Origin of the sequence: Alkalicoccus luteus (assembly GCF_012034335.1) — a bacterium.
Classification (GTDB): Bacteria; Bacillota; Bacilli; order Bacillales; family Salisediminibacteriaceae; genus Alkalicoccus; species Alkalicoccus luteus_A.
Window position 1 is genome coordinate 1 of record NZ_JAATHJ010000025.1, and the last position, 49,226, is coordinate 49,226.

Annotated in this window: 44 protein-coding genes, 15 tRNA genes, 1 rRNA gene and 1 pseudogene; 49 read left to right on the forward strand and 12 right to left on the reverse strand. The window is 50.6% G+C overall.

Annotated elements, in window-relative coordinates:
• Window positions 1–12: 12 nt before the first annotated feature.
• The 16 genes from rrf to HCN83_RS13495 all read left to right on the forward strand — a co-directional run bounded on the left by rrf (window position 13) and on the right by HCN83_RS13495 (window position 3,466).
• Window positions 13–129, forward strand: a 5S ribosomal RNA gene (rrf, locus tag HCN83_RS13420).
• Between the two features lie 11 nt (window positions 130–140).
• A tRNA-Ala gene (locus HCN83_RS13425) sits at window positions 141–216 on the forward strand.
• Between the two features lie 26 nt (window positions 217–242).
• Window positions 243–319 (forward strand) — tRNA-Met (locus HCN83_RS13430).
• A gap of 7 nt (window positions 320–326) precedes the next feature.
• Window positions 327–419: transfer RNA gene (locus HCN83_RS13435), tRNA-Ser, on the forward strand.
• Between the two features lie 29 nt (window positions 420–448).
• Window positions 449–524 (forward strand) — tRNA-Asp (locus tag HCN83_RS13440).
• Window positions 525–535: 11 nt separating this feature from the next.
• Window positions 536–620: transfer RNA gene (locus HCN83_RS13445), tRNA-Tyr, on the forward strand.
• 7 nt (window positions 621–627) lie between these two features.
• Window positions 628–701: transfer RNA gene (locus HCN83_RS13450), tRNA-Trp, on the forward strand.
• Between the two features lie 15 nt (window positions 702–716).
• Window positions 717–792, forward strand: a tRNA-His gene (locus HCN83_RS13455).
• Window positions 793–802: 10 nt separating this feature from the next.
• Window positions 803–877 (forward strand) — tRNA-Gln (locus HCN83_RS13460).
• Between the two features lie 16 nt (window positions 878–893).
• A tRNA-Gly gene (locus HCN83_RS13465) sits at window positions 894–968 on the forward strand.
• A 7-nt stretch (window positions 969–975) separates the two neighbouring features.
• Window positions 976–1,052, forward strand: a tRNA-Arg gene (locus HCN83_RS13470).
• Window positions 1,053–1,082: 30 nt separating this feature from the next.
• Window positions 1,083–1,156 (forward strand) — tRNA-Gly (locus HCN83_RS13475).
• 21 nt (window positions 1,157–1,177) lie between these two features.
• Window positions 1,178–1,254 (forward strand) — tRNA-Ile (locus HCN83_RS13480).
• 5 nt (window positions 1,255–1,259) lie between these two features.
• Window positions 1,260–1,334: transfer RNA gene (locus tag HCN83_RS13485), tRNA-Glu, on the forward strand.
• A gap of 6 nt (window positions 1,335–1,340) precedes the next feature.
• Window positions 1,341–1,416, forward strand: a tRNA-Lys gene (locus HCN83_RS13490).
• Window positions 1,417–2,020: 604 nt separating this feature from the next.
• Window positions 2,021–3,466, forward strand: coding sequence for an NADP-dependent glyceraldehyde-3-phosphate dehydrogenase (locus tag HCN83_RS13495; RefSeq protein ID WP_168008190.1), 1,446 nt, complete (start codon window positions 2,021–2,023; stop codon window positions 3,464–3,466).
• A gap of 60 nt (window positions 3,467–3,526) precedes the next feature.
• On the opposite strand, the gene HCN83_RS13500 is transcribed toward HCN83_RS13495, so the two are convergent.
• Entirely contained in the window at window positions 3,527–4,339 is an 813-nt protein-coding gene (locus HCN83_RS13500; protein WP_168008192.1) for a DUF6612 family protein, read from the reverse strand.
• Window positions 4,340–4,489: 150 nt separating this feature from the next.
• On the opposite strand from HCN83_RS13500, the gene HCN83_RS13505 reads away from it, so the two are divergent.
• The 6 genes from HCN83_RS13505 to HCN83_RS13530 all read left to right on the forward strand — a co-directional run bounded on the left by HCN83_RS13505 (window position 4,490) and on the right by HCN83_RS13530 (window position 9,788).
• A complete protein-coding gene (locus HCN83_RS13505) occupies window positions 4,490–4,702 on the forward strand; it encodes a PLDc N-terminal domain-containing protein (protein ID WP_168008193.1) in 213 nt (70 codons plus the stop codon).
• Between the two features lie 79 nt (window positions 4,703–4,781).
• Complete coding sequence (locus tag HCN83_RS13510) at window positions 4,782–5,279, forward strand: Lrp/AsnC family transcriptional regulator (RefSeq protein ID WP_168008195.1); 498 nt, start codon at window positions 4,782–4,784, stop codon at window positions 5,277–5,279.
• Window positions 5,276–6,463, forward strand: coding sequence for an aminotransferase (locus HCN83_RS13515; protein ID WP_168008197.1), 1,188 nt, complete (start codon window positions 5,276–5,278; stop codon window positions 6,461–6,463). The genes HCN83_RS13510 and HCN83_RS13515 overlap by 4 nt, the downstream gene beginning before the upstream one ends.
• Window positions 6,464–6,531: 68 nt before the next feature.
• Complete coding sequence (gene yugI / locus HCN83_RS13520; RefSeq protein WP_168008199.1) at window positions 6,532–6,945, forward strand: S1 domain-containing post-transcriptional regulator GSP13; 414 nt, start codon at window positions 6,532–6,534, stop codon at window positions 6,943–6,945.
• Window positions 6,946–7,113: 168 nt separating this feature from the next.
• Window positions 7,114–8,280 (forward strand): iron-containing alcohol dehydrogenase, encoded by a 1,167-nt coding sequence (locus HCN83_RS13525; RefSeq protein WP_168008201.1) that lies wholly within the window; start codon window positions 7,114–7,116, stop codon window positions 8,278–8,280.
• A 149-nt stretch (window positions 8,281–8,429) separates the two neighbouring features.
• On the forward strand, window positions 8,430–9,788 hold the full coding sequence (locus HCN83_RS13530) for a glucose-6-phosphate isomerase (RefSeq protein WP_168008203.1): 1,359 nt from the start codon (window positions 8,430–8,432) through the stop codon (window positions 9,786–9,788).
• A gap of 369 nt (window positions 9,789–10,157) precedes the next feature.
• Here HCN83_RS13530 and HCN83_RS13535 read toward each other — a convergent pair whose 3' ends face one another.
• Window positions 10,158–10,784: a uridine kinase gene (locus tag HCN83_RS13535; protein ID WP_168008204.1), complete on the reverse strand. Its 627-nt coding sequence runs from the start codon at window positions 10,782–10,784 to the stop codon at window positions 10,158–10,160.
• Window positions 10,785–10,909: 125 nt separating this feature from the next.
• Between HCN83_RS13535 and HCN83_RS13540 the strand changes: the two genes are divergently transcribed.
• The 3 genes from HCN83_RS13540 (at window position 10,910) to HCN83_RS13550 (ending at window position 14,242) form a co-directional block, all read left to right on the forward strand.
• Window positions 10,910–12,523: a long-chain fatty acid--CoA ligase gene (locus HCN83_RS13540; RefSeq protein ID WP_168008206.1), complete on the forward strand. Its 1,614-nt coding sequence runs from the start codon at window positions 10,910–10,912 to the stop codon at window positions 12,521–12,523.
• A 64-nt stretch (window positions 12,524–12,587) separates the two neighbouring features.
• Complete coding sequence (locus HCN83_RS13545; RefSeq protein WP_168008208.1) at window positions 12,588–13,952, forward strand: MBL fold metallo-hydrolase; 1,365 nt, start codon at window positions 12,588–12,590, stop codon at window positions 13,950–13,952.
• Entirely contained in the window at window positions 13,949–14,242 is a 294-nt protein-coding gene (locus HCN83_RS13550) for a DUF3006 family protein (RefSeq protein ID WP_168008210.1), read from the forward strand. Before HCN83_RS13545 ends, HCN83_RS13550 begins: the two co-directional genes overlap by 4 nt.
• Window positions 14,243–14,353: 111 nt before the next feature.
• Here the strand turns inward: HCN83_RS13550 and HCN83_RS13555 are convergent.
• Both HCN83_RS13555 and HCN83_RS13560 read right to left on the reverse strand, forming a co-directional pair.
• Window positions 14,354–14,429 (reverse strand) — tRNA-Ala (locus HCN83_RS13555).
• 67 nt (window positions 14,430–14,496) lie between these two features.
• The gene (locus tag HCN83_RS13560) at window positions 14,497–14,655 is read right to left on the reverse strand and encodes a hypothetical protein (RefSeq protein WP_168008212.1); all 159 of its coding nucleotides are present in this window, start codon (window positions 14,653–14,655) and stop codon (window positions 14,497–14,499) included.
• Window positions 14,656–14,760: 105 nt separating this feature from the next.
• Here HCN83_RS13560 and HCN83_RS13565 point away from each other — a divergent pair, with 105 nt between their 5' ends.
• The 10 genes and pseudogenes from HCN83_RS13565 to HCN83_RS18460 all read left to right on the forward strand — a co-directional run.
• Window positions 14,761–15,393 carry a methyltransferase domain-containing protein gene (locus HCN83_RS13565; protein ID WP_168008214.1) on the forward strand — a complete coding sequence of 211 codons (633 nt, stop codon included), beginning with the start codon at window positions 14,761–14,763 and terminating at the stop codon, window positions 15,391–15,393.
• 35 nt (window positions 15,394–15,428) lie between these two features.
• Complete coding sequence (locus tag HCN83_RS13570) at window positions 15,429–17,267, forward strand: UbiD family decarboxylase (RefSeq protein ID WP_168008216.1); 1,839 nt, start codon at window positions 15,429–15,431, stop codon at window positions 17,265–17,267.
• On the forward strand, window positions 17,264–17,452 hold the full coding sequence (locus HCN83_RS13575) for a hypothetical protein (protein ID WP_168008218.1): 189 nt from the start codon (window positions 17,264–17,266) through the stop codon (window positions 17,450–17,452). Before HCN83_RS13570 ends, HCN83_RS13575 begins: the two co-directional genes overlap by 4 nt.
• Before the next feature lie 3 nt (window positions 17,453–17,455).
• Window positions 17,456–17,776 (forward strand): redoxin domain-containing protein, encoded by a 321-nt coding sequence (locus HCN83_RS13580; RefSeq protein WP_168008269.1) that lies wholly within the window; start codon window positions 17,456–17,458, stop codon window positions 17,774–17,776.
• A gap of 1,149 nt (window positions 17,777–18,925) precedes the next feature.
• Window positions 18,926–19,279 carry a ribonuclease E inhibitor RraB gene (locus HCN83_RS13585; protein WP_168008220.1) on the forward strand — a complete coding sequence of 118 codons (354 nt, stop codon included), beginning with the start codon at window positions 18,926–18,928 and terminating at the stop codon, window positions 19,277–19,279.
• Between the two features lie 154 nt (window positions 19,280–19,433).
• Entirely contained in the window at window positions 19,434–20,027 is a 594-nt protein-coding gene (locus HCN83_RS13590) for a DJ-1/PfpI family protein (RefSeq protein WP_168008222.1), read from the forward strand.
• A 7-nt stretch (window positions 20,028–20,034) separates the two neighbouring features.
• Window positions 20,035–20,655, forward strand: coding sequence for a fumarylacetoacetate hydrolase family protein (locus tag HCN83_RS13595; protein WP_343033734.1), 621 nt, complete (start codon window positions 20,035–20,037; stop codon window positions 20,653–20,655).
• 98 nt (window positions 20,656–20,753) lie between these two features.
• Complete coding sequence (ggt, locus tag HCN83_RS13600; RefSeq protein WP_168008226.1) at window positions 20,754–22,394, forward strand: gamma-glutamyltransferase; 1,641 nt, start codon at window positions 20,754–20,756, stop codon at window positions 22,392–22,394.
• A gap of 29 nt (window positions 22,395–22,423) precedes the next feature.
• Entirely contained in the window at window positions 22,424–24,034 is a 1,611-nt protein-coding gene (locus tag HCN83_RS13605; RefSeq protein ID WP_168008228.1) for an L-lactate permease, read from the forward strand.
• A 324-nt stretch (window positions 24,035–24,358) separates the two neighbouring features.
• Window positions 24,359–24,574, forward strand: a pseudogene (locus HCN83_RS18460) (group II intron reverse transcriptase/maturase); the annotation flags it as partial.
• A gap of 222 nt (window positions 24,575–24,796) precedes the next feature.
• Here the strand turns inward: HCN83_RS18460 and HCN83_RS13615 are convergent.
• From HCN83_RS13615 to HCN83_RS13645, 7 genes are all read right to left on the reverse strand, one after another.
• Window positions 24,797–25,462, reverse strand: coding sequence for a 3'-5' exonuclease (locus tag HCN83_RS13615; protein ID WP_425483628.1), 666 nt, complete (start codon window positions 25,460–25,462; stop codon window positions 24,797–24,799).
• Window positions 25,463–25,498: 36 nt separating this feature from the next.
• Window positions 25,499–27,415 carry a DUF294 nucleotidyltransferase-like domain-containing protein gene (locus HCN83_RS13620; RefSeq protein WP_168008230.1) on the reverse strand — a complete coding sequence of 639 codons (1,917 nt, stop codon included), beginning with the start codon at window positions 27,413–27,415 and terminating at the stop codon, window positions 25,499–25,501.
• Window positions 27,396–29,057, reverse strand: coding sequence for a sodium:solute symporter family protein (locus HCN83_RS13625; RefSeq protein ID WP_168008232.1), 1,662 nt, complete (start codon window positions 29,055–29,057; stop codon window positions 27,396–27,398). The genes HCN83_RS13620 and HCN83_RS13625 overlap by 20 nt, the downstream gene beginning before the upstream one ends.
• A gap of 45 nt (window positions 29,058–29,102) precedes the next feature.
• Entirely contained in the window at window positions 29,103–29,408 is a 306-nt protein-coding gene (locus HCN83_RS13630; protein WP_168008234.1) for a DUF4212 domain-containing protein, read from the reverse strand.
• 81 nt (window positions 29,409–29,489) lie between these two features.
• Window positions 29,490–29,741, reverse strand: coding sequence for a hypothetical protein (locus tag HCN83_RS13635; protein WP_168008236.1), 252 nt, complete (start codon window positions 29,739–29,741; stop codon window positions 29,490–29,492).
• Window positions 29,742–29,760: 19 nt separating this feature from the next.
• Window positions 29,761–29,943: a hypothetical protein gene (locus HCN83_RS13640; RefSeq protein ID WP_168008238.1), complete on the reverse strand. Its 183-nt coding sequence runs from the start codon at window positions 29,941–29,943 to the stop codon at window positions 29,761–29,763.
• A 490-nt stretch (window positions 29,944–30,433) separates the two neighbouring features.
• Window positions 30,434–31,792 carry a sodium-dependent transporter gene (locus HCN83_RS13645; protein WP_168008240.1) on the reverse strand — a complete coding sequence of 453 codons (1,359 nt, stop codon included), beginning with the start codon at window positions 31,790–31,792 and terminating at the stop codon, window positions 30,434–30,436.
• A 210-nt stretch (window positions 31,793–32,002) separates the two neighbouring features.
• Between HCN83_RS13645 and HCN83_RS13650 the strand changes: the two genes are divergently transcribed.
• From HCN83_RS13650 to HCN83_RS13670, 5 genes are all read left to right on the forward strand, one after another.
• Entirely contained in the window at window positions 32,003–33,739 is a 1,737-nt protein-coding gene (locus HCN83_RS13650) for a PucR family transcriptional regulator (protein ID WP_168008242.1), read from the forward strand.
• Window positions 33,740–33,969: 230 nt separating this feature from the next.
• The gene (locus tag HCN83_RS13655) at window positions 33,970–35,178 is read left to right on the forward strand and encodes a M24 family metallopeptidase (RefSeq protein WP_168008244.1); all 1,209 of its coding nucleotides are present in this window, start codon (window positions 33,970–33,972) and stop codon (window positions 35,176–35,178) included.
• A 23-nt stretch (window positions 35,179–35,201) separates the two neighbouring features.
• Window positions 35,202–36,404, forward strand: a complete 1,203-nt coding sequence (locus HCN83_RS13660; protein WP_168008246.1) for a cystathionine gamma-synthase family protein — start codon at window positions 35,202–35,204, stop codon at window positions 36,402–36,404.
• Between the two features lie 23 nt (window positions 36,405–36,427).
• Window positions 36,428–37,477 (forward strand): homoserine dehydrogenase, encoded by a 1,050-nt coding sequence (locus tag HCN83_RS13665; protein ID WP_168008248.1) that lies wholly within the window; start codon window positions 36,428–36,430, stop codon window positions 37,475–37,477.
• A 20-nt stretch (window positions 37,478–37,497) separates the two neighbouring features.
• A complete protein-coding gene (locus HCN83_RS13670) occupies window positions 37,498–38,949 on the forward strand; it encodes an aldehyde dehydrogenase family protein (RefSeq protein ID WP_343033736.1) in 1,452 nt (483 codons plus the stop codon).
• Between the two features lie 53 nt (window positions 38,950–39,002).
• Here the strand turns inward: HCN83_RS13670 and HCN83_RS13675 are convergent, their stop codons facing one another.
• Window positions 39,003–39,914 (reverse strand): DMT family transporter, encoded by a 912-nt coding sequence (locus HCN83_RS13675; RefSeq protein ID WP_168008249.1) that lies wholly within the window; start codon window positions 39,912–39,914, stop codon window positions 39,003–39,005.
• 147 nt (window positions 39,915–40,061) lie between these two features.
• On the opposite strand from HCN83_RS13675, the gene HCN83_RS13680 reads away from it, so the two are divergent.
• The 9 genes from HCN83_RS13680 to HCN83_RS13720 all read left to right on the forward strand — a co-directional run bounded on the left by HCN83_RS13680 (window position 40,062) and on the right by HCN83_RS13720 (window position 49,073).
• On the forward strand, window positions 40,062–40,238 hold the full coding sequence (locus tag HCN83_RS13680) for an antitoxin VbhA family protein (RefSeq protein WP_168008251.1): 177 nt from the start codon (window positions 40,062–40,064) through the stop codon (window positions 40,236–40,238).
• On the forward strand, window positions 40,231–40,839 hold the full coding sequence (locus HCN83_RS13685; protein WP_168008253.1) for a Fic/DOC family protein: 609 nt from the start codon (window positions 40,231–40,233) through the stop codon (window positions 40,837–40,839). The genes HCN83_RS13680 and HCN83_RS13685 overlap by 8 nt, the downstream gene beginning before the upstream one ends.
• A 233-nt stretch (window positions 40,840–41,072) precedes the next feature.
• Window positions 41,073–41,849: an alpha/beta fold hydrolase gene (locus HCN83_RS13690; RefSeq protein WP_168008255.1), complete on the forward strand. Its 777-nt coding sequence runs from the start codon at window positions 41,073–41,075 to the stop codon at window positions 41,847–41,849.
• On the forward strand, window positions 41,846–43,441 hold the full coding sequence (locus HCN83_RS13695; protein WP_168008257.1) for a UDP-N-acetylmuramoyl-tripeptide--D-alanyl-D-alanine ligase: 1,596 nt from the start codon (window positions 41,846–41,848) through the stop codon (window positions 43,439–43,441). The genes HCN83_RS13690 and HCN83_RS13695 overlap by 4 nt, the downstream gene beginning before the upstream one ends.
• A gap of 21 nt (window positions 43,442–43,462) precedes the next feature.
• Complete coding sequence (locus HCN83_RS13700; protein ID WP_168008259.1) at window positions 43,463–44,668, forward strand: D-alanine--D-alanine ligase family protein; 1,206 nt, start codon at window positions 43,463–43,465, stop codon at window positions 44,666–44,668.
• Window positions 44,669–44,921: 253 nt separating this feature from the next.
• Complete coding sequence (locus tag HCN83_RS13705) at window positions 44,922–46,145, forward strand: PQQ-dependent sugar dehydrogenase (protein ID WP_168008261.1); 1,224 nt, start codon at window positions 44,922–44,924, stop codon at window positions 46,143–46,145.
• Between the two features lie 201 nt (window positions 46,146–46,346).
• Entirely contained in the window at window positions 46,347–47,378 is a 1,032-nt protein-coding gene (locus HCN83_RS13710) for a sensor histidine kinase (protein ID WP_168008263.1), read from the forward strand.
• Window positions 47,353–47,985 (forward strand): response regulator transcription factor, encoded by a 633-nt coding sequence (locus tag HCN83_RS13715; protein ID WP_168008265.1) that lies wholly within the window; start codon window positions 47,353–47,355, stop codon window positions 47,983–47,985. The genes HCN83_RS13710 and HCN83_RS13715 overlap by 26 nt, the downstream gene beginning before the upstream one ends.
• Complete coding sequence (locus tag HCN83_RS13720) at window positions 47,982–49,073, forward strand: HD-GYP domain-containing protein (RefSeq protein WP_168008267.1); 1,092 nt, start codon at window positions 47,982–47,984, stop codon at window positions 49,071–49,073. The genes HCN83_RS13715 and HCN83_RS13720 overlap by 4 nt, the downstream gene beginning before the upstream one ends.
• The last annotated feature ends 153 nt before the right edge of the window (window positions 49,074–49,226 follow it).

The following is a 49,226-nucleotide window of genomic DNA, read 5'->3' on the forward strand; positions in this document are numbered from 1 at the left end:
GTACGCTCACAATCCAGTAGCGACAGCGGTGAGGTCACACCCGTTCCCATGCCGAACACGGAAGTTAAGCTCACCAGCGCCGATGATAGTTGGGGGCTCTCCCCCTGCGAAAGTAGGACGTTGCTGGATCTTTTTTATATGGGGCCTTAGCTCAGCTGGGAGAGCGCCTGCCTTGCACGCAGGAGGTCAGCGGTTCGATCCCGCTAGGCTCCACCATTTTTAATTTGAATACTTATATTTGCGGCGGTGTAGCTCAGCTGGCTAGAGCGTACGGTTCATACCCGTGAGGTCGGGGGTTCGATTCCCTCCGCCGCTACCAATGTTCTGGAGGAGTACCCAAGTCTGGCTGAAGGGATCGGTCTTGAAAACCGACAGGGGTGTCAAAGCCCGCGGGGGTTCGAATCCCTCCTCCTCCGCCATTGATTTTTTCAGTGATTTTTATTATACTGGTCCCGTGGTGTAGCGGTTAACATGCCTGCCTGTCACGCAGGAGATCGCGGGTTCGATTCCCGTCGGGACCGCCATTTTTATACGTGGAGGGGTAGCGAAGTTGGCCAAACGCGGCGGACTGTAAATCCGCTCCTTCGGGTTCGGGAGTTCGAATCTCTCCCCCTCCACCAACTTCACAGGGGTATAGTTTAATGGTAAAACGAAGGTCTCCAAAACCTTTGATGTGGGTTCGATTCCTGCTACCCCTGCCATACATACTTATTAAGGCGGTTGTGGCGAAGTGGTTAACGCACCGGATTGTGATTCCGGCATTCGTGGGTTCAATTCCCATCAACCGCCCCATTTTATATTTAGGGCTATAGCCAAGCGGTAAGGCATCGGATTTTGATTCCGTGATTCGCAGGTTCGAATCCTGCTAGCCCTGCCATTTTTTGATCACATATGCGGGAATAGCTCAGTGGTAGAGCACCACCTTGCCAAGGTGGGGGTCGCGGGTTCGAATCCCGTTTCCCGCTCCAGATATTTGCGCCCGTAGCTCAATTGGATAGAGCGTCTGACTACGGATCAGAAGGTTAGGGGTTCGACTCCTCTCGGGCGCGCCATTTACATTACAATTGGATAGTTTGCCTGATGCGGGTGTAGTTTAGTGGTAAAACCTCAGCCTTCCAAGCTGATGATGTGGGTTCGATTCCCATCACCCGCTCCATTTTTATGTCTTTTTTGGTGGGGGCCTGTAGCTCAGCTGGTTAGAGCGCACGCCTGATAAGCGTGAGGTCGGTGGTTCGAGTCCACTCAGGCCCACCATTTTAGGCCCGTTGGTCAAGTGGTTAAGACACCGCCCTTTCACGGCGGTAACACGGGTTCGAATCCCGTACGGGTCACCATATTCCGAGCCATTAGCTCAGTTGGTAGAGCATCTGACTTTTAATCAGAGGGTCGAAGGTTCGAGTCCTTCATGGCTCACCATGTATTGATATGACAAGTCTTCTGCGCATGCAGAAGGCTTTTTTTCTCGTGTTTCACAGTTAAGTCGGCTGCCGACTGATTTTCATGAGCAGTCTGAAACTGAAGAACAGAAGGTTTTCACCTTCCTCCCAGATTGTTTAAAGTGCAAGCTCAGGCAGCTGGTTTAGATTCGTTCACGCATAGGAGCAAAAGATAGTTGTGGTATCTATTTCGTTGTCTGAAGTAAAAATTTGAGCGATGAACGCTTCAAGATCCGGCTATTTTTCTTCCAAACAGATCGATATGTGAATGGCTTTTACAGAAGAGATAAAATGGCAGATTCACTGACATGTTGCAATTAATGGATGATTATGGATATACAATCCTGAATAGAGAATTGAATCAGCTGATTTAGCTTAAACACAGCAGCAGAAAGAGGTTGAAAGGATTGTAAGCGCATCCAGTTTGTCAGATTTGTTGCCATCTAGTAGATTGTGCTCAAATAAAACACATGCGATTCGTTATTTTCTTGAGCAAAGCACTTGTTTGTAAATGTTTTCACGTGGTTTAATATACAACATTACCTCTTTAGAGGGCTAAACTACGAAACGGAGTGTGAGTAAACATGGCATTACGTCAAGACGATAAAAAGTTTCATACCCTGCTGGATAACAAGTGGGTTGGAAGCAAGAGTGGAGAAACTGTCAAGATTTACTCTCCGGATAATCAGGAAGTGACTGGGGAAATTCCGGCATTAAGCCAGGCTGAGGTAGATGCGGCAGTTGCGAAAACTGCGGATGTACAGCCGAACTGGGAAGCACTTGACGGAACGGAACGATCTGAACTGCTTCACCGCTGGGCTCAGGAGCTTGAAAAAATGACGGATGAAATTGGTGACATGATTCATAAAGAAGTGGGCAAGACGCTCTCTGCAGCGAAGAGCGAGGTAAAGCGTACCGCTCAGCTGATTCGTCACACGGCTGAAGAGGGTCTGCGCACACATGGAAGCTTTATTCAGGGCGATGCCTTTCCTGGTGCCTCAAAGTCGACTAAAGCAATGGTGCAAAAGGTGCCTCACGGTGTGGTGCTTGCGATTGCCCCATTTAACTACCCTGTGAACCTGGCGGCATCTAAAATTGCTCCTGCGCTTATAACAGGAAATACAGTTGTATTTAAGCCTGCTACACAGGGGGCTGTCAGCGGACTGCTGATGGTGGAAGCTCTTGTGAAAGCCGGACTTCCGGAAGGCGTTCTTAACGTTGTAACGGGACGTGGCTCCGTGATTGGTGATTTCGTTGTTACACATCCGAAAATTGACATGATCACCTTTACCGGCGGAACGGCTACCGGACAGCATATCGCCAAGAAGGCGTCCATGATTCCGGTTGTGCTTGAGCTTGGAGGAAAAGACCCTGCGATTGTGCTGCAGGATGCAGACCTTGATAAAGCTGCCAAAGAAATTGTGAGCGGTGCGCTCAGCTATTCCGGTCAGCGCTGCACGGCTATTAAGCGTGTAATGGTTGTAAATGAAGTCGCAGATGAGCTCGTTGCTAAAGTGAAGGAGCGTGTTGCGGCTCTGAAGGTCGGACCATCTTCTGATGATGCGGATATAACACCGATGATCGACCAGAAATCTGCTGACTTTGTCGTATCACTTATCGATGATGCGAAGCAGAAAGGTGCTACTGTCGTTCATGAGGGCATTCAGGACCAAAACCTTCTCGGACCGACGCTTCTTGATAACGTGACAGAGGATATGGAGGTAGCATGGGAAGAGCAGTTTGGACCAGTGCTTCCATTTATCCGTATCTCCAATGAGCTGGAGGCAATTGATCTGGAGCGCCGCAATGCATACGGTCTTCAGGCCAGTATCTTCACAAAGAATCTGGAAAATGCCTTTACGATTGCTGACAAGCTGAATGTTGGTACTGTTCAGGTGAACGGTAAAACGTCACGCGGACCGGATCACTTCCCGTTCCTCGGCGTGAAAAACTCCGGACAGGGCGTTCAAGGTATCGGCCGCAGCATTGATTCCATGCTGCGCGATAAGGTACTCGTTCTGAACCTGTAAAGACAGAAGCGTTAAAAGAGCGGCCGGGAGGTGATCCTCCGGGCCGCTCTTTATGATTTGTTACATTCCGCCCATTCCGGCGTCATCGACTTCTTCTGCGTTGTCGAGTACGTCCTGTGGAATTTCAATTGGGTCTACCTCGTTAAAGTCATACATGTTCATATCCATACTTTGCTGCATGACAGCCTTTTCTCCCATCATTTCCATGGACATCGTAATATCCATTACACCACGGGTTTGATAATACGTGTCTTTATTAATGTGCACGGTATAAGCAAAGTCTTCAAAATCAATGTTTTCCATCATCATCATCATTTCATCGAAGCCGTCAATTCCAGCTCCGCCTGTGCTTTCAAGCAGCTCTTCGGCATCGATTTCCTCACCGGAAAAATGGATCACATACTCATCATCAATTTCTTCCATGTCGACATCCGAAACATAGTCGCGAAGCTGTTCAAGCTGCTGCTCTGGGCTTGTCTGAGCCTCTGCCATGGAGAGCATGTCATTCATGCTGTCGTCCGGAAGCTTCATCCATTCGCCGGTCATCGGATCCTCCATGTAAAAACCATCCTCCGAGTGAAAGTAGGAGTTATAGGCCATCGTATCGTCCATCTCTTCCATTGTCATCGTCGTTTCCTGAAAGAATGCCATTGGATCATTCGTGATATTCATGCTGCTTTCGGCGTGAATGTTCATTGTTTCGCCCTGTGCTTCAATCTGCTGATCGATGATGCTGTCAGCGCGGTAGGAATCCGCTTCCTCCATCGTTTCTGCTGATTGTATGAGAACGTCTTCCGCGCTCTCATCGGTGCCGCACGCTGCCAGCAGTCCGACCGAACCGGCAAAGCAGAGCAATGCTCCAGATTTTTTCATGTCGCTTCATCCTTTCATCGAGTCTGATAGATTAACGTATGAAGAGTTGGAAAAGTTTCATCCGGCTCTGGTTTTTTGAGTAGAAACAAGATACGATAGTGGCGGTTGGTGCCTTCATCATACCATTTATTGAGGAAAAGAGGGAAATTAATGGAAGGAATTGAAGCGGTCAACTGGGAGCTGATTGCCCCGTTTGTCCTGTTGGAGTTCATGCTTACACTCCTGGCGCTGGTACTTTGCATCCGCCAGGACATGACGAAAGAACGCAGGCTTGTCTGGATATTGATTATTATTTTCATTAACTTTCTTGGCCCAATCATTTATTTACTGTTTGGCAGACGCAAGAAAAGTACAACGGATTGATTATTCGAACAATTCAGTCTGAGACCTAGAATGGTTGCACACGCTGGTGTAGAATAGGGACATTGAGGAGGGACTATTCATGACGGATAAAGAAAGGGAACTGCTGCTGTTGATTGAGAAAGAAGGTCGGATGCCGGCAGAAAAATTGGCGAAAATGCTGGATATACAGCTTAATGAAGTGAAACTGATGCTTGAAAATCTGGAGAAGCGAAGCGTTATTCTAGGGTACTCAGCTGTGATTGACTGGACCAAGGCGTCCGGAACGGAAATGGTCACAGCCATGATTGATGTGAAGGTGACACCTAAACGCGGTGTCGGCTTTGACGAAGTGGCTGAACGAATTTACCGGTTTAAAGAAGTAAAGGCATGCTACCTGATGTCAGGTACATATGACCTTTCTGTTGTTCTGGAGGGCAGAACGATGTCGGAGATTGCCAACTTCGTATCTGAAAAACTCTCGACGCTCGACTCCGTCATCTCAACGACGACACATTTTCAGTTGAAAAAATACAAGCACGACGGAATTATGTTTGAAGAGGATGATGATGAAGATCCGCGTATGGTGGTATCGCCATGACGCAGGTTAAAAAACACGAAGCGAAGCTTTCCCGGGCGGTTGAGAGTATTCAGCCATCCGGGATACGCCGTTTTTTCGACATGGCCTCATCGATGGAAAACATCATTTCCCTCGGAGTCGGAGAACCGGATTTTACAACACCGTGGAGCGTCAGGGAAGCAAGCATCCACTCTCTTGAATCAGGAAGGACCTCCTACACGGCAAATGCCGGCCTGATCGAGCTTCGTGAAGCCATCAGTGATTATATGGAGGAGCGCTTCGACGTCAGCTACCGACCGGAGGACGAAGTGATCGTGACGGTCGGAGCGAGTGAAGGAATTGATATTGCGTTGCGGAGCGTGGTTGATCCTGGCGATGACGTGCTGATTGTGGAGCCATGCTTTGTCTCTTATGCACCGCTCGTATCGATGGCAGGTGGACAGCCGATACCCGTTCCCACATTTATGAAGGACGATTTCCAGGTGACGCTTGAGACGCTTCAGGAGAAGATCACGCCAAAGACTAAAGCGATCATGCTTTCGTTTCCGAACAATCCTACCGGAGGGGTAATGGGCAGAGAAGACTTAGAAAAGCTCAGGGACTTTATCATCGAGCATGATCTGGTTGTGCTGTCGGATGAAATTTACGCTGAGCTTTCCTACGATCAGGAGCACGTCAGCACGGCAGCGATCGATGGGTTGAAGGAGAGAACAATTTTAATTTCCGGTTTTTCCAAGTCATTTGCGATGACTGGCTGGCGCGTCGGCTACGTTTGTGCGCCTGCCGCCTATGCAGCTGCGATGCTGAAGATTCATCAGTATGCAATGATGTGTGCTTCAACAATGGCTCAGTATGCAGCGCTTGAAGCGTTAACGAATGGACGCCAGGAAATGGAAGAAATGATTACAAGCTACAGACAGCGCCGGAACTTCTTCGTGAAATCACTGAGGGAGGCAGGCCTTTCCTGTCATACTCCGGGCGGCGCGTTTTATGCGTTTCCTTCGATCAAAGCGTCCGGTCTGAGTTCGGAACAGTTTGCTGAACAGCTGCTGCTCGAACAGCACGTTGCCGTCGTGCCGGGACACGTTTTCGGTGAGGGCGGGGAAGGTCACATCCGTTGTTCCTATGCGGCTTCGATGGCCCAGCTGGAGGAGGCTGTAGACCGGATTGCGGTCTTTATGAACACGATAAAAAAGGAAGGGTAAAGCCCTTTGTTTTTTAACAAAATCCGTGTTATAATTACACAGTTAAAAAATATTTAGGAGTTGTTTTCATGTCAGGTCAATACGAAGTTGGAAGTATCGTTGAAGGAAAAGTTACAGGAATCAAGCCTTTTGGTGCATTTGTTGCACTGGACGAAAAAAAGCAGGGTCTTGTACACATTTCCCACATTGCACACGGTTACGTGAAGGATATCAATGACGAGCTGTCTGTAGGGGACACTGTTAAAGTCAAGATTCTTTCTGTTGATGAAGCTTCTGGTAAAATATCTCTTTCTATTAAAGAGACACAGCCGAAGCCGGAACGTCAAGAGCGTCCACGCCACCAGGGCGGCGGCGGACCAAAGCGCGGCAACAGCCAGCAGAGCCAGCCGCAGGGCTTCAACACGCTGGAAGATAAGCTGAAGGACTGGCTCAAGCAGTCCAACGAAATTCAGGCTGATCTTAACAAGCGCATTAAAAAGTAAGTTCCTGTCTTTTTCTTTAAGGAACGCCGGCTCGTCCGGCACTTCCACCGAAAAAAGCACTGTCTCCGGACGGTGCTTTTTTTGCGTCAGTCAGATTCGTTGCATCTCCAGAATGAATTCGGGATAATGAATGAGTGATCGCAATCAGTTAAAGGAGTGACAGCTGCAATGGAAAACTTTACGTATCAAAATCCGACGAAGCTCATTTTCGGGCAGGGACAGGTACAGGAACAGCTCGCAGATCAGCTCGGAGCTCTCGGTAAAAATGTGATGGTCGTCTATGGTGGCGGAAGTATAAAGAAAAACGGACTTTACGATGAAGTGATGGGAATATTAAACGACAATGGCTTTACCGTGCATGAACTGGCCGGCGTTGAACCGAATCCGCGTGTCGATACGGTTCGTAAAGGGATAGAAAAAGCCCGCAGCAACCAAGTGAATGCTTTGCTTGCTGTAGGAGGCGGCAGCGTAATTGATGCAGTAAAAGCAATGGCGGCCGGCGTTAAATATGACGGCGATGTGTGGGATCTTGTCACGAAGAAGGCGAAGCCGGAAGCGGCACTTCCATTCGGAACAATTTTGACACTCGCTGCCACAGGCTCGGAAATGAACTCCGGTTCGGTTATTACGAACTGGGAAACACACGAGAAGTACGGCTGGGGAAGCCCGCTCGTGTTCCCGGCATTTTCTATACTGGATCCCGGCAACACGCTCAGCGTGCCGAAGGATCAGACGATATACGGCGTGGTTGATATGATGACGCACGTGCTGGAGCAGTACTTTCATCCGCAGGACAATACGCCGCTTCAGGAAAGAATGTGTGAAGCCGTACTTCGCACCGTCATCGACGAAGCACCCGGCCTTGTAAATAATCTGGAGGACCTGCAAAAGCGTGAAACGGTGCTCTATTCCGGTACGATTGCGCTGAACGGCACGCTTCAGATGGGGACCCGCGGAGACTGGGCGTCCCACAATATCGAACACGCCGTCTCAGCTGTGTATGACATTCCGCACGCTGGAGGGCTTGCCATCTTATTCCCGCAGTGGATGCGTCACCATAAGAAGCTTGGGCAGAAGAAGCTTGTTCAGCTGGCTGAACGTGTCTGGGGAATTACCCCGGCAGGCAAGTCGGATGCTGAGCTTGCTGAAGAAGGCATTCAGCGACTGGAGGAGTTTTGGCAGAACCTTGGTGCACCTGCCCGTCTCGCTGATTACGACATTGATGATTCCCGTCTCGAGGACATGGCTGACAAAGCGATGATCAACGGACCGTTCGGGAACTTTAATAAGCTCGAAAAAGATGATGTGCTCGCGATTTTACGCGCCTCGCTATAGTGTTTCAAAAGCCGCTGAATTCATTTTCAGCGGCTTTTCACTGCAAATGACTTGTTGACAGCGGTTACAACCCGGCGGGCGCTTGCAACTTGGCGGCGGTTTTACTAAAGTGTTAAGTGGAAGTAAAAATGAGTATGGAGGAGACTACAATGTCTAAAACCATTTCGTTCGACTATTCAAAAGCAGCAGGGTTTGTCAGCCAGCATGAGCTCGATTTTCAGCAGAATGCCGTTTCTGCAGCTCATAAGGCACTTCATGAAGGTACAGGAGCAGGCAGTGATTTCTTAGGCTGGATGGATCTTCCCGTCAACTATGATAAAGATGAGTTTTCCCGGATTAAGCAGGCAGCCGAAAAAATCAAATCTGATTCCGACGTGCTTCTCGTTATTGGCATCGGAGGCTCGTATCTGGGAGCCCGTGCAGCGATCGAAGCACTGACGCATTCCTTTTACAATGAGCTGAGCGGCGAGAAACGCAAGACGCCGCAGGTATTTTTCGTCGGCAATAACATCAGCTCCACGTATGCCAAGCATCTACTCGATGCGATTCAAGGCATAGACGTATCGATCAACGTCATTTCCAAATCCGGAACGACAACGGAGCCGGCGATTGCCTTCCGTATTTTCAGGGATTATGTCGAGAAGAAGTATGGCGTTGAGGAAGCACGACGCCGCATTTATGCAACGACCGATAAAGAAAAAGGAGCGTTAAAGCAGCTGGCATCGGAAGAAGGCTATGAGTCCTTCATTATTCCGGATGACGTCGGCGGGCGCTTCTCCATTTTAACAGCTGTCGGCCTGCTGCCGATCGCAGCTGCAGGGCTCGATATAGACGCGATGATGCAGGGAGCAGCAGATGCGCGCACGGCTTATGAGAGCGACAGTCTGAAGGAGAATGAAGCTTACCAGTATGCGGCTGTGCGTCAGGCCCTTTATCAGCGAGGCTATTTGATCGAACTGATGGTCAACTACGAGCCTGCGCTTCATTTTACAGGGGAGTGGTGGAAGCAGCTTTACGGAGAGAGTGAAGGAAAAGACGGAAAAGGACTGTTCCCTGCAGCCGCAGACTTCTCAACGGACCTGCATTCCCTCGGCCAGTACGTACAGGACGGCCGGAGAGACTTGTTTGAAACGGTGCTGAACGTCGGTACGCCGCAGGAGGAAATGACGATTGAGCGTGACGAACAGGATCTTGACGGCCTGAATTACTTGTCCGGAAAAACGATGGACTTTGTAAATGATAAAGCGTATGAAGGTACGCTGCTTGCACACCTGGACGGCGGTGTTCCGAACCTGATCATCGACATTCCCGAACTCACAGAATATCACTTCGGCTACCTGCTTTATTTCTTTGAAAAAGCATGTGCCGTGAGTGGCTATCTGCTCGGCGTTAATCCGTTTGATCAGCCGGGTGTAGAAGATTATAAGCGCAACATGTTTGCTCTTCTAGGCAAGCCGGGCTTTGAAGCAGAAAAAGCAAGCCTGGAACAGCGCCTGAAAGATATGTAAATAACGGTTTACCTTGTCCCGTCTGAAGCCAGACGGGACCGTTTTTTTGTAAGCGAAAGCAGCTTTTGGCGAAAAGTTTTGGACGGTTCAGGTAGTGTACTTGGAGCAAAAAAAGCCGCAGCATGTCTGCTCTCTAGTTAACATGTGTGATGGCGAAAGTGTTCAACTATGGAGGCAAAAGCGTTAACCTGCCTCCGAAAAATCATCAACCTCAGCCGCAAATGCGTTAACCTCGCCCGGCAAGTGTTCACGAACATGAACATGAGACTGTTATAACGAAAAAAGCATCATTTGCGGCGGGCAAACATTCAACTTTCGTCTCAACATGTTCAATTCTATCTCGGCCGCGGCCTCCTTGGACGTGCCGGCTTATAAAAGCGGCGCTTCACATGATACGACGAGATCCGCCGCCTGCTCTGGTCGGCACGTCTGGATGTAGTGGGCTTCTGCCGGCCAGTAGCGATGCTCGTATTTAGACAGCCGTTCTTCCGGAGTACCGATATACGCATCGCGGTTCAGGACACGCTGCTGTCGGACAGAGACCGGGCACGTCAGATAAACAATTAAATCAAGCTTGTCCCGCCACTCCGGCCGCTGCAAAAAAATGCCGTCTAATAGAATGACTCCGGCAGGTGGGAGCTGGATTTGCTTGAAAACAATTGCATCTGTTTCCCATTGATAAAAAGGAAGTCTCAGCTGTCGTTTGTTGTCGCGTAAGGGCTCAAACAAAGCAGCGTTCAACTGCGTCACATTCCACTGCAAATACATATATTCATACCAGGATTCGTGACCTGTATGATAGCGGCAGCATCTTGGCGTAATCAGATCGTCCAGGTGAATCACCGTTACAGGAACGCTGTCGCGCCGCAGATAGTCTGCAAGCAAGGAGGCCAGGTGTGATTTTCCGGCACCGGCAAGGCCGTCAATGCCGACTGACAGCCTCTTCTTTCGGCGATTATTTATCTGGTTCATAATAGCTGTCACCTGATCATCCATGCTGTCCCCTCCTCTTATTCCTTTATGTTAAATCAGAACTGACTATTCAGACAACTTGTAGATTTTTGAAAGCGCTTTCTGTTAAGATTGAAATGAACGACTATTCAGTAACGGAGGGATGCTTTATGATGCACGGAGATTTATTAATAACTTCAATGCTTGAAAGGGCGGAGAACTTATTTCCGGAAAAGCAAGTGATTTCTCGAACCGGGGAGAAGGTTCACCGGCTGACGTACCGGGAGATCGGACGACGGACGAGACAGCTTGCGTCAAAACTGCAGAAGTCAGGCTTGCAGAAAGGTCAGAAGGCCGGAACGCTTGCCTGGAACCATCATCGCCACCTGGAGCTGTACTTTGCTCTTCCTGCCGTCGGAGCCGTCGTACATACGATTAATATCCGTCTTTCACCAGAGCATATCGTCTATATCATCAATCACGCAGAAGACGAGCTGTTGTTTGTCGATGCGGATATTCTGCCGCTTGTGGAAGCCGTGTATGAGAAGCTGACGACGGTTAAATCGGTGATTGTAATGACAGACGATCCGCTCCCTGAAACAAAAATAGATTCCGTGTATTCCTATGAAGAGTGGATTGCAGACGGAGATGCGGAATTTCGTTTCCCAGAAGACATTCAAGAAACGGATCCGGCCGGGATGTGCTTTACGTCAGCGACGACGGGAAATCCGAAGGGAGTAGTCTATACCCACCGCTCCACGGTCCTCCACAGCATGAGCCTGTCTCTCGCTGATTCAGCGGCATTGTCGGAGTCGGACACGCTGCTGCCAGTCGTGCCGATGTTCCATGTAAACGCTTGGGGGCTCCCTTATGCTTCAACGTGGATGGGAGCGACACAAGTGCTGCCGGGCCCGCGGTTTACACCTGGACTGCTTGCAGGGATGCTGCAGGACGAAAAGGTCACTGTTACAGCCGGGGTTCCGACCATCTGGCTTGCCTTATTAAAGGAGCTCGATGAAGGGAGCTATGACGTCTCTTCACTGCGGGCTGTTATTTGCGGCGGATCTGCAGCTCCGGCCGGAATGATCCGCACGTTTGAAGAAAAATACGATGTCCCGTTCCTGCACGCATACGGCATGACAGAGACGAGTCCGCTCGTAACCGTTTCAAGATTAAAAAGCCATCAGCAGGAGCTGACTGGAGATGACAGGCTCGCAATCCGTGCGAGACAGGGACTGCCCGTTCCCGGCGTGGAAATGAAAGTCCGCGGGAGCGGCGGGGATGTTGCCTGGGATGATGAGGAAATGGGTGAACTATTGCTGCGCGGACCGTGGATTGCTGATTCCTACTATAAGGATGACCGGTCGGAAGAAACATTCCGCAACGGGTGGCTTCATACAGGTGACGTCTGTACCGTTGACAGGGAAGGTACGATAAAAATTGTCGACCGTACAAAGGATCTGATTAAAAGCGGCGGAGAATGGATTTCCTCTGTCGATCTGGAAAACGAGCTGATGGCACATAAAGATGTTTTTGAAGCCTCCGTTGTTGCCGTACCGGATCCGCAGTGGCAGGAAAGACCGGTCGCGTGTGTCGTGCTGCATGAAGATCGTGAGGAAAATAAAGAAGAGCTGCTGCACCATTTAGAACAGCGATTTGCTAAATGGTGGCTGCCGGATGATGTGCTGTTCATGGAAGACATTCCAAAAACATCAGTTGGAAAATTCCTGAAGCGGGAGCTGCGGGATCAAGTACAGCAGAGATATGAATCGAAGCGCGGATAATTCCTGCATAAGGCTTGCATGATACACTAAAGCTTACTACTCATTTTGAGGGGGGAGCACAGACTTGGTTCGGTCATGGATCTTCTATTCAGCGATTTTACTGATGTTGGCAGCATGTGGAACGGAACAGCAGGGAGTAGAGGAAACGAACAATGCAGCTGAGGCAGAGAACGACAGCACGAATATGGAAGAAGAGGCAGAAGCTGATCTTTCAGAAGAATCAGCCGCAGAAAACAACGACTCTGAAACGAATGATGCTTCAGAAGAGAATGAGCCGGAAGAGAATGAACAAGCTGCTGAAGAGGAAGACGCAGCAGAGAATACAGCAGAAGACAACAGTGCGGGGAACGAAGAACTTGCTGCTGAACCTCACGGTGAGCTTTCGGTTCATTTTATCGATGTGGGCCAGGCAGATGCCACCCTTTTCAGCCATGAATACGAAGGCGATATGTATCACGTCTTATTTGACACGGGCAACTGGAACCGGTCGGATGCCCTTCATTACTTACAGGATAAGCAGGTGGAGGAGCTGCAGGTGATGATTGGCAGCCATCCGCACGCCGATCACATTGGACAGATGGATAAAATCCTGGAAAGCGGCATTGCGGTGGAAGAGGCATGGATGTCCGGCGATGAAGCGACTTCTGATACGTTTATGCGCGTCATGGATGCCATTGAACGGCACGTCCCGGTTTATGAGGAGCCTCGCGCCGGCGACAGCTTTGATATAGGTGCACTCGAGATCGACGTTCTGCATCCGGCGGAGCTTACCGGTGATCTGCACGATGGATCGCTTACCATGCAGTTTACGTATGGAGATGTCTCGATTTTATTAACCGGAGATGCAGAAGACAGTGCCGAACAAATGATGCTGGACCGAGGGGAAGACGTGAAATCGGACATCTTGCAGCTCGGTCATCACGGATCGGATACGTCTACGACCCAGCCTTTTTTAGAGGCAGTTGACCCTGAAACGGTCGTCTATTCTGCCGGTGAAAACAATAGCTACGGTCATCCGCATGCTGAGGTGCTCCAGCGTGTTGAAGATTACGAAGCTGATCTGTATGGGACGGATGTAAACGGCACGATAGTGGTTACGACTGATGGCGAGACGTACAATCTGGAAACAGAACAAGATGGAGATCCGGATGTTCCTGCTAACGACGAAGCAGCGGAAGAGCAGGAAGCGGATGAACAGCAGGCTTCAAACGAAGAAGATGAAGACACACAAGCGCCGGACGGCTGTATTAATATTAACGAGGCTTCTTCTGAAGCGCTTGAAGAAATTGTGCATATCGGACCAGCGCGAGCTGCCGAGCTGATCGAGAAACGACCGTTTTCTTCTCTGGAAGACATGGAGCGGATTGACGGCATTGCAGCGGGCAGGCTGGCTGATATTAAAGAGGAAGGGACGGCTTGTGTACCATGATGAAAACATGCAGTGGTGTTGTAGACCGCATTGTTGACGGCCGGACCGCAGTTGTTTTACTGGAAGAGCAGCAAAGGCAGCTTGATCTGCCGCTTGCACGGCTGCCGTCGGGCGTGCAGGAGGGTCATCGTCTGCTCGTGGATGTGTCTGAAACAGACGGAAGCTGCGGACGGATCGTAATCGACAATGAGGCGACAAAAGCGTCCCGGGCAGCAGCTGCTGAAGCAAGGGAACCGCTGCTTCAGGGAAAAGAGCGGAGCCGGTTTAAGCGAACACGCAGAAGAACGTAGAGAATCCCGATTTCCTGCAGTCAGGAAATCGGGATTCTTTGTTGTCCGAGACGCCAACATAAAAAAAGCAGAATTTCCAACGATGACAATCCTGCTTTAATAACGTATGTATGGTGGAGCATAGCGGGCTCGAACCGCTGACCTCCACGCTGCCAGCGTGGCGCTCTCCCAGCTGAGCTAATGCCCCTTATCGGCTCACAAAAATGATTATACGTCAGAAGCTTAAACAGATGCAAGCCCTTTTTTCATTTTTGTTAAAAGATGACGAAAAGAATGTACCAGACTACACCCGCTACAATCGAGGCGATCAGACCGGACAAAACGTTTTCCTTCATCAGTTTCTTATGTTTGATGTAATCAAACAACGTCCAGCCGATAAACATTGTGATCGTGAAAATAAGTGCACCAAGCATCTCATCAGCTCCTTCTGGCTCTGCCGCTTATTTTATCAGAAATCGCCCTTGAAGGACAGACAGCAGGAATCTGGTATACTGGACGACAGAGAGGAGGCCGTCAACGTGACGTTATTTACAAAGCTGTATGATCTTATTATGCAGCCAGCTGACCAACTGCTGCTGAAGGACCTGCGGGAACGCCTTGTCGGTCAGGCAGACGGACGTGTGCTGGAAGTGGGCTCAGGAACTGGGCTTAATTTTCCTTACTATGTACCCGGGCTGCAGGTGACGGCATTAGAGCCGGATGACGGCCTCCGCAATAAATCCCTCAGCAGAATGCTGAGAGCAGATGCAGCAATCCGCGTCGTGGCTGGAGAAGCAGAAATGCTTCCGTTTGAGACAGACAGCTTCGATACCGTCGTGTGCACGCTCGTGCTTTGTACCGTAGAAAGTCAGGAAGAAGCGATCAGGGAAATCAAGCGTGTACTGAAGCCGGAAGGAACGCTTCTGCTGCTGGAGCACGTGCTGCCGGAGGACCGGACGAGAAAGGAATGGTTCATGCGGGCTGCTCCGGCATGGGAGAAGATGTGCGGAGGATGCCGACTGGACCGTCCAACGGGAAGGATGCTGTGCTCCCACGGGTTCCGACCGGTTGTCATGCGTACATTTGCTAAAGGTCTTTTTATAGAGATGACCGCGAAACCTGTAACGAAATTGTCGCAGGAAACACGCGGTTTTACCGAAGAAATCCGGTAAACTGGATAGCAGAGAAGAAGGAAAGGGGAGACAGGATGTATCAGAGCATGGAAGACGCCGTACTAGATTTGGAAAAACACGGGCACCTGATACGTATTAAGGAAGAGGTGGATCCCGATCTGGAGATGGCATCGATCCACCTGCGTGTATTTGAGCAGGGAGGACCGGCCATCTTGTTTGAGCGTGTAAAGGGCAGTCCGTTTCCTGCTGTATCGAACATGTTCGGCACGCTGGAACGATGCCGTTTTTTATTCCGCAGCACGCTTGGCAGCGTTCAAAACGTGATGCAGGTCCGTAATGATCCGGCGGCTGCACTGAAAAAACCGTGGAAACACGTAACGTCAGGCATCGCTGCCACTAATGCGCTTCCATTAAAACGAAAGACGCTTGATCCAGTCGGGTTTCAGCAAATATCGATTGACGAGCTTCCGCTGATTCGACACTGGCCGGAGGACGGTGGCGCTTTTGTTACGCTGCCCCAGGTCTATTCAGAAGATCCGGAGAAGCCCGGCATCATGAATGCCAACCTCGGCATGTACCGCGTGCAGCTGAGCGGCAATGAGTTTGAACTTAACAAGGAAGCCGGCATGCATTACCAGATCCACCGGGGGATCGGCGTTCATCAGTCCAAGGCTGTGAAAAAAGGAGAGCCGCTCAAAGTCAGTATTTTCATTGGAGGGCCTCCCGCTCATACGCTGTCAGCTGTTATGCCGCTACCGGAAGGGCTGAGTGAAATGACATTTGCAGGACTGCTCGCGGGCAGGCGCTTCCGCTACAGCTATGACAGTGGCGGCTATGCTGTCAGCAATGATGCCGATTTTGTCATTACCGGAGATATTTATCCAGATGAAACAAAGCCGGAAGGGCCGTTTGGTGATCACCTCGGCTACTACAGCCTGACGCATGATTTTCCGCTGATGCGTATTCAAAACGTGTATGCCCGCAAAAATGCGATCTGGCCGTTTACTGTCGTCGGCAGGCCGCCGCAGGAGGACACAGCATTCGGTGCCATGATCCACGAGCTGACCGGAGACGCGGTTCGTCAGGAAATTCCGGGTGTCAAAGAAGTACACGCAGTAGATGCAGCAGGAGTTCATCCGCTGCTGTTTGCGATCGGCAGTGAACGCTATACGCCTTATCAGCAAACAAAGCGGCCGGCAGAGCTGTTAACGATTGCGAACCGTATTCTCGGAACCGGCCAGCTGAGCCTGGCAAAGTATTTATTCATCACGGCAGGAGAGGATGCTGTATCCACCCATGAAGAAGCAGGATTCCTCGAATATGTTCTGGAGAGGATTGATCTGCAGCGGGATCTTCATTTTCAGACGGAGACAACCATCGACACGCTCGACTACAGCGGTACCGGCTTAAATACCGGAAGCAAGGTGATCGCGGCTGCCTATGGTGACAAGCGGCGTGAGCTTGCAACGACTGTTCCGCAAACATTAAACGAGCAAACGATGGTAAAGCAGACAGCGCTTGTTCAGGCTGGAGTTGCAGCAGTTGACATTGGCAGCTATTCAGATGGGAAAGATGCTGAACAGCTTGCCGAACAGCTGACAAAAGCAGGTGCAGATGATACACTGCCGATGATTGTTATCGTTGACGACGCGGACTTTACCGCAGCCGAAACGAGCAATTTCCTCTGGTCGGTGTTCACGCGTAGCAATCCGTCTCATGACATAAGCGGTGTTAATGAACATTTCCGTTTTAAACATTGGGGATGCGATCAGATGATTATTGATGCAAGAAAAAAGCCGCATCACGCTCCGCCTCTCGTTAAAAATGATGCGGTTGAAAGACGAACCGACCGTTTTTTTGAACCAGGTGGTATTTTCCACCATCTGCAAGAGAAAGGAGATGCGAACGAATGAAAAAAATAACGGCTGTACTTGCCGCTCTAGGCCTGACAGCGGCCTGCTCTGCGGACAATCCGGACACAGAATCATACAATCCGGAAGACTATCAGCTTGCTTTCCCATCTACAGCAGGAAGTGAGACAGAGATATTCACGGATGACCGGGCGGATCTTTATTATTATTTTACCGGAGTCAACTGAAGTATCTGCCTTTCTCAGCTAGTTGAGCTGAACGAATCACTGGACGATATTGAAGATGCTGGTTTCAACGTGTACGGAATCAGTCCGGATCCGCCGGAAGCCCATCAGGTAGTCGCAGATCAGTACAATCTGGATTTTGAACTATTAACAGACGTACAAGGGGAATTCGGTTTTACACACGAATTTATTGAAGAAGATCAGACGATTTACCGTGGATACCTGGCTGTAAATCCAGACTCAAATGAACTCACAAAAGAAATTGATTACCTGCCTGGGGAAAATGTTAACGAAGTACTCGACGTACTTGAATCGATGCAGGATTGATCTTGAAAGACTCTGTTAACTTACATGTTTATTCGTTTGATTGCATTTTTCTCTGCTTACCGGCGGAAGCTTGCCGTGGGCTGGCCTTCAGCTATTTCTCAGGGGGACCCTGTATGAAGGGAAGAAAGGCACGGCTTCACTCGGACACAGGCTTCTTACAAGAAGCCTTTAAGACCCAGTCCGGCTCCGCTCGTGCGTTGATGCCGTTCGCAGATCTGAACGGCACTGAATCTTCAGACTGCGCTGATTCCACAGGCGTCTCCGCCGGACACATCGGGAAAACAGCTTGGCTTTTTGGAGAATAATGTCACAACAGGCAGACGTAACTGCTTTTTTCCCGTTTATCATGAATTCGATGAAGGACTGGCAGCCCTCTTTAACATCGATACGTCTCATCGGGAAGATTCTATCCGTATGGAAGCCGATCGTGCCTTTATAGCCAGGCACGTGAAACGTACGATCGGCTGCCGACATCGAAGGATCTCGACTCCGGGAGGATCAGAACGAGGCGAAGATCCGGCGGACAGCAGGAGGAATCGGTTAGCTGAGCCCGTTCCCTCCGGAAAGCGAGTGTCCGCAGATACAGGCAGATGCAATCTTATTCACCTAAAATGACTTTATCAACACTCTGGAAAGAGCCCGGCTTTGGCCGGGCTCTTTTAAGCTGTTGACAAAGTCAATCAGCTTACATGTATATTCGTTTGGTTGTAGTTCCTCTCTGTTTACCGAGCCTGCCGTGGGCTTACCTTTAGCTATTTCTCAGGGTAAACCACTGTATGAAGGGAGAACGGCGCGGCTTCACTCGGACTCCGGCTTCTCGCGAGAAGCCTTCAAAAGCTAGTCCGGCTCCGCACGCGCTCTTCATGCCGTTCAGGATCGAACGGCTATGAGGCTTCACTCGGACACCGCTTCTCGCGAGAAGCTTTCAAGACCCGATCCGACTCCGCACGCGCTTTTCATGCCGTTCAGGATCGAACGGCTATGAGGCTTCACTCGGACACAGGCTTCTTACGAGAAGCCTTCAAGAGCCGGTACCGTTAACGATCCGAATGGCATTGAATCTGTAAAAGCAGCGTATTTCCCGGGAAATAGTTTTGAACCATTAAATGCTGGGAAAAGGTTGATAATGATGCAGAAAGGGTGACATAAATGACGATAAAAATGTCGGTGTACTTTCAAAATGAGAACGATGCTGAATCACTGTCTGCGAGCTTAAAAAAGTTCGGAATTAACAACGAGCGGGTAGAGCGAGTCCCGGAAGATGGGAGCAAAGAAATCGTGGTTATTCCGGCAGCAGGAATCAGCGGCGGCTCAGCTACCGGACAGGGCGGACACCCTGGCATTTTTCAATCGCTCTCGAAACTTCGGGAGACGATGACAGCAGATAAAGGCTCTCATGCAGATTATGTACTGGAGTTCGAAGCTCCTGAGGAAAACAAGCAGGCTATTGTAGAAAAAATTAAACAGACAGAAGGCTACGTAACGAAAGACATGACAGAATAGCCTGCTGTAAAATAGAAAAACAGCGAAATGCCCGCCGGATCAGCCGATTCCTTACGAGAACCGGAGGCGGGTTTTTTGCCATTTAAGATTACTTCCATGCTTCCAGCCGTTGATATAATACGAACAACTTACGTTTTTAAAAGGAGGCAGCGTGATGACGAGAAAGTGGAAGGTCGGAATATATTTGTTTGAAGACGTGGAAGTGCTTGATTTCGCAGGGCCATATGAGGTTTTTTCACTTGCCGAGGATGAGTCCGGCAACAAATTGTTTGATGTCATTACGCTTTCCTACCGCGGGGGACTGACTGCTGCAAAAAACGGGCTGCGCATTGAAACAGAAAAATCGATTCAGGCGTGCCCACCGCTTGATATTCTTATCATTCCGGGCGGTCATGGAGCGACAGACAATGAGGTATACAATAAAGATCTGCTCCATTTTGTAAAGCAGCAGGCGAAAACAGCTGAGCTTGTTATGTCTGTCTGTACAGGGGCCTTTATTTTAGCTGAAGCAGAATTGCTGAATGGACGTGAAGCCGTCACCCACTGGATGGACCGGGACGACTTGCAGCGCGCATTCCCGGAAGTATCGGTATTGAAGGATACTCGTTTTGTTGATGAGGGACCGGTGCTCACAGCTGCGGGAATTTCTGCCGGGATCGATGCTTCTTTATACACGGTCGGGCGCTTTGCAGGAGAGGATGCAAAGCATCGCACAGCAAAGCGAATGGAATATGAAATCAGGGAGTGAGGGAGACGTGGAAATTCGGAATATTTACTGTGTAGGCAGGAACTATGCAGACCATGCAAAGGAATTAGGCAACGATATACCAGAAGCTCCGATGCTGTTTATGAAGCCGACGCATGCCCTCGTGCACGGTGCGAAAAAAACGCTTGATCTGCCTGCTGATGCCGGAGAGCTGCATTATGAAACGGAGCTTGTTGTCCTGTTTAAAGAGGCTTACAGCCCGGAAAAAACGCTTCAGGAAATGATTGGGCAGGCTGCAGTAGGCATTGATTTTACACTGCGGGACCGTCAGGAAAAATTAAAGCAGAAGCGGCACCCTTGGCTAACAGCAAAGGGATTTAAATATTCAGCCGCCGTCGGTCCTTTTTTTCCATTTGACGAGAAGCAGTGGCAGACGACAGCTTTTCGTATGGAAAAAAACGGTGAAATCGTACAGGAAGGCTCACCCGGGCAAATGATTTTTTCACTGCGTGAGCTCGTTGATTTTACAGGCCCGCTTCTTGGAATTGGTCCGGGAGACCTGCTTTACACCGGTACACCGGAAGGAGTCGGCAAAGTTGAAAAAGGAGATAAACTGGCGTTGTATTATAATAATCAGAAAGCCGGCACATTCTGGATCGAAACAACATAGCAGAAGAAAAATGGCATTTACGGTGGGATAACGCATGTTTATCCCACTTTTTTAATGGGAACAATGGCTTTAATGAATTTTTAAGGGAGGTTCTAAGCATGCAGCATTACACAGGAGCAAACCCAGCGTTTTTTGAAACCGGCAGAAAGCCAGTTCAAGGAGTGAGAGGAGCAGTAACATCTCCTAACTATCTCGCTACTCAGGCAGGAGAACAGATCCTGCGCCGGGGCGGTCATGCAGTGGAAGGTGCGATAGCAGTCAATACGGTGCTTTGCGTCGTTTATCCACATATGGCCGGACTTGGCGGGGATCTTTTTGCGCTCGTTAAAAACAAAGGGGAAGACGTGCAGGCGCTGAACGGCAGCGGCCGGGCAGGAGAGCAGGCTACCCGTGCATTTTATACCGAGCAGGGATACGAGGAAATTCCGGACCGTGGTCCCCTTGCAGCCAATACTGTTCCTGGAACTGTTGCCGCTTGGCAGGAGCTTCATCAGGCATACGGAAAACTAACGTGGCCGGAGCTGTTTGAAGAAGCTATTTACTTTGCAGAAGCAGGATTTACGGTAACAGAAAAATTCAGCCGGTTTCTCTATGAAAAGCAAGAAGTCATCAGGAAGCACGATAAAGCTGCGGAGGTTCTGCTTCCGGACGGCCAGGTGCCGCAGCCGGGTGAGATTTTAAAGCAGCCGGAGCTTGCGGAAACACTCCGCCGTATTGCAGATGAAGGAGCCGACGCTTTTTATTCTGGACCAATCGCTGAGCAAGTAACCGGCTCGCTTCAGGGTGCCGGCGGTCTGCTTACGATCGAGGATATGCGCAGTCATGAATCCTCGTGGGAAAAACCGCTCTCTACTACGTATCATGATACGTACGAAGTGTTCGAAATGCAGCCAAATACGCAAGGGATTGCGACCTTGATGATGCTGAACATACTGGAGTCGTTCCCCGTAGCGGCGCTTGGAGATAACACGAAGGAATACTACCATCTGATGGCAGAAGCCGCAAAGGTCGCTTTTACGTACCGCGACCAGTGGGTAACGGATCCTGCTTATGAACAAGTGCCCGTCGAATCGCTGCTCTCGGATGAGCATACGAAAAAGATGGTGGATCAGATAGATCTGCACCGCGCCTACCCGGTTGCTGATCTGCCACAGCTGCCTGAGCTGTCCGTGAATAAGGATACGACCTTTTTTGCAGCAGTCGACGCTGAAGGCAATGCTGTTTCCATGATTCAGAGCATATATCATGAGTTCGGCTCCGGATTTATGGCAGACGGCGGATTTCTGCTTCAGAACCGCGGCTCTTTTTTCAGCCTGGATAACGAGCATCCGAACCGCCTGGAGCCTGGTAAACGAACGTTTCATACGATCATTCCGGCGCTCGCGTTAAAGGACGGGGAGCCGTTCCTGCTGTTTGGTACGATGGGCGGCGAAGGACAGCCGCAAACGCAGTGTGCACTGCTCACAAGAATTGTCGACTTTGGCTATGACGTTCAGCAGGCGATCGAGGCACCTCGCTGGCTGTATGGAAGAACGTGGGGAGAAGACAGCTCTTCATTGAAAATGGAAAAACGAATTCCGGACAGTATTTTAACTGCTCTTGGAGACCTCGGCCACGAAATTGAAATCACACCAGGCTACTCGCAGCAAATGGGGCATGCACAGGCTGTTCTGTTCCGGAACACGTGTTATGAAGCTGGAGCGGATCCGCGCGGAGATGGTATTGCGCTAAGCTGGTAAAAACAACGTATGAATAAGGAGGGAGCATCATGGAGGAAAATTTACCTCTTGACCTGCTTCACTGGGGAGCGGCGGCTGTGCCGCTCGTTCTCCTGTTGGTCATGCTGGTTGTCCTGCGCTGGTCCGGTCCGCGTGCAGGCTGGATCGCAATGGGGATAGCTACATTAATTGCATTTACTCTTTATCAAGCCCCTTTCGACGCTGTTGCCGTCGGCTTCGGAAAAGGGCTTTGGGAAGCATTCTTTATTTTACTTGTCGTCTGGCCCGCACTGCTTTTGTATCAAGTGACAAAAGAGGCTGGTGCCTTTACGGTTATTCGTGAAGAAATACAGGAGCACAGTCAAAACTATCTCTTTCTCATCCTTGCATTCGGCTGGGTATTTGCCTCGTTTCTGCAGGGGATCGCCGGATTTGGGGCGCCAATTGCCGTTGTAGCTCCGCTTCTGATCGGCATTGGAGTAAAGCCTGTCACTGCTGTTGTTATTCCCTTGATTGGCCACGCCTGGGCTAACATGTTCGGAACACTCGCAGTCGGCTGGATCGCAACAATTAACGCGGTTGAAATCCAAGACCAGGCACTGACGCTGTTTTATACATCTATCCTGCTATGGATCCCAAACCTGCTGGCGGGGCTGATGATTTGTTACTTATTTGCAAAGTGGAAAGGCGTCAAAGAAGGATTTTGGGTAGTCATTATTATTTCTCTCATTCACGGCGGCGGTCAGCTTGCCTTAACGCAGGTGAACGCCACGCTGTCTACGTTTATTCCGGCCACGCTTGCGATGGTCGTGCTGCTCTTGTTTGCACGGCGTAAAAAATACAGCGAGCGCACGGAGCTTGAAGATGAAACCGACGTACTGGAAGAGGAGCGGCAAAGCACAGCCGAAAAACCAAAAATTTCACTGCACAAGGCGTTTATGCCTTATTATGTGCTGACGGTTGTATCGGTGCTTGCTCTCGGAATTCCCCAGGTAAACGAGTTTCTTGATCAATTCGAATTCGGATTCCCATTCCCGGCAACAGAAACCGGATACGGTTTTGAAGAAGAAGCAGAAGCGATGTACTCGCCGATCGCTCCGCTCACCCATCCGGGAACATACTTGCTGTTTGCATCTGTTTTTGCAGTCTTCTATTACCGTAAACTAAAGCTGTTCGGTGATGACGCTACGAAGACGATTCGAAAAGGACTGCTCGGCAATGCAATCGGAGCATCACTTGCTATTTCCGGATTTTTGACGATGACAGAGATCATGGGTACTTCCGGACAGACAACCGTGATTGCGCTCGGTATTGCGACTGTCTCTACGCCTCCGGTTTATGTGGCACTCGCCAATATTATAGGTATCATCGGTGCATTCATGACGTCCTCCAACACGTCCTCCAACGTTCTCTTCGCTCCGCTGCATGGCAACGTGGCGGAATCAATGGACGGACTGGAGCTTGCTGCAACGATTGCTGCACAGTCCACCGGTGGTGCGATTGGTAACTCCATCGCCCCGGCGAACGTGGTGCTGGGTACGAGTACGGCCGGCATTCAGGGCAGGGATGCCGAAGTATTTAAGCCGACACTTGTATTCTGTCTCATCGCAGGTATTGCGGTATCTGCAACAGCCGTACTGCTGCATTTAATAGGTGCATAAAATAATAACAGAAGAAAAGGACCGCATCTCCTTTTAGAGGAAGATGCGGTCAGGCTGTTTACAAAGTCAATCTGCTTACATGTTTATTCCTTTTGGTACAGTCATTCTTCGCATATCTAGCATGCCGGGGGCTTGCCTTCAGCTATTTCTGTAATATAGAAGAAGGGCACGGCTTCACTCGGAAACAGGCTTCTCGCGGGACGTACTCAGCCGATAAATCGTTTTTCGCTCCAAGCGTTGACTGCAAAAACAACGTTGGGGATGGCAAAAGCGACACAACGCCCGGAAATTGTAACAGAACGCTCCGTGAAACTCACTTACCAGATCCGCCGTAGGCTGCGAATGATCCGTTGGAAGGAGTTGAAACTTCCGAAAACCAGGGTAAGGCAACTGAGGGCGCTCGGGGTATCGAAACAGAAAGCGTATGAATGGGGGAACACAAGAAAGGGCTACTGGCGAATCGCCTGCAGCCCAGTGCTTCATCATACGTTAAACGATGCCTACTGGCGGAAGATGGGGTTAAAATCGTTCCTGACGTAAACACGTATCATTTTCATGAAACCGCCGTATACGGGACCCGTATGTACGGTGGTGTGAGAGGACGGGGGTTCATCGCCCCCTCCTACTCGATTAAGCCCGTTCCCTCCGGAAAGCGAGTGTCCGTAGATGCAGGCAGATGCAACGTTATTCACCTGAAAGTACTTTATAAACAACCTGAGACCGCATCTCCTTATAAAGGGAGAGGCGGTCTTTTTAGCAAGCTCAGCGCTGAAAGGCGGGGCTTCCGTTTTCGCCTTGCGTGATGTCAATCAGATCGGCTAGCGTTCGTTTGCCGCGGTCCTCTAAATAATGAAGCAGTTCTACAAGCAGATGGGCCGTTGTCAGTGCGTCACCGACCGCACTGTGTCGTTCAAATATTTTCGTGCCGAAGCTTAGTGCGTAATGCTCCAGATCGCGCATATCCCAGGAAGGCGCCAGATAGCCAATGAGGTCCAGGGTGTCAAAATAGAGCGGCTCATCAAACGTATACTTGTGGCGAAGCAGCTCCTTCTTCAGAACGAGGACATCGAAAGCGAGATAGTGCCCCACCCAACCGCCGCTCTCATGCTTTTCAATATACTCATAAAACCGTTCTATTGCCTCCAGTGAATCAGGAGCGTCCTTCACATGATCATCGGTGATGCCTGTCAGCTCCGTAATCCGCTCTGGAATGGCGCGTCCGGGATTCACGTACGTCTGAAACGTATCGTCGGTTACTTTCAGACGTTCCACGTGGACGGCACCAATTTCAATCAGCCGGTCGTGGCTGCCGACAGAAAAACCGGTAGCTTCCGTATCGAACACCGTAAACGAGAGCTCGCTGATCGGCGTATTCAGCGGCTGATCCTGAACGAGTTGGTAGTGAAGCTTCTTTTTCTTCCAGAACATCATCATGGAAAGCGCTCCTTTATGCTGGATTCACACTTACATTATTCCGAATGAAGCAAGCATCTGATTTTGAAGGGAGCGGACTGCTTTGAGAGCAATAATCAGCTCCTCTTTCTCCCTCGTTTTCATGTGCACGAACTGGACTTCGCTTGATGACTCTTCGCCGCGCTGGTAGCGGCTCCACGACTGAGAAACCCGGACCGCAAGCAGAACTTCATACGCGAACATAATTTCATCCGTAAACTGTTCGCTGAATACCTTGCGCCTGCGGAGAGCGCGTATCGCTTCGGCAGGAGTTGCCTCTACGATTTCATGCTGAGCGCTTAACAGCTGCAGGGAATGATACAGCGGAAATAGAGCTTCTTTTTTCATATCGAGCTTATCGCGCTTCATACGGAACAAAGCCCGGATTGGGTGATCAAGGGTTGGCACAAGCGCCTGTTTCTCGTTTTCCGCGGCCCGGTACAGAAAGATGCGCGACTTGGTCATCTGCTGCTTGACCATGGACGTAAACGAATCGCGCAATACCTCGTCTCCGTAAAGAAAACGGAAGGCCAGAAAGTTGTGTCCGAGCAGAATGTTGTCGTTAGTAGCTCTCAGGCCCCACGTGCGTATCCGCTCTTCCCAGCGATTGATAGACCCGCGCCACTGCTTGAATTCTGCCATCATATCGCCGTCACATCGCTTGTAGCCGGCTGTTTCAAGAAAAGAGGTAATAACGGCACCGAGCCTTTCAAAATAACGGTCTGCTTCTTTCTGCTGATCAGCCGGAACGTTTTCGTAAACGAGAAAATGATCCTGGTCGGTGAGCAGGAATTGTTCTGCTCTTCCGGCACTGCCCATTACAAAGAAACCAAATGCGCAGGGCGGTTCTCCTTCATCGTCAGCTTTCATCTCCTCAAGTGCAAGCTCGATACAGTGACGAATGAGCCTGTCATAGAGGCTGGTGATAACGCTGAGAACGTGCTTAATTGGAATGCCATCTTCAAGGAGCTTGCCGAGAACGCCGTAAATGGCAGTTCTCACTTCGGGCAGCTTTTCCGGTGAGGAAGCTTCAATCTCCTGCAAAATATCAAACGTCCCCCGGTTTTTGCTGCGAAGCAGATCGGACAGCGTAACGATCCCGGCAGGTTCCGTTCCGGAGACGACAGGCAGGTGCTTAATGCCATTGACAAGAAAAGTGGACAGTGCCTGATAATAGTAGGCGGATCTGCCGATTACAACCGGATCCGGCGTCATTATATCTTTCACAGTGCCGTCGGATTTGCCGGGAGCGACAAACCGGTTTACGATATCTTTTTCCGTCATAATACCGGAAATACCGCCGCTTTCATTGACGATGATCAGCGAGCTTACCGCATGCTGTTCCATCTTCACCGCAGCTTCTTTGACCGGGGTGGATTCCGGAAGCGTCACAGGCGGGGCATTCATCAAGTCCTGCACTCGACGGATGAATGGCTCGCTTTCACCCCACTGTCTGGAAAGACGAACTTGTTCGGCAAGTGACGCGTAAATCTCACGCAGTCTTACAGCCACCTGACGCATAACATAGTCGCGAACTGTTTCATCATGCCATCTGGCTTCGAGAACTGAATACGGGATATGCAGGCAGGAGGTTTCTTCCGCCGCGCGAACCTCGACGGTGTAGGACTCCTCATGCTCGTTTGGCTCTCCGAGAAAGTCAGCAAGACTTGAAAAGCCAAGCATTTCACCGGCTTCCAGTACTTCCAGCACCTCCTGCGAGGCCGAGCCATCCGTATCTACAAACACTTCTGTCACTCCTTCAAGAATAAGGAGCAGACCTTCCCGTGCTGTTTTCGCATATAGTATTTTCTCACCGCGTCTGTACGCTACCTGCTCACACTGATCGATCAGCTCCTCCGCTTCAGCAGAGTTAAGCCCGCTGAAGAGAGGGTGCCGTCGAATCGATTCCTTACTTGTCGGCTGAGTCATTCATCCAGACCTCACCATCTTTATACGTCATCTGCTCCGGATAGCGAAGATCCATCGCTTCATCCTGAAGGTGCTGAGCAGGAGGCGGTGTCAGCAGCGATACGATAATGACGAGCAGCAGGTTTGCGGTAACCCCGAAGACCCCTGCGCCTGTATCCTGAATACCGAACAGCATGATACCGTTCATAGACAGGAAGATATAACCGAGCGTCACACCGAGGCCGCCGAGCATACCGGCAATAGCACCTTGTGCGTTCATTCGCTTCCACCAGACACCAAGGAACAGTACCGGGAAGAAGGTTCCGCCTGCTAAACCGAATGCCCAGGCAATGATCTGCGTAATAACCCCTGGCGGATCAAGAGCTACAATACCTGCAGCTACGGTGGCAAGCACGATCGCAATTCGTCCGGCTTTCAGACGCTTTGCATCTGTTGCATCAGGCTTCAGAAGGCGGTAGTAAATATCGTGTGCAAACGAGGACGAGATTGTAATTAGCAGACCTCCGGCGGTCGACAGAGCAGCTGCCATGGCGCCGGCTGCAATGAGACCAACGACGAAAACGCCAAGGTTTGCGATTTCCGGCGTGGCCATCACGACAATATCCGGGTTAATAACAAGGTCCTCCCATTCGAGAATGCCGTCGCCGCCGGTGTCAGCTATTTCCAGAAGCCCGGTGTTGACCCACGGTTCTGTCCAGGCGGGAAGTTCATCAATCGGCTGACCGACTACCTGCGTCATAATAATGAAGCGCGAAAACGCTGCATAGGCCGGTGCTGAGAGATAGAGAAGGGCAATGAACAGGAGTGCCCAGGCACCGCTCCATCTGGCAGCCTTCATCGTCGTTACCGTGTAAAAGCGAACGATAACGTGGGGAAGGGCAGCTGTACCGACCATAAGCGTAAAGAGGAGAGCGAGAAACTGACTTCTGTCGCTCTCGGTAAACGGCGCAAAGTATTCCGATATACCAAGCTCCCGGTCGATTGCACCGAGCTCATTTACGATGTTTCCGTACGTCAGCCACGGCAGCGGATTTCCCGTTACCTGCAGCGACATAAAGATGATCGGAATGATGTACGCCGTAATCAGAATTAAATACTGAGCCACCTGCGTCCATGTGACACCCTTCATCCCGCCGAGAGAGGCGTAAATCGCAATGACAACTACCCCGATCATAACCCCTGTGGAGGCAGGAAGATTCAGGAGACGGCCGATAACAACGCCGGAGCCTGACAACTGACCGATGATATAGGTGAAGCTGATAATGATTGTCGCAATCGCAGCGATCAGACGTGCAGCATTGCTGTCGAATCTGTCGCCAATAAATTCCGGTACAGTAAACCGGCCGTATTTACGGAGCTGCGGAGCGAGCAGGAAAGTCAGGAGCAAATAGCCTCCCGTCCAGCCCATTATGTAAGCAAGTCCGTCGTAGCCGAGAATCATAACTGTACCAGCCATTCCGATGAACGAGGCGGCACTCATCCAGTCGCCGCCGATGGCCATCCCGTTCCAAACCGGCGGGATGCCGCGGCTGGCTACGTAAAAGTCCGATGTAACCTTCGCGCGGTTGTAAACAGAAATTCCAATATATAAGGCAAATGTTAGTAAGATAAGCGTTAGTGACACTAATGACTGCTGATCCAAGAACGTTCCCTCCTTCGCGATGATAGAAGCTGCGGCTGAAGCTGATTAATGATCGGAAGCTCCGCCGCTTATTTGTTCGTTTTGCTTTTCATCAATACCAAACGCTTTATCGACGCGGTCACTGATCATAGCGTTTAGAAAGAGCAATACAACGAACGTGATAACTGCTCCCTGTGCCCCCATATAATAGTGGGCCGGCATTCCGAGAATGAGAGCGCCGCCTTCGTAAATGCTCTCGGCGAAGAACGCAACCCCGAAGGATACAGCAAAACCGATGGCGAGAAAAATAATGACCATGATCGTACGGATTCGAAAGTATTTGTCTGCAGTCGCTTTTTCAACTTTTCGCATGTCTGTCACTCCTTCTTTGTTTGTCTTAACCTGCCGGTGCGCGGAGCCTCACCCCCTTAAAGTACTGTAATCGCTTTCAAATCACCTTATATTTTTCTGCGCTGCACTCATTGTCCGCCGGCAGGAACGGCACATCATGAAAGGCGTTTTACGCCTCGCGATGAGATCGTTCGTAAGCAGGATAGCCGGAATAAACAGTAGAAACAGCGGTGTGAACACGATGCCGACTGCAGTCGTAACAACAACTGGCAGAACAGACATCATAAACATATACTGCCAGCGCTCAATAACCTTGACGTCACGGCTGCGGCAGGCAGGACAAGCGTCGTGCATTGTCTGATCCCTCCGTCATTCAGCGCATGCTGAAGATAAATTTCAGCGTGTCCCAAAACGGCATCGGGACCATGGCAACCTGCACGAATACGAAACCGATGATCGCAAAAAACGGAACGGTGAGCAGAAGCGGCTTTTTGTAGCGGATTGTCCCGATCACTGCTGCAAGTGCAAGCGTCCAAAATAAAATAAGCATCCACATAATACGAAAACCTCCTTCAAACATGACGGAAGCGGTCAGACCACCCCTGGTAAAACAAGTCCTATTACAAATCAGTGTGAGTGCAGAACCATCTGACATATAACAGAATAGGGTAACGAATGTCTCTTTTACAATTCACTGTAAAAAGAGACACCTTTGATTATTTCAAATTTTCAGACTTGAAGCAACTTATTTGTCAAAAAAAGGCGTAATGTACTACCGCTTTGAAGCAACAAAGTCCCTCTATGAGAGGGGATGCAGCAGAACAAAAAAATGTGTAAAGGGTCATAGGCGAATAATCATTAATGGAAGGTGAGAAAAACCTCCTGGAAGTAGTCTTGAAGCCGGAAAAGCGGCAGAAATAAGAGCAGAGGAAAAAGCCGCTTTTCTTTTCATCCGACGCACGAAGGCGAGCTGATTCTGCATCAACGAACGTAAAAAAACGGCGATCCGAGGAAGGATCACCGTTTTTTGCATATAATAATCTTATTTAGAACGTCCAGATGCCTGTGGAGTAAAGGAAAACTAGCAGGATTCCGAGCGGTGCGAAGACGCGCAGCAGCCAGATCCAGATGTTTCCGAGTACCGTATCACCGAAATCAGAGGCTTCAAATGCATCTGCTTTTTTCCAGCCCCAGCCGACAAACAAGGCGATAATCATACCGCCGAGCGGGAGGAAGATGTAGGATGCGAGGAAGTCCATTGAGTCGAAAATGTCACGGCCGCCAATCACTGTGATGTCCGACCATACGCCGAGTCCGAGAGAAGCCGGAATACCGAGCAGAAAGATAATCGAGCCGATAATCAATGCAGCTTTCTGACGGGACCATTCAAACTGACGCATAAAGTAGGCAACAGCAACTTCCAGAAGCGATACGCCTGAAGAAATAGCAGCTGCAGAAAGCAGGAAGAAAAAGGTCAGTCCGTAAATGGTTCCGAGTGACATGCTCGAGAAAATCTCCGGCAGCGTGATAAAGACGAGTCCTGGTCCGGAATCCGGCGCGATCCCAAATGTAAACACGGCAGGGAAAATCATCAGACCTGCGACAATCGCAAATAGGGAATCCATTGATGCAACACCGACAGCAGCACCGGGCAGCTTTTCTTTTTTAGACAGGTAAGAGCCGTAAGTAATCAGTGCACCCATCCCGAGGCTCAATGAGAAGAAGGCCTGACTCATCGCCGCCAGATAGATGGCAGGATCGGTCAGTGCGCTCCAGTCAGGAGAAAAGAGGAAGCTGAACGCTTCACCTGCGCCACTAAGCGTCATGCTGTACCCGGCCAGGATGAGAACGAGAATGGCCAGGAGCGGCATGAGAAACTTGTTAGAAGCTTCAATCCCTTTTTTAACACCGACAAACACAATTCCGGTGACGGTCGCCATGAAGGCAAACTGCCAGAACAGCGGATGAATCGGCGATGTGTGGAAATTCACAAAGAAATCTGCCGAAGCGCCTTCCGCTGCGACATTCAGTCCGCCGAACACATACTGGAAGAAGTAAAAGAGCGACCACCCTGCTGCAACCCCGTAAAAAGCAAGAATAATAAATGCAGAAGCAACGCCCATAAATCCGGCGATAACCCAGGGTTTGCCGGGAGCGAGTGATTGAAACGAGCCGACGACATCAAGCTGAGCCCGTCTCCCGATTGTAAACTCTGCCATCAGAATCGGCAGACCAATTGCAATTATACATAACATATAAATAAGTAAGAATGCAGCACCGCCGCTTTCTCCGGCAACATATGAAAAGCGCCAGATGTTCCCGAGTCCGACAGCCGAACCGAGCGCTGCGAGCATAAAGCCGAGCCGCGATCCCCACTGTTCTCTGGCTGGTTGTTGCGATACCATAAGATGTGCTCCCCCTTTAAAACGTTGAAGTGTAAAAGTTTTAGAATTTTACTATAACACATTATGAAAAAATGAAAACAGTTATTTTTTCATATTTTCAGAAAAAGTCGAAGCTCACCGTCAATTTCCATGAAACGGATTGGTTGCCAAGGTGTGCAACCCGTGCGACACTGTAATCAGAATAGAAAGAAAACGGGTGAGGTGAACGGTATGGGAGTATTCGCTGAGCAGATCATTCACGCTCCGCTGTTTGCAACAGCACAAATTCGGTCAGGGGAAGACCGGCTCAAAAAAAATGAAGTAGAGTGGGTTTCTGTTATGGAAACGCCGGTCGAAAATTTTATCCGGGAGAAAGAGTTTGTTCTGACGACGGGGATCGGCATCGGTGAAGATGCTGACTTGCTGGAGAAGTTCGTCTCTGATGTGATTCATTCCGGCGCTTCGATGCTTGGAATTGCTACTGGCAGGCACATTTTTGATATTCCGGACCGGGTGCTACAGCTTGCAGAGGAGCATGGATTTATTATTCTCGATCTGCCCTGGGATGTGCGTTTTGGCGATGTCATCTCCACCGTTTTAAATGAAATTAACAAAAGCAAGCAGGAAGAGCGGCAGGTGTCTGAAGAGATCCGGCTCGATTTTCTGAATCAGGTGCTGCAGGAAGGCGACTTGCAGGAAATCGCAGAGCTGCTGCACCGGCATACACGCATGCCGGCAATGATCACCGAGTTTGATGGAACGATGCGGGCTTATTATGACGTGTCAGAGGATGTGCTGGCAGCAGTAGAAGCAAAGCAGTGGACGCGGCCGAAGGCGTACGAAATCGAACAGCACTTAGGCGCCGCCTTCAGCGAGCATAGGCTGCACCCGCACATTTTTGTCTACGATACAGCAGGAGAGCGCTGGTGCCGGGTGCTGATTCATACGAAGCATCGGAAGCAAGGATTTGTCTGGTTCCGCCTTCCGGACGGCCAGCCCATGACGTGGTTTACGATGAATGTGCTAGAGCACGCCGTTACCGCATGTGCTCTCTTCTTTATTAAAGAGGATGCCGTCGAAGCCCGCGAAATTAAAGTGAAGGACAGTTTCATACTGCAGTTGGCCAAAGAGGAGCCGGATGACTTTGGCGTGGTCCGCTCAAAAGCGGAGCTGCTCGGCTACGATCTGGATCTGCCGTATGTTTGTATCGTGGGAAGGATTCACCTTCGGGAGGATGAATCTGAATTTCCGTCGTTCCATAAAGACAATCCGCCGACTTCCTCGCTGCAAAACGTAAACTACTATATTCAAAAGGAGATAAACAGTGCGGCAAGGTTTATCGGCAGGCGTGCCATGGCTACCTTCGACGAAGATGAAGTGATCGTGTTCCTCGAAGCAGCTTACGACGTATATACGGAAACGGCCAATCAGTTTCTTGACTACATTGAGCGCCGGCTCTCCGACATGCTGACCGAAATAGGGCTGCGCTGGGGAATCTCCGTTAAGAAGGAGGAAGCAAACGGATTTCATCACAGCTACCGTGAAGCGTATACGGCGCTTGAAATCGGCATTCGCAAGGCGGAAGAATCGAGCCGGACGTTTTATAAGGATACGAGAATTAACCGTGTTCTGCTGGCTATGTCGGCCAACCATGACATCCAGTCGCTCGTCCAGGAGATTGTAAAACCGCTTGCTGACTATGATGAAAAACGGCAGACGGACCTGATTCATACGTTCATGACCTATAACAAGTACAGCGGCAACGTCAGCCAGACAGCACGTGCCCTGCACCTGCACCGTCAGTCGCTGCTTTACAGGCTTCGTAACATCGAATCGCTTACCGGGCTGTCGCTTCTGGAGTCAGATGATGTGTTTCTATTAGAACTGACGATCCGTCTCTGGCAGCTGAAGGATCTCCAGCGACCGGCGCTCGGTCTTCAAAGCGGGCGCAGCGAAGAAGGAACGTAAGCTGTTTCCTACAAATGTCTTCCGGACTTGTAACAGTCCGGAAGCTTTTTTTGTGAGGAAATATAACGGTGCAAAAGGGTCAAACCATATGCTGGACGAGGGATTGTTGAAAGTGTATAAACCAGGTAGAAGAATGTTCATACAATTTGTACATCACATAAAAAGTCAGAAGAGACTATGATAAATAGTAAGAACAATCAAAACATTCAATCGAAAGAGGGTGGATGGACATGCTTCCTTTTGATATCCAGGAATATCAGGAGCGCCTTTTGAAAACGAAGGAGAGAATGGCCGAGCGGGACATCGAAGTGCTGCTCGTTACCGATCCGGCGAACATGAATTACCTGACTGGATATGACGCATGGTCGTTTTACGTGCACCAGATGGTTGTCATCATTATCGACGAACCGCAGCCGCTATGGATCGGCCGCTATCTTGATGCGAATGGCGCAAGAGTCACCACCTGGATCTATGATGAGAACATCATCGCTTACCCGGACTACTACGTTCATTCTGATGTATATCACCCGATGTCATTCATCGGAGAAATTTTAACGCAGATTGGACACGGCAACAGAAGAACCGGAGTAGAGATGGACAGCTATTACTTTTCCGCAAAAGCGTTTATGAAATTACAGCAGGCGCTGCCGAACGCTGTATTCACAGATGGAGATCTTGTCGTCAATCGTGTCCGTATCGTCAAATCCACCCAGGAGATAGCCTATATGGAGCGGGCAGCGCAAATTGCTGACAAGGCAATGAGCAGCGGAGTCGATAACATTCGAATCGGCAGCAGGGAAAACGACGCTGCCGCACACATTTACTACAGTATGATCAGCGGCACAGAAGATTACGGAGGTGATTACCCGTCGATTGTTCCGCTCATTCCTTCCGGAAAAAATACGGGCGTGCCTCACCTGACGTGGAGCGACCGTCCGTTTGAAGAAGGAGACTCCACGATCATTGAGCTTGCCGGCTGCTATAAGCGCTATCACGTGCCGCTGGCAAGAACGGTCACGATCGGGACGCCGGATGACCGGCTGCAGCAGCTGACTCCGATTGTGCAGGAGGGCATCGCTGCCGTGCTGGATGCGGCGAAGCCGGGAGCGACGTGCTCCGATATGGAGAAAGCGTGGCGCACGACGATCGGCAAATATGGCATTGAGAAAGAAGCCAGACTCGGCTATTCTGTCGGGCTCGGCTATCCGCCGGACTGGGGCGAGCATACAGCCAGCATCCGCCGCGGAGATGAAACGGTTCTGGAACCGAACATGACCTTTCATTTAATTCCGGCACTTTGGTTCGATCAGTACGGCATTGAAATTTCTGAAACATTGCGCATCACGGAAACAGGCAGCACCACATTTTCAAAATATCCGCGGGAGCTGATCGTCAAGCACCCTTTTCTAATGAATCAGCAGAGCGGTGAAATTTCGTAAATTACGTGAGGGAGGTTTTTAATATGAACAAAGAGACAAAGATGGGTACAAAGGCAATCTGGGCAGGAGAGCAGGACTACCTGGCATTCGGAGCGACGCAGGTGCCGGTCGTGCACAGTGTATCATACGGCTATGAGGACATGGATGAATGGTATGAAGTAGCTGTAGGCAATAAAAAAGGGCATATTTACGGAAGAAACACGAATCCGACTGTGGAGGCATTTGAACAGAAGGTAAAAATTCTTGAAGGAGCAGAGCATGCAACAAGCTTCTCAACAGGGATGGCTGCGATCAGCAATACGCTGAGCACGTTCCTCCGTCCTGGAGACAGAATCGTATCCATTAAAGATACGTACGGCGGAACAAATAAAATTTTCACCGAATTCCTGCCGCAGATGAACATCGATGTGGAGCTCTGTGATACAGGAGACCATGAAGCGATTGAGCGCGAAGTCGAAAAAGGCTGCAAGGTGCTGTACCTGGAAACACCGACGAATCCGACGGTTAAGATCACCGACATCGCACGTATGGCCAGAGCAGGAAAGAAAGCCGGCGCGCTTGTCATCGTCGATAATACGTTCGCAACACCAATCAATCAGAACCCGCTCGAGATGGGCGTCGATCTTGTGCTTCACAGCGCGACTAAGTTCCTTGGAGGACACGCAGATGCACTCGGCGGCGTGCTCGTTGGATCGCATGAGCTCGTTGAACAGGTTTATCACTACCGGGAGATTAACGGCGCTACGCTCGATCCGATGGCCGCCTACCTTCTGCTTCGAGGGATGAAGACGCTGAAGCTGCGAGTGGAGCGGCAGAACGAAAACGCACAGAAGGTAGCTGAGTACCTGCAGTCCGTTGATATGGTGGAAAGCGTCTTTTATCCAGGACTTGAGGAGCATCCGCACCATAACATTGCAAAAGAGCAGATGAAAGGATTCGGCGGCATGCTCAGCTTCAGCGTAAAGGGCGGAGTGGATACAGTCCGGCATCTCCTGCCGAAGCTTCAGTTTGCGAACCGGGCTGCAAACCTCGGTGCAGTGGAAACGATCGTCGGTCCGTCCAGAACAACAAGCCACGTAGAGTGTACTCCGGAAGAGCGCGCTGCCATGGGTATTCCGGAAGGTCTGATCCGCTACTCAGCGGGTATAGAGGATATCGAGGACCTGATCGGTGATCTGGAACAGGCGTTTCAGGCGCTGCCGAAGGAACTCTACACGAGCGTGTAACCCACGACAAGGAGGCGGCTTGAATGGCAGTAAAACTAGCATTTATCGGATTTGGTGGAGTCGGCCAGGCTCTTCTGCGAATCCTGCTCGACAAGGAAGCACAGCTGCGGGACGAAGAAGGAATGGAAACGAAAGTGGTGGCAGTATCAGACGTGATGAAAGGAGCAGTTTATCATCCGGACGGACTGGATGGCCAGCAGCTGCTCGATCTCGTCTCCAGCGGTAAAAAGCTGGATGAGTATGAAGGACAGGGCGTCACCTACGGACTGGACAGCATGGATTCGATTCGCAATACGAATGCGGATACGATCGTGGAAGTGACGTTTACAGACGTCAAAACTGGGCAGCCGGCCGCAGATCATTGCCGTGCCGCATTTGAACTAGGAAAAAACGTCGTCACGACGAATAAAGGCCCGGTAGCAGTCGCATATCGGGAGCTGCAGGACCTTGCTGATAAAAACGGCGCCTTCTGGGGCTTTGAAGGCACCGTCATGAGCGGCACACCGGCGCTGAGGCTGCCGCTGGATACGCTTCGCGGCAATACGATCAGCCGGATCAGCGGCATCCTGAACGGTACGACGAATTATATGCTGACAGAAATGGAAAAGGGCCTGTCTTATGAAGAAGCCCTCCAGCAGGCCCAGAACAACGGCTATGCAGAAGCAGATCCGACAAGCGATGTGGAAGGCTATGACGCGCGGTATAAAGCCGTCATCCTCTCCAACGTCGTGCTGGGTGTTCCGCTTGAAGCCGGAGACGTGTCCTGTAAAGGGATTACGGAGATAAAAAAAGAGGAGCTTGACCGGGCCAGAGCTGCCGGAAAAAGACTTCGGCTTGTTGCAACTATTGAGCGGACGGACAATGGTGTGAAAGCGTCCGTGGAACCAGTTGAGCTGGAGGACACAAATCCTTTAGCAGCCGTACCCGGCGCTGTGAATGCCATCCTGTATGAATGTGATCTGTCCGGACCTATCTTTTTAAGCGGTGCAGGCGCAGGCCTGGCTGAAACCGGATTTTCATTGTTGATCGACTTGATTCACGCAGAACGGATGAAACAAAAAGTGAACCAGTAGAAAGAAAGGCGGTGCTGCTTGTGCAGACGAAAGTGCTTTCAGCTAAAATGTATGCCCTCGGGGACTGGGTCAGTCAGGAAGAGACGTTTGACGTGATGGATCCGCAGAACAACGAAGTTATCGCGGTCGTGCCGAAGGCGTCAAAGGAAACAGTCCGCTCCATTATCGATGGCGCCGAAGAAGCATTCAAGGCGATTTCCTCATGGCCGGTTCACGAACGGATCCGCGTTATTCAGCAGGCGGCGGATTATGTCGAGCAGCATCACGAACGATTTGCCTATACGATTGCGAGGGAAGGCTCCAAAACGATCACCGAAGCACGAGGTGAGGCGAGCCGGGCGATTCAAACGCTCCGGATCAGTGCTGAAGAAGCGCGCCGGGTTAAGGGAGAAACGATCAATTTCGATCAGCGGGAAGGAAGCGAAAACCGAACGGGTTACTACTTCCGTTTTCCAATCGGTGTAGTAGCCGCAATCACGCCGTTCAACGACCCGCTTAATCTCGTCGCCCACAAGGTAGGACCTGCGCTCGCAGCGGGAAATGCGGTCGTCGTCAAGCCTGCAACTGTCACTCCGCTGAGTGCGCTACTGCTGGCAGAAGCGTTTGACGCAGCAGGGGTGCCGAGAGGGTTTTTATCAGTCGTAACCGGATCCGGACGTGAGCTTGGCGACGAGCTGGTGTCGCATCCGGCTGTCAAGATGGTGTCGTTTACCGGAGGCTCCTCTGCGGGGGACCGGATCGCGGAAAAAGCCGGCCGCAAAAAGCTCGGGATGGAGCTCGGATCCAATTCACCTGTGATCGTCCTGAATGATGCTGATCTTCATGATGCCGTGAAATCAACTGTTTCCGGAGCCTTTGCTGCAGCAGGTCAGAACTGCATCGGAGTGCAGCGGGTATTCATTCAGGATGAGCTGTATGAGGACTTTACTGATTTATTCGTCGAGCGGACGAAAGAGCTTCAAACCGGGGATAAATTGTCTGAATGGACGGATATGGGGCCGCTCATTCAGGAGTCCGAAGCAGAGCGGGTTGAACAGTGGGTCAATGAGGCAGTTGAAGCCGGAGCGGTCATCCTGCAGGGCGGAAAGCGAAACGGCGCCTTTTATGAGCCGACTGTGCTCGCCAACGTTCCGCACAGCTGCCGGGTTTATTACGAAGAAATATTCGGACCGGTCGTTATTCTCGAGAAAACGGCTAGTCTGCAGGAAGCGGTCACCGCTGCCAACGATGTGGATTACGGTCTCCACGCCGGCATCTTCACTTCCAGCATTGATCACGCCTTCTATGCAGTTCACCATCTGCACGTCGGCGGCGTTATGGTGAACGACAGCAGCGACTACCGCATCGACGAAATGCCGTTCGGTGGCGTGAAGCAATCCGGACTAGGCCGTGAAGGAGTCGCGCACGCCATTCAGGAAATGACAGAGCCGCGCGTCGTCTGCTTCAAGCTGACCCAGCCGTGGTCGGTGTAGAACAACGGAATACCGCAAAAAAGCTGTCCCGGAAGCGGGGCAGCTTTTTGAATTCAGGCAGAGCCTTTCCATTTCTGGGCCATTGGATGCGCCCGCTTCTGACGCTTCACAGTTAGAAGAACCGACCCGATCACAAGCGCCATCCCGGCTCCCTGCCACAGCGTAATGATTTCTCCATATACAAGCAGGCCGATGATGATCGCTACAACAGGTTCAACGGTAGAGAGAATAGCAGCCTTGCCTGATTCGATCCAGCGAAGCCCCGCGGTGTAGAAAATATATGCGGCGACGGTAGCGAAAAAGGCGAGGCCCAGTCCGGAAAGGACAACGCCGCCGGTGAACAGCTCCGCTCTCTCCCAAAGCCTGCTCGTTGGAAGCAGAAACAGGCTCCCGAATATCATCGAATAAGTCGTGATGGTCATCGCATGATAGCGCCCGCTGACGTATTTTCCGAAGATGCTGTAGAGCGCGTAAAAGAAGCCGGACAGGACGCCGAATACGATCATCGTTCCGGACGTTGACAAAGCGCCTGCCGGCAGCAAACCGACGGTAAACATACAGCCGAGCAGCATCAGAACAAGTGCCGCTCCTTTCCGGACCGTAAACGGCTCATTAAACGTGAAGCGGGAGATCAGCGCGACAAACACCGGGCCCGTATAAAGCAGGACAACCGCAAGTGAAATTGAGGCTCCTTCTATCACAGAGAAAAAGAAGTAGTTGAAAAAAGCTATGCTGATCACACCGGTGCCGATGAAAAATGGAAGATCCTTCAGTCTTACATGAAGAAGGCTTCTGTCATAAACGGACAGAAAAGCGAGCAGAAGCGCTGCGGAAAACGACAGGCGGATTCCGACGACCTCCCATGGCGTAAAGCCTGCGGCGTTTAATTCATTTACAAATAAACCGGTTGTTCCCCACAGGGCAGCACCGGCCATTACGAGTAAGTAAGCGGTTTTGGAAGTCATTGGCATCCCTCCTGCACGATACCCATTCTAATACGGCCCGCAGTAAAAAGAAAGCCCAATCTGAAGGCGGTATGAGCCGTTTGAAAGGTGAAAAAGAAGAGGAAATATAGTATAATAGAAGTAGCTTAAAACGGAGGCGATGTATCAGTGTCAAGAAGCAAGAAAGATATACAGTTTGCATTTCAGTCTGCCCGGGCGTCCCTGGCAGTAGAAGGAATGACGCTTTCGGAAAAACAGGAAGCTCTCGTTATCGACCAGTTATCCGGAAGAATGAGTGAAGAAGCTTTCGTGGAGCGTGCCCTGGAACTTTCCCGTCATGAGTAAATACCGGTCGGGTCCGTCAAGATACTGTTATCCGGGAACGGAAACGTTGCGCAATTATTTTCATATACGACGGGAAGAGCAGCTTCAGCGGCTTGATGCCATGCTGACATCAAAGCGGCTTGCTGAGCTCTCGCTTCAGCCGCTTAAGGGCGGCTGGGATTTTGCCCATTTATGCCGGATTCATGCGTGGATTTTTCAGGATCTGTATCCGTTTGCCGGCAAGGTGCGGCAGGAAAATATATCGAAAGACGGCTTTACGTTCGCGCAGGCAGCCCATATCGAGCAGAGTGCAGCTGCTCTTTTTTCTGCGCTCCAGCGGGAGAAATGGCAGTCGATGGACCGGCGCACGCTGGCGAAGTCGCTTGCGTTTTATTTTGCAGAAATGAACGTGCTGCATCCATTCCGCGACGGAAACGGCCGCAGCATCCGTGAATTTATCCGGGCGCTAGCCGGCCATGCGGGCTTTAGGCTTAACTGGGCCGATGCCGATAAGTCGGAAGTACTGGAGGCATCGATTCGCTCTGTGACGGACCCGGCTCCGCTCGAAGATGTATTATACCGGCTGCTGAAGCCGATTGATGGATCGGATCAGGCGACGTGACCTGCGGTGGAGATCATCCGCCGCTTTTTTATGTTTTTGTTTTCCTCGTCACCGGGTATCGGAACAGGCAGAAGCGGTATGAGAAAAAAAGAAAAATCCTTCGTGCTGAGCGTAACAGACAGCTTCTTTACGGCGTCCAACTATGGTAGAATAGACAATTGGAAAACGCACAGAAAAGCAGCACTCAAATCGAATCGTTTCAGTACGGATCTGCAGAGAGGAAGTTATGCACCATGTACATAGATTTAGCACACGGACGTCTGCACTATCATGAATCCGGCGAAGGCCGTCCTGTTATTCTGCTTCACGGATGGGGAGCAGAAGTGAAGACAATGATGCCGGTACATAAGGCGCTGGAGCCTCACTTTCACGTCTATACGCTCGATCTGCCCGGATTCGGAGAGAGTGATGAGCCGGATAAACCGTGGGACACGACTGACTACAGTCGTGCGCTGCGCGAATTTGTTGAAAAAACCGGAATAGAACAGCCGATTATCGCCGGACACTCCCACGGCGGGAGAACGGCGATTCATTATGCTGCCGAATACGGGGATGTGCACAAGCTGATCTTGATTGATGCCGCGGGAATTAAACCGAAACGAAAGCCGTCCTACTACGCGAAGGTATACTCGTACAAGACAGCAAAGCAGCTGCTGAAGCTGCCGGGACTAAGCCGCTACCGGGAGGATATTTTGAACAAAATGAAAGGTCGTGTCGGCTCGGCGGACTATAAGAACGTCAGCGGCACGATGCAGCAGACGCTTGTAAAAGTCGTGAACGATGATTTTCAGCATCTGATGCCGTCGATCCAGGCATCCACGCTGCTTATTTTTGGCGAACAGGACACGGCAACTCCTGTCAGTCACGGTCAGCAGATGGAAAAGCTTATTCCGGATGCCGGACTCGTTGTGTTGAAAAACGCCGGGCACTTTGCCTACCTGGATCAGCCGCAGCAGTTTAACGCGGTGCTTCATTCATTTTTAGAGAACGATAAAAGGAGGAGCTCATGATTTCAACTATTATTTTCTTTTTAGTCGCACTGACAGCATGGATCTTGCCTGTCACGTTAAAAGTAAAGCGCAGCGTGCACATGCTGCAGCTGAATTCATATCGCAACGAACGCTATGCCAAATGGATGTCGGAAAACAGCAGTAAAGTGTACTCTCCGGCCGAGATGCTCTATCTCGTTCCGCTCATTGTCCTGCTTTTTTCAAATTCAGACATCTTTATTCTCGCAGTTACTTCGGCCGTCTTCGTCCTTGTATTTGCCGCTTTTTACGCAGCACGGAAACCGGAAAAGAAAAAGCTCGTTTACACGCAGCGCGTTCAGCGGCTGTTCGGCGTTACGTATCTGATGTACGGGCTGATTGCAGCTGTTGCTACCGGCCTTGGTGCTTTTGTGAACATCGGATTTGCTGTCGCGATTCTACTTGTAACAGCCGTCTTCCCGTTCAGCCTCGTCAAGCTGACGAATCTGATCAACGAACCGATCGAACGAAGCATCAACCAGCGCTTCGTTGATGATGCCAAGCGGCTGATTCAGTCCTCACCGGATCTAAAAGTAGTCGGCATTACAGGCAGCTACGGAAAAACGAGCGTAAAACATTTCGTGGAAGCGATTCTGTCGTCGAAGTATAACGTGCTGATGACACCGGAGAGCTACAATACCCGTCTTGGGGTAACGCGGACGATTAATGAACAACTGAAGCCGTATCACGAGATTTTCATTGCTGAAATGGGAGCGAAGCAGACCGGGGACATCCAGGACGTCTGTGAAATCGTCAATCAGCAGTACGGCATTCTCACAGCAATCGGACCACAGCACCTGGATACGTTTAAAACACTCGACAATATAAAAAAGACAAAGCATGAAATCGTGGAAACACTGCCGGAGGGCGGTGTGGCAGTCCTGAATAAGGACGACGAAAACATCATGTCCTACGAGGCTAAAAATCCGGCGAGACGCGTTTATTACGGCGTTGAGCGGACGGATGTGGATATTCATGCCGGAGATATCGGATACAGCTCAAAAGGGATGACGTTTACTGTCACCCTGAAAGACGGCACAACTGAACATTTCCGCACGAGGCTGCTCGGAAAGCACAACATTTACAATGTGCTCGCAGCTATCGCGATCGGGCTGGAAATGGGCATGACGCTGCAGCAGATGGCAGTACCGGTGAAAAACCTTCCGCCGGTGAAACACCGACTGGAGCTGAAGCCGGCGAATGGAAATATTACGATCATTGACGACAGCTTTAACTCCAATCCGGTCGGCTCGAAGATGGCCGTTGAAGTTCTTGGTAAAATGGACGGCTTCCGCATGCTTGTAACACCGGGAATGATCGAGCTTGGCGATCAGGAGTACGAGTTGAATAAAACGCTGGCTCTCCACGCCGCTGAGAACTGCGACTATGTTATTCTCGTCGGGAAAAAGCAGACGAAACCGCTTCAGGACGGACTTGCCGAAGCTAACTATCCGGAATCTCAGTTTTATGTCGCAGCTGATTTGAATGATGCGATTCAGCATATGCACGAAAAAGCACAGGCAGATACAATCGTTCTGTTGGAAAACGATCTGCCGGATACGTTCAACGAATAGACGAAGATGGGGGATGGAAGGATGAAAACACGCGTAGCGGTAATATTCGGCGGGGTATCCGTTGAACATGAGGTATCGGTTATATCAGCCCTGCAGGCTATTCAAAATATGGATGAATCGAAATACGAGATCACCCCGGTTTACATTGCAAAGGACCGCGTCTGGTATACAGGAGATAACCTGCTTGATATTGAGAATTATAAAGACTTGAAGAAGCTGTTTCAGGAAGCACAGAAAATGTCGATGCAGCGGACGACAGACGGCCGTGTCATTATCAACAAAGAGCCGCGCCCACGGTTTGGAAAAGCAGAAATCGCAGAAATTGACGTTGCCTTCCCTGTCATCCACGGTACGTTCGGCGAAGACGGTGTGCTGCAAGGCTATCTCGAGCTTCTCAATCTGCCGTATGTCGGCTGTGATGTAATGAGCTCCGGATCTGGTATGGACAAAGTTCAGATGAAGCGTATTTACCGGGACGCAGGACTGCCCGTACTTGATTTTGTCACGTTTTATTCGACCCAGTGGAACGAGGAAACGTCCGTCTGGCTGGAACGGATTGAATCAAGCATTCCGTATCCGGTGATCGTTAAGCCGGCTAACCTCGGGTCAAGCGTCGGCATCAGCAAAGCAGCCGACCGGGAGGAGCTCGAGGAGGCAATCGATCTGGCCCAGCGGTTTGCCCAGAAAATTGTCGTCGAACCGATGGTGCAGAACATGACGGAAGTAAACTGCTCTGTCGTCGGTGACACAGAGCACGTTGAATCCTCGGTCTGTGAGCAGGTGCTTGGAACGGATGAATTTCTTTCATACGAAGACAAGTACGCCGGCAGCAGCTCGAAAAATGGCGGCGCGAGCAAAGGGATGGAATCCACGAACCGGATTATTCCGGCAGAAATCGGGGATAAGATGACTGCTGAAGTGAAGCGCCTTGCAGAGGAATCGTTCCGTACACTCGGAGCGAGCGGTGTTTCCCGGATCGACTTTATCATCGATAACGACCAGGAAAAAGTATACATCAATGAAATCAATACGATTCCTGGATCACTCTCCTTTTACTTGTGGGAGCCGGCAGGAAAATCGTACCGCCAGCTGACCGATCAGCTGATCCAGCTCGCACTGAAACGCGAGCGGGAGCGCGGACGTCTGATGTATTCGATCGATTCCAACCTGTTCTCTCTGCAGCAGGGCGGATCGAAAGGCAGCAAAGGCGGTTCATCGAAACGATAAAAGTAAATCAGCTGAAACCGCCCGGGGAACCGGGCGGTTTTTCAGATTGTCGATACCGTTTTATGTCTGAATAACCTTGCATCTGCGGATCCTCGATTTCCGGAGGAGCGGCCTTGCCTTCCCTCCTTCTGTGCGCCGGATTTTGCCTCGTTTTAATTCTCCCGGAGTCCGTTCACTTTGCTTCCTCCGCTTTTCTTTTGACCAGGGGCGAAATCGGGTAAAGAAACACAGATACAGATAAAGGAGTGTTTGCATGAAGAAAGCGTGGGTCATGTCGGCCGTTGTGCTTCTTGCTGCCTGTCAGGGCGGGGAAGAAAACAATGTGACGATCAATGACGATACAGAAATTGAGGATGAGAACGGAAATGCAGCAGAAAACACCGAGCCGGAGAACAGCGAAATCGAAAACGATGAAAACGATGAGAATGAAGCCAATGAAGATAACGAAGCAAATGATGAAGCAGAGACCGCCGGTGATGGCGCTGATCAGATATCCCTGCTCGGTACAGGTACAGAGGACTGGGACGTTGAAATCGTCGCAGACAACCTGGACAGCCCCTGGTCGATCGCTGTTTATGATGAAGAAACCTTTATGCTTACAAGCCGGGAAGGAATGCTTCTGGAAATTTCAGATAGCAGCGTAACGGAAGTCGAGCTTGATACATCGGATGCAACTGTACAGGAAGGGGAAGGAGGGCTGCTTGGATTTGTTCCGTCTGAATCTGATGACGACAGCGCCTTTATTTACTATACGTATGAGAGCGGCGGCGAGCTGTTGAATAAAATCGCGCAAATAGAGCGGACCGAGGATAACTGGGAGGAGACAGAGGTCCTGCTGGATGAAATTGAAGGAGCCAGGACACATAACGGAGGCAGGCTGGCGATCGGACCAGACGACATGCTTTACGCAACGACAGGAGATGCGGAAGTGACAGAATGGTCACAGGATCCGGATGTGCTTGCAGGAAGCATTCTGCGTATGACGACAGAAGGGGACGTCCCGGACGATAATCCGATGGACGACTCCTACGTATACAGCTACGGACACCGGAATCCGCAAGGTATGGCCTGGGCGGAAGACGACACGATGTACAGCTCGGAGCACGGGGCGCAGGCGCTGGATGAAATCAATATCATCGAAGCTGGAAACAATTACGGCTGGCCGGTCATTGAAGGCGATGAATCAGAGGAGGGAATGGAAGAGCCGCTCGTCCATTCCGGAGATGACACGTGGGCTCCGTCCGGAACTGCTATGTGGCAGGAGGAAGAGCTTGTCATGACGGGTCTGCGCGGTCAGAGTCTCTATGTTCTCGATGAGGAAAATGAATCCGTCGACATCGTGTTTGAAGGTGAAGGAAGGTTGCGTGACGTGATGTATCATGAGGGTGCACTCTATCTTCTCACAAACAATACCGATGGGCGCGGTGACCCTCAGGAGAACGACGATCGTCTGCTGCGGCTTACCCCCGGGCAGTGAAGGCACGAATGAGCTGCAAGCTGCCACACTTATTCCCGACGAAGAGCCGTGCATAACGGCTCTTTTTTTATGAAATGAAAATTAGCATCATAGAATGTTTCATATTTTGAGTCGAAGTGCTTAAAGGAGTTTGGGACAATCCTATTGAACAGGTCCCTTGTTCCTGCTAAAATTTAGAAAGACGAACAACAGGAGGTCCTCATGCTGTCAACCGTTCAGAAGCAGGTCGTGCAGCAGCTGCAGCTTGCTCATTCAAAAAAAGGGCTGATGGCTGTGTTTCAAGCTTACGTCGATGCTACATTCCCGGCCGGGGAGCCGATTCTTACTGCTCCCCTGCATCAAAACGCTCCGCTTCATCCTGACGCCTTTTTTTATCGAACCGCGCTGGACGACCATCCATCCGGCAAGCCTGCGGTTGTGCAGGTGAAAGACCGGACTGGGGACGATGCACGATTTCAGCTCATCCCGCTCTACGAATCAGACGGGAGCAGGTGGGAAGTGTTGACGCGTTCAACGTGCTGGTATCCGGTCGTTCGTTGGAAGCAGTATCAGCTGCAGCAAATGGCCGATGTTTTTTTCCTGAGAATGCAGGCTGTAGAGGATCGGGAACGAGCCGTAAAAAAGGCAGAGGATGCAGCCTTGATTCGAGCATCCCAGGCGGTACACCACACGATTTCACAAAAGCTGTTCTTCTTATCGGCGCTCCTGTTTCAACTGAAGCAGCAGGAGCAGCCGGATACTGAAACGATGGAAAAACGACTGCATGAGCTGCAAAAAGAGGCGCGGGATCTCATCGCTGATCTTCGCGGTGATAAGGAACGGCTCGACCCCGCGCTGCTGCTGAAGCAGACGCTTGAAACGATCTGCGCAGATCAGCAGCTGATGCCCGTTTTTTCGGCAGAGGGAACAGCGGTGCGGGAACGTCCGGAAATCAAGGAAGCTGTTTTTTACATAGGAGAAGAACTCATGGCCAACGCGGCAAAGCACAGCGGAGCTGACACGCTGCACGTTACGGTGACAGTAAACCCGGTGCAGTGGGAGCTTGTCGTGCGGGATGATGGACGAGGGATACGCAACCGAGACGGAGCCGGCTACGGACTAACCGGAATTCGGCAGAGACTCGAGAAGCTCGGTGGAACGCTGAAGCTGGAACATCACGACGGTACCGCAGCTTTTGTAACCATACCAAGAAGAGGAGGGACCTGGCATGTGCAGACTGCTTTTAGCGGATGACCATCAGGTTGTACGGGACGGAATGAAGATGATTGTGGAGTCCAGAGAGGGATTTACAACAGTCGGAGAAGCGGCTGACGGCGCCGAGCTTTTAGAAAAGGCGCTGACTGTTAAGCCGGATGTAATTTTATCTGATTTAAAAATGCCGGGTCCTTCTGTCATTGACAGTGCCTTAAAACTAAAGGCAGCACTCCCCGACGTGAAGCTGATCGTGCTGACCGCTTATGATGAACAGGGCGATGTGTCCCGTGCCATGCAGAATCAGATTGACGGCTACATTATGAAGGATACGCCGCCGGATCGGATTTTATCGACAGTGGAAATGGTGCTCAACGGCTTTACCTGCTTTCAGCCGCAGGTAGAGAAGCTGCAGGAAACAGAAACGCTCTCCTTTACACCGAGAGAGAAAGAAGTATTTGCCTGTATTGTAGAAAATTATTCCAATCAGGAAATAGCAGAAAAGCTGTTTGTCTCTGAAACGACAGTGAAAAGCCACGTCAGGCAGGTGCTGAAAAAAACCGGCCAGCCGAATCGCTCTCAGGCCGTTCTTCACGTATTGAAGCACAACCTGATCGATTTTAACCGGCTGAAAGAGAATGCCGGATGATTCGAAAAGCAAATGAAGAGCTGCGCTTGAAAATTATCTTCTGGGGAGCCTTGATTGTCACGATCGCGTCAGGGCTCATTGCAGCAGAAAGGCTGTATACGGAGACTCGTGACGTTTCCGGACGGGAGCTTTTGCTCGTCACCGGTCTTTCCTGGGGAGCAGCCCTGCTATACCGCTCTGCAGCACGTACAGCCTGGTCTGTTTATTTTTATCCTGCTGTTTTGCTCAGCTACTTTAAACTGATTATGCATCTGGAGCCGTTTCCGGACCATGCAGTATGGGTTTACCTGCCGTTATTTCCGCTTATCGCGGCACTTGGATTAACTGCCCGGCCGTTCTGGATCTGGACTTCTGTGTATGGGGTCTTTTACGGCCTCTATGCTTTTTATGAAGCACCGGCTGTTTTAGGCGGTCACGCCGCCTACTTGGTTTTGTTTCTGATCAGCACCGTGCTTGGACGCATTATCGTACATAAGATGGACTGCCTGCATGATCGCTTTCGGGAGTCGGTTATTTCCGAGAAAAACACGTTCGTACTGGCATTGTTTGAGAATTTGATTCCGACTGTTGAGCAGCGGACACAGGTGCCGAGGTCGGAAATCAGACAAATGGCGCTGATGCTGCATGATATGCAGACGAAAGAAACGACGCTGGAGTGGTGGGAAGCAGATTTCATCGCGCATGCCCACTATGCGAGCCGGCTTGCGCTGCCGGATTACCTGTATGAAAAAAAGGATGCGCTTTCCGAACAAGAGCAGCTCGTCGTACAGGAACACGTCCACTTTGCCGTAGATATGATGCCGGCAGAAGAGCGGATGCAGAATGTGCGTGCCGTTCTGCTTCAGCACCATGAACGAATTGACGGCAGCGGATACCCGCATGCACTGACAGAAAGGGAAATAGATGAGCGTGCTCAGATGCTCGGATTAATTGAAACCTATCTGTCCATGCGAAACGGGCGTGCCTACCGCGCTCCGATGACAGAAGCAGACGCCGTCCGGACCGTTTGCAAAGAGTTAGACGGCAAACTAAACGGCCGACTGCTCCGCACCTTTCAAGAGAACATGAAGAAGCAAGCCTCTGCCTGAAATTAGGCAGAGGCTTTCAGAGTGTTGATAAAGTCATTTTAAGTGAATAACGTTGCATCTGCCTGTATCTGCGGACACTCGCTTTCCGGAGGGAACGGGCTCAGCTAACCGCTTCCTCCTGCTGTCGGAAGCGCTGGATCTTCGCCTCGTTCT

Excerpts from the sequence above, each read along its gene's own strand:
- HCN83_RS13495 (WP_168008190.1), top strand. The coding sequence starts at position 2,021 with ATGGCATTACGTCAAGACGATAAAAAGTTTCATACCCTGCTGGATAAC.
- HCN83_RS13500 (WP_168008192.1), bottom strand. The coding sequence starts at position 4,339 with ATGAAAAAATCTGGAGCATTGCTCTGCTTTGCCGGTTCGGTCGGACTG.
- HCN83_RS13505 (WP_168008193.1), top strand. The coding sequence starts at position 4,490 with ATGGAAGGAATTGAAGCGGTCAACTGGGAGCTGATTGCCCCGTTTGTC.
- HCN83_RS13510 (WP_168008195.1), top strand. The coding sequence starts at position 4,782 with ATGACGGATAAAGAAAGGGAACTGCTGCTGTTGATTGAGAAAGAAGGT.
- HCN83_RS13515 (WP_168008197.1), top strand. The coding sequence starts at position 5,276 with ATGACGCAGGTTAAAAAACACGAAGCGAAGCTTTCCCGGGCGGTTGAG.
- yugI (WP_168008199.1), top strand. The coding sequence starts at position 6,532 with ATGTCAGGTCAATACGAAGTTGGAAGTATCGTTGAAGGAAAAGTTACA.
- HCN83_RS13525 (WP_168008201.1), top strand. The coding sequence starts at position 7,114 with ATGGAAAACTTTACGTATCAAAATCCGACGAAGCTCATTTTCGGGCAG.
- HCN83_RS13530 (WP_168008203.1), top strand. The coding sequence starts at position 8,430 with ATGTCTAAAACCATTTCGTTCGACTATTCAAAAGCAGCAGGGTTTGTC.
- HCN83_RS13535 (WP_168008204.1), bottom strand. The coding sequence starts at position 10,784 with ATGGATGATCAGGTGACAGCTATTATGAACCAGATAAATAATCGCCGA.
- HCN83_RS13540 (WP_168008206.1), top strand. The coding sequence starts at position 10,910 with ATGATGCACGGAGATTTATTAATAACTTCAATGCTTGAAAGGGCGGAG.
- HCN83_RS13550 (WP_168008210.1), top strand. The coding sequence starts at position 13,949 with ATGATGAAAACATGCAGTGGTGTTGTAGACCGCATTGTTGACGGCCGG.
- HCN83_RS13560 (WP_168008212.1), bottom strand. The coding sequence starts at position 14,655 with ATGCTTGGTGCACTTATTTTCACGATCACAATGTTTATCGGCTGGACG.
- HCN83_RS13570 (WP_168008216.1), top strand. The coding sequence starts at position 15,429 with ATGTATCAGAGCATGGAAGACGCCGTACTAGATTTGGAAAAACACGGG.
- HCN83_RS13575 (WP_168008218.1), top strand. The coding sequence starts at position 17,264 with ATGAAAAAAATAACGGCTGTACTTGCCGCTCTAGGCCTGACAGCGGCC.
- HCN83_RS13585 (WP_168008220.1), top strand. The coding sequence starts at position 18,926 with ATGACGATAAAAATGTCGGTGTACTTTCAAAATGAGAACGATGCTGAA.
- HCN83_RS13590 (WP_168008222.1), top strand. The coding sequence starts at position 19,434 with ATGACGAGAAAGTGGAAGGTCGGAATATATTTGTTTGAAGACGTGGAA.
- ggt (WP_168008226.1), top strand. The coding sequence starts at position 20,754 with ATGCAGCATTACACAGGAGCAAACCCAGCGTTTTTTGAAACCGGCAGA.
- HCN83_RS13605 (WP_168008228.1), top strand. The coding sequence starts at position 22,424 with ATGGAGGAAAATTTACCTCTTGACCTGCTTCACTGGGGAGCGGCGGCT.
- HCN83_RS13615 (WP_425483628.1), bottom strand. The coding sequence starts at position 25,462 with ATGTTCTGGAAGAAAAAGAAGCTTCACTACCAACTCGTTCAGGATCAG.
- HCN83_RS13620 (WP_168008230.1), bottom strand. The coding sequence starts at position 27,415 with ATGACTCAGCCGACAAGTAAGGAATCGATTCGACGGCACCCTCTCTTC.
- HCN83_RS13630 (WP_168008234.1), bottom strand. The coding sequence starts at position 29,408 with ATGCGAAAAGTTGAAAAAGCGACTGCAGACAAATACTTTCGAATCCGT.
- HCN83_RS13635 (WP_168008236.1), bottom strand. The coding sequence starts at position 29,741 with ATGCACGACGCTTGTCCTGCCTGCCGCAGCCGTGACGTCAAGGTTATT.
- HCN83_RS13640 (WP_168008238.1), bottom strand. The coding sequence starts at position 29,943 with ATGTGGATGCTTATTTTATTTTGGACGCTTGCACTTGCAGCAGTGATC.
- HCN83_RS13645 (WP_168008240.1), bottom strand. The coding sequence starts at position 31,792 with ATGGTATCGCAACAACCAGCCAGAGAACAGTGGGGATCGCGGCTCGGC.
- HCN83_RS13650 (WP_168008242.1), top strand. The coding sequence starts at position 32,003 with ATGGGAGTATTCGCTGAGCAGATCATTCACGCTCCGCTGTTTGCAACA.
- HCN83_RS13655 (WP_168008244.1), top strand. The coding sequence starts at position 33,970 with ATGCTTCCTTTTGATATCCAGGAATATCAGGAGCGCCTTTTGAAAACG.
- HCN83_RS13660 (WP_168008246.1), top strand. The coding sequence starts at position 35,202 with ATGAACAAAGAGACAAAGATGGGTACAAAGGCAATCTGGGCAGGAGAG.
- HCN83_RS13665 (WP_168008248.1), top strand. The coding sequence starts at position 36,428 with ATGGCAGTAAAACTAGCATTTATCGGATTTGGTGGAGTCGGCCAGGCT.
- HCN83_RS13675 (WP_168008249.1), bottom strand. The coding sequence starts at position 39,914 with ATGACTTCCAAAACCGCTTACTTACTCGTAATGGCCGGTGCTGCCCTG.
- HCN83_RS13685 (WP_168008253.1), top strand. The coding sequence starts at position 40,231 with ATGAGTAAATACCGGTCGGGTCCGTCAAGATACTGTTATCCGGGAACG.
- HCN83_RS13690 (WP_168008255.1), top strand. The coding sequence starts at position 41,073 with ATGTACATAGATTTAGCACACGGACGTCTGCACTATCATGAATCCGGC.
- HCN83_RS13695 (WP_168008257.1), top strand. The coding sequence starts at position 41,846 with ATGATTTCAACTATTATTTTCTTTTTAGTCGCACTGACAGCATGGATC.
- HCN83_RS13700 (WP_168008259.1), top strand. The coding sequence starts at position 43,463 with ATGAAAACACGCGTAGCGGTAATATTCGGCGGGGTATCCGTTGAACAT.
- HCN83_RS13705 (WP_168008261.1), top strand. The coding sequence starts at position 44,922 with ATGAAGAAAGCGTGGGTCATGTCGGCCGTTGTGCTTCTTGCTGCCTGT.
- HCN83_RS13710 (WP_168008263.1), top strand. The coding sequence starts at position 46,347 with ATGCTGTCAACCGTTCAGAAGCAGGTCGTGCAGCAGCTGCAGCTTGCT.
- HCN83_RS13715 (WP_168008265.1), top strand. The coding sequence starts at position 47,353 with ATGTGCAGACTGCTTTTAGCGGATGACCATCAGGTTGTACGGGACGGA.
- HCN83_RS13720 (WP_168008267.1), top strand. The coding sequence starts at position 47,982 with ATGATTCGAAAAGCAAATGAAGAGCTGCGCTTGAAAATTATCTTCTGG.